This window comes from Acinetobacter variabilis, from assembly GCF_000369625.1.
GTDB classification, from domain to species: Bacteria; Pseudomonadota; Gammaproteobacteria; order Pseudomonadales; family Moraxellaceae; genus Acinetobacter; species Acinetobacter variabilis.
This window is the reverse complement of record NZ_KB850113.1, coordinates 1,354,029-1,411,699: the sequence shown is the minus strand read 5'-3', so window position 1 is coordinate 1,411,699 and position 57,671 is coordinate 1,354,029. Positions and strand designations below refer to the sequence as shown.

Below are 57,671 nucleotides of genomic sequence, written 5' to 3'. Positions count from 1 at the left end.
TGTTGGATAAAGACTTTAAAGATAGAATTTCCTATAGTTACTCAAATTCAAGTGACGACTTGGGTATGGGGCGATCTAATTCTGGCATGGCTTAATCATAATTTAAGTCAATACTTTGAGATATGAAGTATATGATCGAATTTTAGATCAGTTTATTACAAGTTTCGTAAGCGTGCGCTGAACCCCACACCTATTTTTTAATTTTGGTCGGGTTGCCACCGGTGTGGCAGTAATTCTTCTATTTAGGTCACTTTATGTGTCGGTAACCTTTTTAGCACATCACTTAAATAGGCATACGGATCCAAGCCATTCAGCTTTGCTGACTGGATTTAAGTCTTGATATTCGCCGCTCGTTGACCACTGCGCAGCAAGCCAACAAACAGCCAGTTCTTACTTCCCAAGGCCCAGGGGCGCATTTGGTTGTCGGGTAGTCAGACGCAGTTGCCTACGTCAACCCCCTAAGAACCGTGCATGCGAGTTTCCCAGCACACGGCTCAAGCCTCTTCTAAAGCGCCATTCGGCACCCGGTTATACCTCGTTGACATTGGCAAACTGAACACTCCTCGGACAATACAGATAGATGGTAAATCTCAAGATGAGCGACCGCATCCATCCTACCATGACTTAGCTTCACAATATGACGGCTGTGCCATGGTGTATCTTTGGTGACTGGTTTAAGACAGGCGCAGCAGGGATGACCTTGTTTTAGCCACACTCTATATAGCTTGGCTCGCCCCTTTGGGGATCTGGTGATAGAATTTACCAAGGCAGTAAATAGGTTTTTTACACGGCAAAACAAGGGCTGGCAGTGCCACATTAAGAAATATATTTAAGAGCGCAATGCTGAATGGGACAATTTCTGGTGGCATCTCACCTGCTTCAGGTGACGATGTTCAAGGTATTATTGCCAATACAGCATTTGGTGCAGTGGCAGGCAGCATGAGCACATGGAAGAAGGTTTACAAATGATAAAAGGGCAGGCTGCCATACCTGGATGTTAATTGTGGGTGTCCACTTTAGTTGGGGAATACAATATGATGTGGGAAGGAAAAAAATCATTAAAGTGAAGGGTGATTAGATCATTTGGATCAGTAGCAATTTTCGCATGCAATATTGAAGCATCAGAATCGGAAATGTAAATTTCTTTATTTTCAAATTTTTTTGATATAACAGAATTTATGCTCAACTTATATTCGGATACATATGAGTTCATTCGAATATCACTGACCCAATTTTTAGCTCTTAGCAGGCGCCAATTTATATTTGTGACGTCAGCTATAGTCAGGCCTCGATAAGATATTTTTCTAATTTTATCGAAAATTATGTCGAATAAAAATATGTGAGATCTATGCAAATAGCTAATATTTAATAAGAGAGTTTCTAAGTTTTTTTCAAGAGCTATAGCACAATAGTTACATAATTGATAGTTATTAATAATTAATCCCCATTGATATAGAAGATATATAGAATAGATAGCATCAAGATTTTCAAAAGAAATAATTTTTTCAAGTGTTGGATAACATATGGGTTGTGGACTATCTAATCCATCGCATATTACATAGCCGCGAATATCTGAAGATAAGTTATGCATGTCATTTATAATTTTATTTGATGTATATTTTGTGTTTTCAATATCCCAAATAGGGTGTTGAATAATACAGGTTGCACCGGGTATATTTTCCTCAGTGCTTTCTATCCATGATTTTCCAGGTGTAGATAAACCCAGTTTATATTTTTTAAATAATTTATCTTCAGGTGAATGTTTAGAATTTGAATACATGAATTTATAAAACTGGTATTCACTTGTTATGTTTAAGTTCTTTAATTTTTTAGCTTCATTGAATAAATAGTCATACCAAGTAATTGTTTTTGCATATTCCAAAATACCACGAGCTCTGCGTCCCATTTTTTTCACTCCATACTAAAGTTAGGGTAAAGTTATTTTGTAATTATACTTCTTTTCTTTACCCCTTTAAACATGCTTTTATGGGTTTAAAGCATTCTAAAGAGAGAAATATGGTACTAAAGCATAAACAAAAGAAGATCACAAAAGATAGACTTTTGCTAACTACGAAGGAAGCAGCCAGATTACTGGGATATGCAGAACAAACACTGCGTAAATGGGCATTGTACGAAAATGGGCCTATTAATCCTATTAGGCATGGACGTAGTCTTCGTTGGAGTAAGGCGGAAGTCTACAAATTTGCTTGTGTCAAAGAAGAAGCCTAGAAAAATCGAGACAGTTTTTCTTGTTATTAAGGCTTATTGCATTTGATATAAAAAAGACACGCAATAACAAGAAAAGCTAGCTCATCCAGAAAAAATTTATAATTGATTTTTTAAAAATATCATTAGCTTAAATTTGATTGAGATTTAGGTCCTAAGATTTCTCATGCTCAAAAAAAGCCTTTATGAAATTTTTAGAATGATGAATTTGGAGCTAATAATGTCCAAAAAACAAGCTAAACCAAAGAAGAGTTTTAAGCTATCGGACCGGCAACAAGCCAAATTAACTGAAAGTTCGCTAAGAAAATTCTCCGACATAATCGACCAGACAATAAAGCTTACTAATGTTGAGGTAGGTGATCAAAAAAATGCAAAAGATCGACTGAAAAAGTCAATGATTACTCGCGTTAAGAAAGACTATTTGAGTCTTACACAACATACGTATCTTTTATCTATTGAAGCTAAAAGTAATGAAGATTGGTTTAAGAATCAAGCTAACTATATTTTTTGGTTAGAGCTATTTACTTATCTTCAAAGTCACAAAATAAAATGTGAATATAGAATTAACTTCTATAAGGAACTTTTTGATTATTTAACTAAATTAGAAGATGAAAATTTATTTTATTTAATTAATAAGGAAATCTTGAAGAGGAATAAATATCATATTCCTAAAATAATTTATAAAACGGATTTTATAAATTATTTTAAATTACCTAGAAATATTTTTGAAAAGTCGAAAAGTTGATATTATGGAATGCTGAAATGAATAATAAATTAGATTTAGAGGTTTTTGAATCAAGGTGTGCTTGTTTAACTGAAATTTTATTTTCATATAGAGAAGGTTTGCTTCTATTAGAATCATGTGATTTAAAAGATTTTCATAATACTTATATGACTGATGAATTTATGAGGGAATTAAAAGTTTTATGTGAAGATATATATTCATATTTAAACATAAATAAATCTAAAACCCAATATAAAAGTATTTTGGGGTCATCAAGTATCTGCATTTTATATAAAAATGTTGAAGATTCGGATGTTATAAATAAAGAAAAACAACTTTCGATTAACCAAAATATTTTGAAAATTTTTAATGTTGTAAATTTTTTAGTTGGGTTGATGTCCAATATGGAGAACTCTCAAGCTAAAATTGAAAGGCTAAACTATAATTTCTATCTAATTTTAAACATGATGGAAAAAAGTTTTAAAGGTTTTCTTTCTGAAGTTTTACCTATAATTTCTCAATATTTTAATCATCTTATTGAGTTCGATCATACGGCTAAGACTATTAAAGAATTCAATACTTATGCAAAAGCCCAAAATGTACATGTCATAGGAGTCTGTAAGGATCTTGAAGTTAAGGTTTCAAAAAAGATAGTTAAAGCTTTAACAAGGTATTTAGATGAGTACAGGATCGCAGTTGAGGATATCTGTTATCGCCACAACGTAAGAATTAAAAGGACGGATGAGATTGAGAATATAGACGATTTGGACGTTGATCCGCAGGCATATCATAATCCGCCTTTGGTCACCGAGAGCCAGTTTGATTACTCAGATGACAAAGATAACATTGATGATGGAGTCGATGAAGATAAGACTTCTAAGCAGTATGATTATAATCTAAATGAAGATACGCGTAGACTAGCACCATTTGTCTCAAATCAAAGATTGAATCGTCATATAGATAGAACTCAGCAACCAACGGTGAGTAATATTTACTATTTGGACATGCCCTTATTAAAAATTGTAAACCAGATTTTACTTGACCAACTTCATGAAAACAAAGATATCATGGAATCTGCAAAAGCAGCTTGTTGCTTGATGTCAATCTTTACCGGGCAGAGTGCCGTTATATTTCAAGATATCGACCAATTGCTAAAAACTAAGCAATTAAAACGTAGCTCCAATCGTGCCTATTATTTGTGGATCGTTGATGCAAATGTAAATAAAAATTTGAAAGGTCAAATTGCTAAAAAAGACAATAAATATAACGAGCATACAACTTGGGCATTTCAAATTCCTGCTATGTGGATTGATAGAATTAGAGAGGCTAACCTTTCCAATCTAACGAATACAGATTTCGAAAAATCTTTATCAGAATGGTTTTATCATCGTCGTATAGGCCCGATATCAGTTACGTAAGCATCCGGCTAACACAGCCTTACCAAGCGATCCTATAAGCCTTAATTTAGTTCCCACCTAAAAACAAGTGGGGACTTAATCCATGAACATGGATATATATTCAGCAACACCTCCTGTTGCTAAAAAACGCCGAAAATACAGCAAAGAATTCAAACTCAGTATTGTCAATGCCTGCAAAAATCCTAATACCTCGATCGCTTCGGTCACACTGCAACATAGTATTAATGCCAACCTTGTCAGTCGTTGGATCAGGATCTTCAGCCATCATGAGGGTGCCGTGCAGGATCCTACTCATGTGAATCCAGCATTTATTGCTTTGCCTTACACTGCTGCAATCAGCCAACCTATTGATGAGAGGATCACGTTGTGTATCACCGTGCCTCATACGAATAATGATATTCAGCTAAAATGGCAGACATCAGAAATACCTGCCTTGGCAGAATTACTCAAGGCACTTGCAACATGATCCGCATTGATGAAATCTGGTTGTCTACTCAGCCCATGGACATGCGTGCAGGTATGGATACGACCATGGCTCAGGTGGTGAGAGCCTTTGGCTACATCAAACCGCATTGTGCTTACCTGTTCTGTAATAAACGTGGCCATCGCATGAAAGTGCTGGTACATGATGGATTGGGCATCTGGCTGTGTGCCCGGCGGCTGGAACAGGGCAAATTTCACTGGGCTCAAGTTCACCAAGGTGAAACCGTGGCCCTCAGCCCGGAACAGTTACAGGCACTGATCCAAGGTTTGCCCTGGCAGCGCATTGGACGACAGCAGGTGGTGACGATGCTTTAAACCAGGCTCGACCATTCTGCTATTCTCCAAACGTTCTATTTCATTCTTCTCATGACCTCAGGCATACTGCGGTCATGAATACGCTGCCTGACTTAAGCCAACTGACCCATGAACAACTGCTGGAATTCACCAGGCAGTTGGCGCTGCAGCATCAGTCTCTAGCACAATCAAACCAACAATTGGATGCCAAAGTTCAACATCTTTCTATTCTCAATCAAAAATACGAGCATGAACTGGCGCTGTTTAAAAAGCACAAATTCGCCCAAAAGAATGAACACTTAACGGCAAAACAAATCCATCTCTGGGATGAAGCGGTTGAAGAAGATATTGCCGCGGTTGATCTAGAACTGGAACGGCTAAATGCAGATAAAACCAATGCAGCGACACAGAAAGCCAAAACCAATAAACCTAAACGTCGACCACTGCCAGATCATCTACACACCATCCGTATTGAGCATGAACCTGCATCAACCCAATGTGCTTGTGGCTGCCAACTCCGTCGTATCGGCGAAGATGTCAGTGAAAAACTGCATTTCAGACCGGCACAGTTCTATAAGGAACAGCATGTGCGTGGTAAATGGGTCTGTGATCAGTGTGACACTCTAACTCAGCAAGCGATGCCCGCCTATGTGATTGATAAAGGCATTGCTTCACCTGAATTGCTCAGCCATGTGCTGGTATCGAAGTATGCCGATCATTTGCCGCTGTACCGTCAGCGCCTGATCTATCAGCGGGCTGGCATTGATCTGTCCAGATCCACTTTATCTGATTGGATAGGTCGCTGCGGTGTAGAACTGGAACCTCTGGCCAATGCCTTAAAAGAGGTGGTGCTGCAACAGCGGGTGCTGCATGCAGATGAAACACCGGTCACCATCATGCGGATGGGTGAGAATAATAAAAAACCGAAGAAAGGTTATGTCTGGGCCTATGCCACCACACAGTATAATCCAGTTCAGGCGGTGATCTATGACTTTCAGGATAGTCGTTCAGGCCAGCATGCTGAAGAGTTCTTGAAAGGCTGGCAGGGCTATCTAGTCTGTGATGATTACAGTGGTTATAAAGCACGTTTTAAATCAGGCCAGGTGATTGAGGTGGGGTGCATGGCCCATGCACGTCGTAAATTCCATGAACTGCATGTAACTGGGAAAAGTCAGGTTGCTGAACAGGCCTTAGTGCTGATTCAGAAACTGTATGCGATAGAAGCAGAACTCAGGAAAAAGACCGATGGTACAGCGGAAGACCGCCGCGAATACCGACAACAGCATAGTCAACCAGTGATGCAACAACTATATGAATGGCTCAACCAACATCATCTGACAGTGCCATCGAGTTCTCCCACCGCCAAGGCTATCAATTACACTCTGAAGCGTTGGCCAGCCTTAAGCCGCTATCTGGATGATGGCAATCTACCGATATGCAACAATTGGGTAGAGAATCAGATGCGTCCCTGGGCGTTGGGACGCAAGAACTGGCTGTTTGCAGGTTCGCTGCGCAGTGGTCAGCGAGCGGCAAACATCATGACTTTAATCCAGTCAGCAAAGCTGAATGGCTTGGATCCGTATGCCTATTTAAGTGATGTGCTGAAAAGGTTACCGACACACAAAGTGACCCAAATTGAAGAATTGCTGCCGCACTGCTGGAAACCTAAATCGAATTAAAAAATAGGTATGGGATTCAGCGGACGCTTACTCAGTTACTTCAATTGCTTTACAACTTTCCTTTCATTTGAACCGTATATGTAAAGATGATCTTACGAAAAATTTCTTAATCGGTAGACAGGTTTCACATCAACCTGATCTAGCGTATGGGGGATTTTCTTATAAACAGTTAAATGAGGTATATGAGCAGTATATATATCTATGGTTTCAAAATAAAAACGAGGTAAATGTTTTAGATCGTCCGCAATTTATTCAAGTAGAAGAGCAAGCCCGCGTAGGAAGTCAGCGTGTATGGTCATTTGATAAAGCGAAAAAATTCTTAAATACATTAAACTTGAAAGTTGTCCAAGTTTTAAAAGAAGAACAAGACATTGCTGAAAAATTTAATGCTTTCAGTGTTTGGATTTGGTTTTGTTGTCTATTGTCTTCAGGTGCACGTCCTGCTATAGGTGCATCTAGTATCAGAGAAAATTTTGATTTTATTACTAATATTGCATATATCCATGATAAGAGCAGTAGATCTCGTCCACATGGTCGTTATTCACCTCTGATCGAATTCGTTGTTAATGAGTTACAGCATTATGATGAATTTATCAAAAACATTAATGCCTTAGAGCTAGCTAATACAGCAGATCATATCTATTACCTTTCTTATTGGAAGAAAGGTTCAGAATTCATGAGCTTCACATTGGAGCCACTTACACAAAAGCATATAGCATCTTATTTATCAGAAAACTTTCCTGAAATGGATGAGTTATATCCCAATTGGACGCGCCATTTTGTAAGGAATTTTCTGGAATTGCCTGATGCGATTTTTAAGAGTTGGTATGCGCACGATCAACAAAATGAGATCGGATTTTCAAAATATTCATCTTTACAGCCCTACACCTACATGATTGAAATTCAAGATGCAGTAAATCAGCTGTTTAAAAGACTGGGATTAAAATCAGTGGTGAGCCAATCATGAAAGATGAAGAGTTACAAAAAATTCGAACTAAGCTAGAGTCTTCGACGAATCTTTTATTTGAAAAAATCTCAGAATTTCTTATCCATGAGATCACGGAATCTTGTGAAAAAAAGAAACTTGATGATCTTATTCAAAACGAAATGTATTCGAATCGAGCTAAAGTAGAGAAATACTTTCGCAATAGGAAAATCTCAAAAAAAGATTTGGAAGAATTAAGGGGATTTTGGTCTGAATTATGTGTGAAAAAAAAGCAAGAAATAGAGTCACAATTACCGTGGTTAAAGGATCAATATGAAATTAAGCTTATTCAAAGAGCATATTCAGCTCCAAATATTAAAGATATTGAATCAACGCAAATGAAGTTGCTTAGAGGGCAAAGGTTACATGAGTTTAAGCTCAAGTTGCATTTCTTTTGGGAGACTGAATTACCGAAAAGGCTTAAAACTGATGTTTTTAATGCTGATTTTAGGGATGAGCAAAAGGAATTACTTCTTCGACAATTTTTAATGGCACTAATTATTGATTGTGGGTGTAGTCATAAAAAAGACTTAATGGCGATTTTAAGATCACTCAGAGCATATTTTTCAAATGATCAGTTAAAACCATCAGAATTGTCGAGTGGACTTGTATCCCTATATTGTCAAGGTTCATCAAAAACGGGTTATTTATATAATTATCCAGTAGAAAATGAGAAATATGCGAATTTAGTATATCTCGATAATTCATTCCAAATTAAACAAATTTATCTTACATCAATTAGTTTGTTAATGATGGTGAGACTCATCAATATAATTGAGTTTGAAACTCAAAGTGAAAGGCGTCAGGGAGAAAAAAGGCTCGTTCAGCTTATAGAGTCTATCGATGCTCAAAATGATGAAGGCTTTGATCAATATATTGATTTGGCTATATTGGATGTCGATAAAAATAGTGTTTTACGTGATTATTTTGCAAAGGAAAAATATCAATTATTTGAGCATGTCGATTACGTGCAGTATTTTAGTCAAAAGAATACGCTTGATGGTTTCACAACAGCATTATCTAAGGGGGCGTTAGACAGCGCTGCACTATCATTGTCAACCTTAAAAATGCTTGAGACACTTGATGCATTTAAAGACAATAAATCTTTAAAAAAGAAATTGATTACTTCCGAAAATGCATTTGATGATCCGAACGGGAGTTTTCGAAAGCCTAAGTCTGAAAATATACAAAAACTGAGCACAGAATATCATTGTGCCGCAGAAATTAAAAAAGGATTGATAGGGCAATTTCAAGGTAGAAAAAAACCCGAGACCATTAAACAATTGTCAGAAGATATTCAGTCACTTAAAGAAAGTTATAGTAATCAGACATATAAAATAGCTAAAGATATTGCGCTAGTGAGTGTTCAGATTGCGTTGATGACATGGTATCGGGATTACCTCGTGAGCGGTCAATCTTCAAATGTTTCTAGAGCAAAAGACGGAATTGCGCTGAGTTCCTTGGATACTTATAAATCCTCATTCGCTGAAGACCTTTTTATGTATGTTGTTACTCATGACCTTGATCTTCTGAAGATGGATGAAGAACAATTTGAGGGAGCATATGAGTATATTTTAAGTGAAAAATTTATTGTTGATAAGCAACGACAAAATAAAGCATCTAAAAATAATGTTAGGGAGGTGAAATATAATAGCTATGGTAAAGCTGTAAAAAATTTAAAAAAATTTCATAAAAGTTTAATGCATAATTTTGATGCTCCTCGAGTAAATTATTTAGACCAGTTAAAATCTGATGATCTTCAGATGTGTAGATCATCATATATAACCCCAGTGATGTGGGCGCATTTTAATAATTTGATTGGTCGCCAAGTTGAACTGAGTAAAGAACAAAAAAGTATATTCAAAATAATTTGTATGCTCGCTTACCGCACAGGTTTAAGGATTGGTGAGATTCTTGGATTACGGTTAAGAGATTTAGTCATGATTGAGCTAGATCCTAAAACAATTGGCAATGAGGAATATTATTATTTAACAGCAAGCAATCCTCAATTTATCAAAATCTTAATTCATAATAATTATCATCGTCAGGTTAAAACGACGAATGCAAAACGAGGAATTTGTCTTGATGAGTTGCTGACTGAATGTGAATTGAATGAATTTATTGGCCTAATCAAAAAGCATCTTAATGTAAAAGTTGGTCAAAAATGGTTAGGGGGAGAAGACTGTTTTATCTTCCAAGATGAATTTGGTCAAATTTTTTCATCTCGTTTTATTAGTGCTAAGACAAAGGAAATTTTTGATACTTTATTCAATAACGAACCACACGATTATTCCTTTCATAGCTTTAGGCATACTGCGACAAACAATTTAGCTTTAATTTTGAAAGGCAGTGAAACATTAATTAAAAGTTGGATCGGCTATTCACCCGATCATATTGCCAAAATTAAAAATTATTTATTGGGTAATACGGACAGTATTGCTGGACGTCAGGATGTTTGGAAGATTTTGGCACATTTTATTGGCCATTCATCTATTGAGATGACAGCCAACTATTACCTGCATTTTGGTTCAATGTTAGTCGGGGATGCATTATGTCCAGATGAAAGTAAAATATCAGCAAATATTGTAAGAGCTTTACTCTCTTGTAGAGTATTCAAGAAACAATTGAATACGTCTCAAATGAAAGAAAAGCTTGAATTAAAAGAAATCTTAGAGAAGATAGCTCCCAATTCAAAGATTATTCAAGACGCAATATTTCCTGATCGGTGGCATACTCAGATATTAAAATGTGAAGATGTAGAGCAAACTGATAATGTAACCGAAAGGCTCAAACTGAAATCAGAATTGAATGATATTATAGATGTACTTTCAGGAAAAAATGAAAATCTGAAGTTGAAAGAAATTGGGAGAGACTTGGCCTCAAACCTGTATAAAAATAGACACTATCAACAAAAAAACGATATTTCTAAAAGTAATCCTTTAGACATGCTGTTAAAGCATATCAATAGAAATAAGTCTGGAAATGTATTTAGCGAAGCTGATTTTGAAATTTTCACAGCTGTGCTGGATAGTAACTTTACGTTAGATTATTTTGAGCGCCGTATTCGTCTTATAGATGCTCGTATGGAGGTGTATATCCAAAGCGAAGTAGAGTATCAGGAGTTTGATAAATTTTGTCGTGAGTTAAAATTTATATACAAGCAGTTTAAAGAAAAAATTAAAATATCAAAACTGTCATGGAAGGAAATTAAAGCTGAACTTGAAGCGGCTAAAAGTAAGAAAGGGGTAAGCATAGTAATTAGTAATTACAACTATAAATATAATACCTGCCAAAAAATCTTTAGTGATTTATTTTTAGCAGTCATCTATCGCCGTTGGAGTTTAGCCCAGATTAATGATTAATTACTGCGTTAAATAATTTAACAAGTTTAAGAATGTGATTTCAAAAAATGGAGACGGACTACATGAAGGATACCCATATAGATGTAGATCATTGTATTCAAGAAGCTTTACAAGGAAATATCGTTTATTTATACGATAATTTATATTTAGTAAGTGCTGAAACAGCCTTACAGCAAGTCCTTATACCTGAGCATGTTTGCTGTACAGCACCATATTGGGTCATTGGATATAAGTTGCCTAAACCGATTCAAAACCAACAGGAATTAGAGTCATTATTTACATGGCATAACTTTTTTACAGAATTTGCTAGCAATGCTGATGAATTTAAAGAGTTTAACCCTAGGGGCGAGTAATGAAACTTTATAGTGTCAGCCCTTATAGTTTTTAAATTCATCTTCATGAGTACATGATAACTTCAGTATTGACTGAATATTAAAGGATTATTTGTGAGTCGAAGTGTAAAGAGGCAACTCAGTTTCTTTTTAATCGTACTTTGCGGAGTAATTGCCTATAATTATGTGGCTACTCGTCAAATAGAACATACGGTGGTGAATTCTAGCGTTCAAGAGCGAGAGCGAGCATTTATGCAAAAACGAGCTGAATACATAAAAAATCACGGTGAGACCAGTATGGCTGATCAAGAAATTAAGCAAGAACTGGCATTCAGAAGAGCACATTTTTTAATTAATAGTTCGTCTTCGTATCAGAGTGCTAAAGAGCAAGATCTTGAAAAATTTGTAAAGTGAGGTACATATTATGGTAGATCAAATTATTTCTAAAGATAATGCGAAAATATTCGCTGAATCCGCAGCAAAAAATTAGTAAGATGAAATAATAAAGTGTGACGATCTCAGGTCTATACTAAACGCAACTAATCAACCTCCTATGAAAATCGTCAGAACTGGTAAAAATGTCATGGAGTTTTTAGAGGATTGATTTTTAAGACATTGTTTTATTTTTATTTGATCGCTGTGATTTTAATGAAGTATTGCGGGATCATTACTCAATTTTAATTTATGTCATAATTTATTAATCTTAATTTCAGATAAAAATCAAGGAGACAATGAATGTCGAGAAAAGTAATAATGACTACAAATGAAAGACGTCTTCAAGCATTAAATCAAATGCGTGCTAGCTACCGTGGTGTACAGCTTTTAAGGCAAAATAGAACTAGATTTATGCAGCATAGTACTACTGTTCAATCTGGCTTATTTTCCACAAGCGATAGTAGGTATCCTGCATGTGATGAACTATCAATGGAAACGGATGAGAGTGATGTGTTGAAAGAAACTGCTGAAGCTATGTACGCATCTACAGGTGATACAATTTGGTTAAGCTTTTAAATATAAAATTCAAGCGCTTTATATCGTTTCAATGAGCAGAGTTCAAAATTGCTTGAGTACGTCGTCAATTGATATTTCCTCTTCCACATAGAAAATACCATTTTGATCTGCTTTCATTTTTTTAATAGTCATACCTTCAAGCTTGGCAATCTCGATTAAATCGTCAAGTATTTGATCTGCAATTTTATTTTTCCAATCATTTTCTGGGTCTAAAGGATTCGACATGAGTTTCTCCTAGTTCATGGTGTAGAAGCTAAATCAACAGTACTATAGGATGTATGATATTAGAGTTGGTTTAAATTGCTTCAACACGAGTATGACTACTTAAACTTCGATGATCAAATTTTCTCTAAACCCATTTTTACCTTGTTCTGGCGGATAACCCAAAGGATTGATCACTAATCTACATCCATCGACTACAGTATCCACTGATGTATGCGTATGTCCTGCAATCCATAACTTAAAGCCTTTTACATCTAGGTCATTAATAAAATAGGGATTGAGTGCTGATGCAACAGGATGTGTACCCCAATATGGATCAAGACAAGCTAAATGAGGTGGAAAATGCGTAATAACGATCACATGATCTTGCCCTCTAAACTGCAAAATATTTTGATGATATTTTTTAAATAGTTTTATGTAGTCATCGGCGGTTATAGGTCTATTTTCATTGCTAATCATGATTTGATCAAAATCATAAATCGATTGTTCAGCATCCTTTTGGGACTGTAAAAGTACGTTAGGAGATGTAAGTGGGGAATTGGAGCGGAAGTTCGTAAATAACGTGCCGCCAACAAATATTTTATCTTGAATTTTGATATGGTTGTCATCAAGTAGTGCATTTTTTGGGTAGTTTTCTTTCAAGAAATTCACGACTGAACTGTAGTTAGAGTTGTAGTAATCATGATTACCTAAAACAAAGATAAATTTTTTATTGAGAGATTTACATTTTTCGGCAAACTCAATTGCACCACTTAAGCGATTAGAAAAATCTCCAGCGTGAATAATGACATCAGCTTGCTCTGATATTGAATATTTGGAATTGTGAGTATCCGATAAAATTTGCAGTTTCAATCTACTTCCTTTATTAAATCACGCTGCTTAAATATATAGAGTTTCATTGCGATCAGTTTACAGCAACTAAATATTGTAGAAATTATAAGATACTTATCTGTATTCTTAAGCCTCTAAAAATATAGGTAATTATTTTTGAATCAATTGATCAAATATTAATCATAAAATTTGACCAATTGAATTTATGCACATAAGATAAAGATGTTACAGCAAAATCTGTGACCAGGCGTGGAAACCTGAATTTACTACAGAAGCAGTAAACCGCTTTGGCGGTTTTTTGCGTTAACTATGTTTAGTCTATCGTAATGGTAGGCCAAGCAGGGCAGTCTATGACTGGCCGTCTTCTGTAGTACGGTATTTCCACCCCTGTTTGGCTTGCCTCCATCTCGTGGAAAAGTTGGAAGCTTGTTTGTAATTAATTACTACAGGAACTAGACATGAACACTTTCTATAATATCCCTTATTTTCTCAAAGCAATTTCTTCTGTTCTTAAAGAATAAAATTTTCGAAATAAATTTTCGTCATGTTTAATTAATTTTACTTTTATAAATTTCGTAATCTTACGAGATATAGAGAAGTATTGCCTAGAGAAAATAAAATGGCCCGTACTAAGCTTTTAACCAATATTATTCAAAGAAAAATGATGGTGCTTGACGAAATGTCGCACTCAAATCTGCACCATAACTTTGAAATATCACTTTATGACTTCGCCAACCATGAGATTCTAGAAAAACTATATAAAGCAGACAATCAACGCTCCACAGAGTGTTGGAGCCCTGCTGAAATTCAGGAGTTTATTCTAAACTGTTTGAATGATCGTAATGTCAATTTATGCGTTCGCTATTGGAAAGATGCTGCTGGTAATATTTATATCATCGATGGTGGGCACAGGATTTCAATTATCTATGCTTGGATCAAAAGATACTTTATTGATGAGCAAGTAATAGGAGCCCCAAAATTCACGGCACCACAAAAACGAGATATTCGTCAGATTCGTAATCGATTAGGTGGATTAGCTGATTTTCAAGAGTTATGTAGCGATTCTGAGTTTCAGCAAAAATTAAAATCAACCAAAATTAATTTTATTGAAGTCATTGGGACACCTGAGGAAGCTCGAAAAGCCTTTTGTTCAATCAATTCGGATACGAAACGATTAGATCCAGATGAAGAATATCATTTACAGAATAGGGGGAGTGATGCTTTTTATGTGATTTATGCGTGTTGTTATATAAACGATAATAAATCCAACTTGGCTGAACTGAATTACGAGCGGATAAATGAAGTGATCACTTTGGGTGAGCAAATTCATGATCATCTTTTTAAGATAATACTTTTAGAGCCGGATTTAACACACGGTAAAAAAATCGGCTTGGTCAATGAACTCTTGAATATCATGTTTGGTGATACTAGTCAGAATACTGTGAATATAGACCAAGGTCAGCGTGTAGAAAATTTAATGCTAAAACTTAGAGTTGTGCTGTGTCGTATCGCTACACCAGCAATTAGTATTCGGATTCCAAGTTTGGGCTTACACCCAAAACTATATTTTTATAAAGATCATCGTTTTCAAGTGACATCCTTTTTGGCTTGGTTCTCTATCGTCTGCGAAATTGAAGAAGACTGTTTTGAAATACAGAATAAAAAGATAAATTTTATTGGATTTACTCGAGCACGCCGTGGTGTTGAAAGTTTAATTGAAAAAATTCCTGTGGCGATCAAAGAAACTGTAGGTAAGTTTGGTAGCGGGATCAGATCACATGAGCGATTGAAGAACGTGTATCAAGCCTTTATCTGTATTGGATTGAATATGGATTTAGATTTTGAAGATGAAGTTTGTTTGAACACCGTCATTCTTTCGATGAGTCAATCATTTGATTATATTAATTTTAATGATTTTTACCTTGACCGTTTTGGTGGTGATTATGATGAGAGTATTGTTGATGATGTTGTGAGCTTTGTGCAATCAGTAAGACCATCAAAGAAGAAAAAACCTCTAAATTTTTCACTCGCGGCCAAAAGAAACCTGTATCAACGTGAGGAAAGGAAAACTTGGAGCTATTGCGAAGTATGTGATAGCGCTTTATACCTTGAATCGACTGAAGTAGATCATCGTGAATCGAAAGCAGAAGGTGGTTACGGTGTTTTAGAAAATGGAGCAATTATTCATCCTATATGTAATCGTTTTAAGTCAGATCGTGATTTAGATGAAGTAAGAGCAGATTTATTTGACTAAAAAGATAAGGGAGCAAATGCTCCCTTATCTTTTTATTTTTTAGTAGACTGGGGTCAGTGTTTAGCCTAAGCAACCAATATGAAAACAATAGACTATTACAACCAATACGCAGATCAATTTTTACAAGCCACGTTGTATGTGGATATGGAAAGCCTATACCAACCATTTTTAGCTGAGGTGCCAGATTCAGCACGGATCCTGGATTTAGGCTGTGGCTCAGGGCGTGACACTTTGGCTTTTAAAAATAAAGGCTATCAAGTTGATGCTATCGACTATTCTGAAGTATTGGTCGAACGAGCGAGCCAACTGACTGGTATCGCTGTTCAGCAGCAAAGTTTTTATGAGCTTGATATGCACGATGTTTATGATGGGGTATGGGCATGTGCCTCTTTACTACATTGTGCTCGTAACAGTCTCCCTGATGTTTTAAAACGTATTCATGCTGCGTTACGCCGTGGCGGTGTGTGCTATATGTCTTTTAAATATGGAACAGCAGATAGAGTAAAAGGCGGTAGGGCGTTTACTGACTTAAATGAAGAGCAGGCTCATGAATTGTTAGATCAGTTGAATGGAGTTAGGTTGTTAAAACAGTGGATTACAGTAGATCAGCGACATGATCGTGATGAACAGTGGCTGAATGTACTTTGGAAAAAACATGCCTGATTTTATTCTTATAGCTCAAAAAAATTGAAATTCCTAAAAAATATCCAACTGGTTCTATAGTCGGAGAGTTTTAGTAGTGATAAATTTGCACTATTCATTATTCTCAAACGTTTAGCTATTGAAAAATGGCAGGACACAAGGATTACATAACTGATTGGGTGTGGCATTCGAATCATGAAAGACCACACCAAGCTAACAAAGGAAGATCACCTTTAATGGCTGCTTAACCTCTACTTATAACTTCGGTTATTTATAGGCTACCGAGGATTTCATGGTTTTTAATCCGCGTCTGTTTATGAAGTCATTTTACTGTACAAGTTTCCAAGTTATATAGAAAATTATGGTTATCAATATGATTTAATTACCTCCATAATATCAAGATATGTGTGGCGATTTAAGAAATCTCTAAATAACTTATATTTACATTCTTAATTAATAAAAATATGATCAAAGTTCAGACAGAGGATTTTGATATTTAATAAATATAAAAATACCTCTTAGTGCCAACTTTGTCATGGATAAAACTTAATGCAATTAAATAACAATGGTTCTAGTACTGAACTAAGTACACTCGCACCTAAAATAATTCTTTCCCCTTTATTAAAAGCTATGGTGGGGACTCTTAAAAACCATCAACCAGATCATTTCTTCAATTATTATGGGCCTTCTCATAATTTGCATTTTGATGCCACCGCTTTTGTGTCTGCAGTATTTAAGCAGATCGGGACTAAAAACGATTCAAAGCCAATTTATAACATCATCAAAGATATTCAATTATTACCTGAAGATTCAAAACTCCGAATTAGCACCTTATTTGATAAGGAATCTGAAGCTAAAACTGCCCAGACCTATCGTGATTTAGACCAAGTGATGTCTGAGATTGTTCAGCAAGTACTTCAAAATGCTCCGACAGGCATGGCACTGAATTCTCTCAACCAATTCTTAGGTGATCTCAAATATTCTGATCCAGTGATTGCCAAAAATTCTCAGTATCCTATGCAAGTCAAAGGGCAGTCTAAAGTAGCTTCTTTGCAATATACAAACGACTTAAAAGCAAAAGATGGCGAATTGCGACTGTTTACCGTAACGGAAGAACTTAGCAAACCTAAATGGGTGAAAGAAGTTCGTGATGCTATCAAAGCCATTGTGAAGCAGTCCTACTCAGCTGGTGAGAAAATATCAGTAGAAGTTGCTGAACGTATGGAGGAAATTCTTGATGCTGAATGTTCAGTTGAAAATAACGACATCCAAAATCTACTTAATTTCGTAGAAACCAAAGCACTATCACGAGCACGTATCCGAAATTGCTTCAAAATAATGGAGATCATTGCTGATCACATTGAGAAGAATGAACGAAACGATTTTAAACGTGAAGCTGCTGTTTCTTATATCCGTAAAGCAGTCGCTTTTTTTGAGATTTTCGGTGATCGAATTGCACCTTGGAATGATGAAACGACTGAAGCAATTAAAGACTATGGCATTGATTTTGGTGCTATCTACGGCGCTGTAGGTAAAGTTGATTTTAATGCGCTGCTGGCTTATGTAAGCGCAACAGATGCATTACCAATTTGGGTAAAACCAAAAATTGAAATGAATGATATTCGTCATGAGGATAAGGAAGGGCTATCTCTAAAACGTGAAGTCACTTATGCCTTTCGGGTGAATGGGGAGTTTGTTAAAGAGGAAAAAGTAAGTTCATTTAACTCTAAGTTGCAGATCAATTATAAGACAAGCAAAGGCAACCGTTCGGGTACAGATACCATGCTGACTGCTTATGAAGCTCGTCTGCATACTATCAATAAAGCATTGCTGCTGAAGGATATTGTAGATGATAAAGGTCAGCCAATTTCTGAAGAGCGATTAAGCAAAGAGTGCTCAGATCGCGTTGCTCAAGTAGAGATGTTCCAGCTCATTATGATGTACTTCGTCCTATCCGGGGCAGACATGAAGATTTCAGATTTTGAAGGGGCATTCAATAAACTGGTTGATGCATTCAAGAATCCTCAAAAAATCCGACTTAACCTTACTCGTATCTTAGACGAAAAGCTCAATACCGAAAAAATGCATGAGCGAATGGAGGTGATCACGTCTACGATCACTACAGCGCTAAAAGCGAATCTGGATTCCATCATTAGTGAGATGGAAAAGGATAGTAGTCTTAAAACTGTACTCTACATCCTTCCAAGTATTGTGAATCTAGATGTATTCAAGAGTTCAATTGGTGAAGATGCTGAACAGTTCTTTAGTATATTTAAGGGTAAAGAATCGAACTTTTACAGCTACATCTCGATGGTGGATGCTAGCCGTAAAAAGTTGGCGAAAATGAGCCAAGACGAAATCATTCGAAAGAATGATTATGCTCGTAAAGCCCTAAGCGAGATTGAGTTTAATTCCACACTGAAAATTCGAACGTTGGTACCGATTGAGAATCCTAATACCGACCTAGATCAATTTAATGTCGCTCGTAATCTGAATATTCCTTGTTTACCAGTATTGATGGTGCCGACCAACAAGAAGGTCAGCGACAATGGGCTGCCACATTTTTATCATCCTGAGAGCTTAAGTTATGACAACTTGTTATCTAAATACAAGGTCATGATTCATTATTCATCTAAGCTATTTCGATTGAGTGACCTAAAAGGCGGCCACGCTCAATTATGTTTGGATGAAAAAGAAAATGCTTTGATCACCAGTACGTCATGTTTTTCGATTGCGATTCATCTATTCCTTAAACATCTGATTAAAGAAGTAAAAAATCAACTGGGTATTGAAGAGCGCTTATATGTACCTGTAATGCGAATTGACTCAGTTGATGAACATGAGAATGAAGAAAAAGCCCAATTTCAAAGGAAATCAAAAAAGATCCAAAAAGGTGGGTTTAATCCTGAGTGTAAACGAGCGTATGCCACCGCTTATACCCTTGAGAAGTTGCTGAACAATGATGATGCTATTGTGAAGGTACAGGGCCTTAAGTATCAACCAGATCCTATGCCTTATGATAATCAAAATGGTGAGCGAGTTTGTGCCCCGGTGAACCTCGCAATGGATAAAACCGTGACTTACCGTATTCAGGCTGCAATTGAAGCACTGTCAGGATATTCAGAAATCATCATCCCATTTGAGGGCACTAAGGATAAAATTGCCTGTATTAGCTATAACTCTCGACCTGAGAATGATGTGGAATTTAAGTATCAGCATCAGAAGGATTTGCTACTGCTTAAACCAGATTATGGCTACATCTGCTACGTCTATACACTTGAGCGTATCAACGATAAACAGGGTCGCTTATCACTACAGAAGGTCAGTCATGCCCCAGTTGCTGAAGACAATCTGAGAACAAGTAAGGCGATGCACCGTATCATCGAAAAACTGCAGTCAGATGGTTTTGAAGATGTTGTATTGCTTTCACACCATTTTGCACAGCGTAAGATCGGTAAGACTGAAACCAGCAACTTGATTCATGAAAGTGAAAGCGCTTTGGATCAACTTGATCAGTTGTTCCCGGATATGAATTTCTATCCATTCCAGTCTGATACGATCCCAGCACTGAGCTTAAAAACCAGTGATAACAGTCGTGTCTATGAGGTACCGCACCATCAGTACCATACGGCGATCATCAATAAAAAAGAATATAAACAATCCTTGTCCGTATATAGCTTTGCGACTAAACGTACTGTTGGTGTTCGTACTCAGAATGGTATTTGTTCGTATTTCTACATGCTAACCAGTCAGGAGCATTCGATTCATAACGATAAGCGAATCAGATTGCACAGTAAAATTATTGATGTGAATGATTCCAATGAAATGAAATCAATTCGCTCTGTATTGCGTGGTCTGCATTACTTTGAGTCTGAACGTCCTACAGCTGGCAAAAACTTCACTCCGGTACTTGAGCCTTCCCATATTCGTAGCGCCACTGGCATTCAAGAGCTTGGTGAAGTCATCGTGTCGAGTCGTCTAAATAAAGGCGAAGTCGTCATGAGTCTGCCAGCCTTAATCGGCAAGCTCGAAGAATACGTTATTCTGAAGAATGAAGACTTGATTGATCCAATCGAGCCGATTCCAGGGGAAGCTGAAGAATCTTTAGCGACTGATGTGGAGTAAGCGCCGTGGTGAAAAATGAAGCCAAAGTTTGGGGCGAGGTTTATGAGATCGCTGTTAAACGTGGTTCGATTATGGCTTTGCTTGATGCAAAGCTATTATTAGCCAGCAATCCTGTAGTAGCAGAATGGAATAGTAAACAGATTGCTGATGTCTTTCAGGAAATGAAGGAAGCGTTATATAGCGATGTCATTAATGCCGCTATCCATGAAAATATCGAAAGCTATTTTCAGCAACTGATAAAAACTGGATTCGGGCATGGTTATACCAATACTCGTGAGTTTCTAAGAAAGATCAAGCCAAAAGGTATTGCAAGGGCTAAAACGGCGAATGCAAAACCAAATTGGAGCTTATCTGGCATCTGGTGTCCACTGACAATGCCAAATGATATCACCCAGACCATTGTAGATGACTACACAACTGAGGAAGAACATATTGCTATTAAAGCCTTCAAGGAGAAGGCGTTGGAAACATGGAATCAACAATTCAGTCTTACCCACGCTAAAATGTTTGGTAAGGGTATGTTTGGTCGTGCTGATTTCTTGGCGGTAATCAAAGTCAAATCCAACTATCATGTGCTGGTTCAGGAATATTCATTATTTTACGTTTTAGGTGAACCAGAACAATTCAACGCCAAGGATTCTTGTACCTATTTGCAAGAGTACAAGCGTTACATCAAGCATTCTGAATCCCAAAGTGTTTTCGCATATGTGAATGCAGAAGCTCAGGAGATCCCATTTAAGTTCTCAAAAAAACTACGTGAATACTTGCGCGCCTATGTTCGTAAGGAAAAAGTCCTGTTTAAGATGGCTCAAGGCTGTTCGTATGCAACCACTTTTGTTGATTCTTTTAAATGGAAGTTTGAACAGAATGACATGCCGATTATTCGTCTGAATGTGATGGCGATCACTAGCAGGGGAAGTGAATACATCTCTGCTGAATTTTCGGATAAAGATAAATCCCCAGAGCTGGAAATTATGTATCAGCTGGGCAAGGAGTATCAGGATAACGTTCTGAGTCTGGACGATATGGATGAACGTACGAAACTGCAAGTTGAGATTCTGAATTATCTGGTGAATGAACCTGTCAAAAACATCTCGGAAATCGTGTCCAAAAATATTAGCGATATTTCCTATGGTCAGGATCTTACTTTCACTATTACCGAAAGGCTTAAGGATTTTGTGAATCCTAACCAGCCACTGGCTTTAGAGTGGGTTTTTGACTTGATAGATCGGCAAGTCGATGACGAAGACCATAACCAAAAACTTAAAGAGATGGTGCTGGCTGAGTTTAAAACAATTCGTAAGGGAAAAATTGAGAATAAAACTTCATTCACCTTACGTGATTTGCATAAATGCGCCGTAGTACTGGCACTGAAGGAAAGTAAACAAGGTCGGGTGAATTTCATCTGTTTGACTGGTACGCCGGGGATTGGGAAAACATCGAGCGTTAAGACTTTGCTGGCAGATTTGGAAGGCTTTTTTTTCTTTTATACCAGTCCACGAGTGTTGATTAACGATGATGTGGTGGGTGATTTATCTAAAATCTCAGCCACGATTACCAGTAACAGTGATGTGGTGACACAGGCACAGCAAATCTATTCGAAGATTCACAACCAGGATTGTAAGGTGAATGCTCGTGGTGCCGCTATTGTGGGTGGTGTTGAAAATCTGAAGATAGATCATGGCTCAAGTGTTCTATTGTTCAAACAAGATGAATACCGGAAGCTCAAAGACCTGGAACAGAATGCAAATGCCAATAGACGCTATGCCAATACCTCAGAATCTAAAATTACGGCAACCAATAAGAAGTTTGCCAGAGTGTTTGATTCATTAGGGGAAGCGACCCAGCAATTGCTTGGGTTCCATCCAGAGCTTAATAAGCTGACGATGACTGTAGCAAGTCAGGCATTCATGCCATATAACACCACCCCAGCTGGACCACGAAACCCAAGGGAAACCCAAAATAAAACTGTGGCAGCTTCCAGTTTGGATGGGTTGGAAAAAATGTTCCAATACAAAATCGATAAGAAGCCGACAGAGGCCAAAATCGAACGTAGAGAGTTTGCCAAAAAGTTCCCTAACATTGTGGTGATGTTTGATGAAATTACAGGGGATTCAGGCACACGTACTTTTATCAATGAAATGCTGAAATTCCTTTCCAAAAACTTCATTGAACCGTTTCAAGGTAATTCACCATTTACGGTGACTGTGATTCTTGCTGATGCATCCCTCAGTAATGTGAATGCAATCCAGAACTACATGAAGAAACAGGTTCAGTTACCAGCAAAAATGTTCATCTCTCCATCTTTGGGTAATTTCCCATTCAAGATGCAGACTGCAGATCTGGATGATGGTAACTGTGTTCGTTCTAGTATCCATATCATGGCGAACTGTTACCCGGCAAGTGATCTTAAAATCCAATATATGCTCAAGCAATACGCCGTAGTCCCTGAAACAGATGATTTTGGATTGGATAAGAACCTGACTCATCTATTTCGCCAGAAAGCTGGGGAAAGGACTCAACAGACTGCTATCGAGCTTATTCAAAAGAATCTTGAAGATGGTAAAAAGCAAGTTATCTACTTTGCTCAGGATAAAAATGCATTGGCTGCACTCAGAGATGCATTAGTCGATGAAGGTGTGGTTGAACGCTCTAAGATTGGTATTTTTGATAGCCAATTAATGGGATACCACCGTTCAGAATTGCTTGATCGCAAAGAGACATTGCAAGTCGTACTGATTACTTCGACTGCAGCTAGGGGTATTTCGTTCCCGAACTGTGATTCAATCATTGCTGCTATGCCTCGTTTCGCAATTGAAGCCTCTTTGATGGAAATCGCACAGCTTGTTTACCGGGGACGTGGTGGATATTTGGATAAAGAGAAAAATGAGTGGGTCAACGGTGATGAACGTGATCGTCTGCTGACGATTCTAGTAGAAGATTTCTACTTAGTATCTAATGATGAAACTCAGACAGAGCTTGAATATAAAGTTAAGAGCTCATTGGATATGCTCTCAATTTTCATGCTTATTCGTGGGACTTTATATACTCGTATCACTGGGGATGCTGGCTTCAAAAAAACTCAGATCGCCATGATCCCAATTGGTGAGGTGAAGGATAAGGCCAGTGATAAACCGGGGCTGGCTTCTTTGATTAGGGATTTCATGAAGGACGTGAATAGTGTTCTTTATAAGATTGCTGCAACCGAGGGTGAATTGGTTGGAAGGCTTAAGGCTGTAGTAGAGAAGGCTCAAACGGTTTACTCAGCAAATAAGCTCAGTTCTACCTATAGCACTAAGACCAACAAATACCGAAGTTTTTACACACCTGCATTAACGCCTGAGTTAAAAGAACTTCAGTTCTACGAGAAATGGTGCCGGGACCATCATTCGCTTAAGTCCAGATTACTCACTATTAGCGATCAAGAAGATGCTTTGACCATTCCTGAAAATATCTATATCTGTGGGCCTATGATCATGGAAGATCGCTCAAACTTCGGTAACAAGGAGTCGTTTGATATTGCCAATGACAATCTCTCACAAGATTCTTTAAGGAAGTTCCTAAATGAGTTAATCGCCCTTCAGATGGGATTCCGTCAGTTGAATGCCTATAAGAACATTCAAAAGCATATCAGGGAGATCACGAATATGATTTCTTCTGTTCTGGAATCAGAAACAGATAGCTATACGAAGGAAGTTGAGCAACAGGGAATGATGCGTAAGCTTTGGGTGACGTACCCGGTAGCGGCAAACGAGCTGGCTAAACTTCAGGACAAGAGCTTTGATAAAGAGTGGTTTGATGCATTGAGCTTTGAACTGAGAGTGAGAAATGCAGAGTTTCCAGTGATGCCAGAATATCGAGATCATCCATTTCGTGGTACTCAGCAATTATCAGGGCATCCAGTGTTTGAAAGGTTATTCGAGCAGACGAATTTCATGCTTTGTCGTGAATTAAACTTGGTGAATACTTTGACTATGTTTAATGAATGATCCGAATTATATTATCTATTTAGTAGAGGATTAATGTGCATATACCTGCTGCACAAGAACAACTTAAATTCTTAAAAAATATTCAGCTGATTTTACAGTCGGGTAGTTTTAGTAGCACCTATAAATTTGCGTTGCTGATTAGCCTAAGCCGATTAGCTATTGAAAAAGGTAAAGATTCAGGTGAAAGTCTATCACTCGAATATACGGATATTGCTGAAAAATTTATTGAGCTATATTGGAAGCAAGCAGTGCCATATACCTTTAATGATGAAGGCCAACTCATCTTAAATCAGAATAATGGTAGGCAAGCAGCCATTGTGAATAGAATCATTCAGCTTCGAAAGAATTATTCTTCTTTAGGGTTGTTAAGAAGGGACTCATTAGTGTGGTTGAAGCTAGTTAAAGATGTCGCTCGCACTGTAAAAGACATGCCAGTCCGTTATCTGCAAAACATCAATGGTCAAAATTTTGAGTTTTTATATCAGCTTGATCGGTGTGGAAAGCAACTTGTTCTTCTACCGCAAGTCATGTTTGGCTTAAGGCAATTTAGTGAGATCATTGAAGAGCTGTGTCAGAAACGGTGGATCGATTATATCCGCAAGAATAGCAGCAATGCGTCCATCTTGAATCAATTACCTAATCTTGAACAATTTATGTTTGAGCCGAGTAGAAACCAGTTGAATGCGGTAGCAAATGTATTGGTCGACCTACAGGACTGTAAATGCTTCTACTGCAATAAACCGATATGTAATGGCAATTACGCCGTTGATCATTTCATTCCATGGTCTATGTATCCATCAGATACAGGGCATAACTTCGTATTGGCAGATTCAAGCTGTAATTCTAAGAAAAGTAATCTACTCGCATCTGATGAGTTTTTGCATAAGTGGCTAGAGCGTAATGAAGAACAGGATTTGATTATTGTGGATCGGATATCTGTATTGGGATTTCTGACCGATAAAGAACGCTCACGTAAGGTGGCTGAGTGGGCTTATGCACAGGGTAAAGAAAATAATTATTTGATGTGGATGGGTGCAAATAGCAAATAAATTATGGCTCCCCTGAGATTAGATTAAAAATGCAATTGCTTTAAAAATACCGTAAAAAATGTTTACTGTAAATTTGCCATGGGGTAATCTTAGAAATCTTATTTATTGACTGATTGGTATATGACGACAGATAAGCATGAAGTGCTTCTTCGAATGCGAGCCATCGAGCTGCTTGCTTACTGGGAAGGTCGTTTGGTTACCAATCGTTTGATGAGCTGGTTTGGGCTGAGTCGACAGCAGGCTTCTGCGGATATCAAGCGTTACAATACGCTGTATAACCCCGATGCCTTGATTCATGACCCCTCAGTCAAGGGTTATGTGCCTAAGGCCAGCTTCCAGCCTGTACTGACTACAGCGCATATCAATGAATATCTCAATATGCTGTCAGGTTTGGTTAGTGAATCGCATGCGCTGATTGCGATGCCAGAACCGAATCTTGCAGCAGTTCAATTACCTGATCGCAGTGTACGTCCTGAAGTGATTCGGGAAGTTTTGCGTGCCTGCCGCAACCAAAACACTTTAAAAATGATTTATGCCTCGATGCAGAATCCGCAGTGGCATGAACGCCTGATTTCCCCACATACCCTGGTATATACCGGTTTTCGCTGGCATGTCCGTGCCTATTGCCATCAGAGCAAGCAGTTTAAGGACTTTTTACTCTCCAGAATTGATCGCACACCTGTGGTGGTGGCGATTGAGTCAGTAGACCCTACTCAGGATCAGCAATGGCATGAAGAAATTGTACTGACGCTGATCCCTAATCCAAAATTGAATGAAGCTCAAAAAGCGCTGGTCGAAAAAGACTTCGGCATGCCTGATGGCAGATTACAGATTCCGGTGAAAAAAGCTCTGGCTCACTATACCTTGCAGCGCTATCAGGCAGCGATCACGCTGGCTGAGGCGGAAGATGCCTTGAAATATCCCTTGGTGTTACAAGGTTCAGATATCGAAAAGCTATCGTCTTACCTGTTTGATCAGGCCTCATAGGAGATTGGCTATGTTAGAACAATTTCATTATGACAGTGACCTAATTGGTGGCTCACTGATGGTGCGTGAAAGCCGGCTGATCGCGGATCTGTTATTACAAGAAGCGACTCCAGAAATATGGCATCAGGCCATTCAGATTGACAATATTCTGCAAAAAAGAACGCCTGCTTCAGCTCAACGCAATGCCACCGCTATTCGTAAGCGTCTGGAGCGCTTAGAGCCTGATTTCTGGAAAGCTTTGCGTGATGGGGATGATGAGCTGGCGACCCAGGTGGCTTTTTGTGGCGCACTGGAACGCAACCTGTTGCTGCTTGAGTTTATGGAAACGGTGATGAGGGATGCCTATATCTCCCAGGCGCAACACTTGGACAGTTATATCTGGCCAGATTTTTTGGATGAACGCTCACAACGTGATCCGGATATCTGTGATTGGAAAGAGTCCAGCAAGAAAAAAATGGGGCAGGTGGTGTTTCGCATGCTGGCAGAAGCCGGTTACTTAAAAAGTACCCGTAAGCTGGAGTTGCAGCGCGTGATCGTCAGAGCAGAGCTGCGTAGCCTGTTGGAAGAACATTATAAACAACGCATTAAAAGATCTATGGAAGTGTCGCTATGGACGCGGTAGTTGTAGAGGGGCAGCAATGAGTCAAAAAATACATGAGCGTCTGAACCAGATTCCAGAGCGAATTCTTTCCACCGAGTTTCTCACCGGGCAAGGACTGGGCAATGAAATTGGCTTCTGGATTTTTGATTATGCACCTGAAGATGAGTTGAAGGTGCGCGAATATCTGCATTTTCTCGACGGGATGCTGGAGAAAAAACACAGTCAGCTGAAGGTGGTGAATATCAACCTGCTGCAAGCCGTGGTGGATTATCTGGCTGAGCGTAACTTCATCGATAAAGCCATTCAAATGCAAAAAGCCAAAGGCGATGAGGCGCTGCTCAAAGCGCTGAAAGGCCCACTGCATATGGATAAGTTCGCGCCGTATCTGGTGAGTAAATATGCCACCAATGCACAAGATATTGTGTTGATGACTGGGGTAGGGTCGGTTTGGCCACTGTTACGTGCCCATCACTTATTGAACAGTTTGCATTCGTTACTGGGGCATAAGCCAGTGGTGCTGTTTTACCCAGGTTATTACGACGGTCAAGCGATGAGTTTATTTGGAAAAATTCCAAGCAATAATTACTACAGAGCATTCAGATTAGTGCCTTAAACACGGCAAATAGAAATAAGAATTCGGGGGAATTGATTGAGATGAACATTAAAGAACTTTTTTACAAGCCATTAGATCGTGCGATTAACGGGGTCGTAAAAGCAGACCAGAATGACAATACCACGGTTTATCAGGAACTCGATGAATACGTGGTCACCAATGAACTGGAAAAGCATTTTCGGGATTTCTTCCAGTCTTATGGCACAGACCTGAGCGATCCTTCGATTGCCAACCGTGTCGGTGTATGGATTTCAGGCTTCTTTGGTTCAGGTAAATCACATTTCCTGAAAACCTTATCGTATATTCTGGCCAATAAAGTGGCACGTGACGCGGAAGGTAACGAACGCAGTGCTGCAGAATTCTTTGATGAAAGCAAAATCCGTGATGCGTTTATCCGTGCGGATATTGGCAAGGCCGTCAGCCATCATGCCGATGTCATCCTGTTTAACATCGACAGTAAAGCCAGCTCCAATGATGATGGCAATCCGATCCTGAATGTGTTTTTACGTGTGTTTAACGAGTATCAGGGGTTTAGCGCGGATCATCCACATATTGCCCATATGGAACGTCACCTGAGCCAGAAAGGGGTCTACGAACGCTTTAAACAGGCGTTTGAGGAATCCAGTGGCATGTCCTGGCTAGAGGAGCGTGACGGCTATCAGTTCTATCAGGATGATGTCGAAACCGCGATTTCTCAAGCCCTCAACTTATCTGCTGAAGCTGCGCATAAATGGTTTGAAGATTCTGAGCAGACCTTTAGCGTTTCGGTTGAAAACTTCTGTCAGTGGGTGAAAGAATACCTGGACAGTAAAGGACCCCAGCAACGCATGTTGTTCTTGGTCGATGAAGTGGGGCAGTTTATTGGCAGCGATACCCGCTTGATGCTGACATTGCAAACCATTACTGAAAACCTGGGTACGATCTGTAAAGGCCGAGCTTGGATTATCGTCACCTCACAGGCAGACATCGATGCTGTTTTAGGTGAGATGTCTTCTTCCAAAGCCAATGACTTCTCCAAGATTGCTGGACGTTTTAAAACCCGTTTATCACTGTCCAGTTCCAATACCGATGAAGTCATCCAGAAACGTTTATTACGTAAAACCCCAGAAGCAGAAGCATTGCTCAGATCGGTGTTTGAGCAAAAGGGCGATATCTTAAAAAATCAGATTACCTTTGACCGTTCAGGCCCAACCCTCAAGAACTATGAGGGGCCAGACAGCTTTATTCATAACTATCCTTTTGCGCCGTACCATTTCCAGCTGGTGCAGAAAGTTTTTGAAGAAATCCGTAAAGTCGGTGCGACCGGTGCACACTTGGCCTATGGTGAACGGTCCATGCTGGATGCGTTCCAGATGGCCGCGAATGCGATTGCCACAGATGAAGTCGGTGCCCTGGTTCCTTTCCACCGCTTCTATACTTCAGTCGAAGGCTTCCTGGATACAGCGGTTAAACGTACCATCGACCAGGCAGGGCAGAATAAGACCCTGGATGGTTTTGATGTGCAGATGCTGCGTACCCTGTTTATGATCCGCTATGTCGATATCATCAAAGGGACCTTGGATAACCTGGTGACTTTGTCGATTGAGAAAATTGATGAAGATAAGCTGGCATTGCGCAAGCGGATTGAAGAGAGCCTGCAGCGTCTGGAAAAAGAGAGCCTGATTACGAGGAATGGCGATGAGTTCCTGTTCCTGACCAATGAAGAACGCGATATCACCCGTAAAATTAAAGCCACTGACTTAGCAGCTTCAGAAGAAAATAAAGAGTTAGCCAATCTGATCTTTAAAGATTTACTGCGCGATCAGAACAAATACCGCCATCAAGCCAACAAGATGGACTATCAGATTGGTCGTTTCCTAGATAGCCATAGCCTGGATGGCAAGTATGAGAGCGATTTGAAAGTTGAAATCATTTCTCCACTGGATACGGAATACAATCTTTACACTGAAGCTTACTGTATTGGTAAAAGTACTCAGGCCGAAGGACAAGTGCTGTTTAAACTGGCAGACGATAAACAGTTCTTTAATGAACTGCGCACCTGGCTGAAAACCAATAAATTCATCCGCTTAAATGATGATGGCACTCAGTCCGATATCAGCCGTATTCTGGCAGACCGTGGCCGTGAGAACCAGGAACGCAAAAAACGCCTGCGTGTCCGGGTCGAAGAAATGTTGCTGGACGCGGAAAGTTATGCCTTGGGTCAGCATCTACAACTTTCATCTTCAAGTCCAACCACCAAGCTGGATGAGGCTTGTCGTTATTTGCTGGAAAACACCTATACCAAACTGAGCTATTTGCAGGTCTATCAGCAGGATGCCTGGCGTGAACTGAACGCCGTCTTGACTGTGGATGATATGGCGCAGCTCGGATTGTCTCTGGATGGCGGACAGAGCAATCCGAAAGCCCTACAGGAAGTGGAGCAGTACATTGCACTACGGGCCACTGGTACCGAACGTATTCTAGTCTCAGATGTGATAGACCGTTTTGCCAAACGTCCTTATGGCTGGCCAGATGCCGAGATTTTACTGCTGGTAGGTCAGCTGGCGGCAATGGGGCGGATTTCACTGCAGTTAAATGGCGGCAGCTTACAGTTAAAAGATGCCTTTGAGCCTTTACAAAACAGCCGCCGTCGCCGTGATGTGTCGATCATTAAAAAGCGCCAGACCGATGATCAGGTGTTGAAACAGGCACGCCAACTCACCCAAGACCTATTCTCGGCCATGGGACCAGCGACAGAGAAAGAGCTGTTTGAATTCTATACCCAACATTTTAAAAACTGGTTAGCCAACTTTAAGTCCTATAAGAGTAAAACTGATGTTGGGCAGTTCCCGGGCAAGAAAGTGATTGAAAAGTCGATTCTGACTTTGGAACGTCTGCTGGCGAATAGCGACAGCTTCGATTTCTTTAAAGCCGTGGTTGAGAACAAGGACGACTATCTGGATCTGGAAGAAGATTATCGTGACATTCATGAATTCTTTAGTAACCAGATGCCGAGCTGGCAGCAACTGCAACAGGCCTTACGTCATTTTGAGAAGAACAAACAGGCACTGGGTAGTGATGAGGTGGCAAAAAAAGCCCTCTCTGAATTACATCGTATTGCCACCCTTGAATCGCCCTATGGTCTGTTAAATAAAGTGGCTGATTTGGTTCGCACAGTGGAAGGCGTCAATGAGCAATTGCTGACTGAGAAGCGCAATCAGGCGATAGAACACATTGATGACAAGATCAAGCAGTTAGAAGCTGAGATCAAAAACAGTGGCATCGCTAGCGCTGAGCTGAGTAACAAGCTATTACGCCCACTACAACTGCTGAAAATGGATATTGAAGTGGAAACTAGCCTGTCCACTATTTATATGCTGCAAACCCAAACCAGCGTCGAGCGTTTTGACGAAGCCTTGTATGAGCTGGAACGAGAAGTTGAGGCGGAAATCCAGCGTCAGGCCAAAGCGGCACAACTGGCTCAGAGCAAAGCAGAGAGTGTAACCAACACTGCAACCACCTCCAGCCCAGCTACATCAGCACCTGCTGTGAGTTCGGTGCAGCCTGCGACAGCCGTAGTGCCACCGAAACCTGTTGTCGAAGTCGATGTCGCCAGCATTTACAGCAAAAGCTCAAGTAGTGTCTACCTGGAAACAGAAGAATCAGTGGATCAGTTTGTAGACGCACTCAAAGCTGAACTGAAAAAAATTGTGAGTGATAAAAAGCGTGTGCGTATCCGCTAACTCGGGTTAGGGATATCGGCATCAGTCATTAATTAAAGGTTTAAAGATGAATACCAGTAATATTAAAAAATACGCACCGCAAGCACGTAACGATTTTATCGCAGCGATGCGCAAGCAAGCCGCCAAATATGGCATCACGGCAAAGGCTATTCTTCCTGTAGAACAGAAAGGCGACTTGCTGCTGATTGGCGATCAGGTTTTTCCGCTATCCGTCATGAAACCACGTGATAAGCTGATCAAACGCATTCAAACCAGCAGTTTTGAGCAGACGGTTGATTATATCGCTTACAGTTGGTTTAACCGTCTCTGTGCGATTCGTTATATGGAGTGCAAAGGCTTACTCGATCATGGTCGCCGTGTGTTGAGTAGTGCTGATGGCAGTGCAGGCTTGCCACAGATTCTGGAAGAATGCCTGGATATTGACCTACCAGGTTTAGATGCCAGCCGTGTGGCTGAACTCAAACTGGATGGCAATAAAGACGAAGAGCTGTATCGGGAGCTGTTATTGGCGCAGTGTCATGCGTTGAATCAGGTCATGCCACTCTTATTTGAACAGGTTTCTGATGAGTCAGAACTGTTACTTCCTGACAATTTAACCAAAACCGATTCCTTGATCCGTGATTTGGTGAGCAGCATTCCGGAAGAAGACTGGTCGGATGTACAGATTATTGGCTGGCTGTATCAGTTCTATATTTCTGAAAAGAAAGATCAGGTGATTGGTAAAGTCGTCAAGAGTGAAGACATTCCTGCAGCGACACAGTTATTCACCCCAAACTGGATTGTGAAGTATTTGGTGCAGAATAGTGTTGGTCGTCTATGGATGATGGCACAGCCAGAAAGTATGCTTGCCAGTGAGTGGGAATACTATATTCAGCCGGCTGAGCAAAGCGATGAAGTCAATGCACAGCTGAAACAGCTGATTGATGTGCGGATCAGTGAAGATGGCGATACCTTAAACCCTGAAAGCATTACGGTACTCGATCCGGCTTGTGGTTCGGGGCACATTCTGGTGGAAGCCTATGACTGCTTAAAAGCGATTTACTTAGAACGTGGTTACCGCAGCCGTGATATTCCACGTTTGATTCTGGAAAATAACCTTTACGGGATTGATATTGATACCCGTGCTGCACAGTTAGCCAGTTTTGCGCTGCTGATGAAAGCACGTGAGGATGACCGCCGTTTATTTAGCAATCCACCAAAGCTGAATATTATCGCGTTGCAAAATAGTCAGGAGCTAGATGCAGATCAAATTTGGCAAGATCTCAACTTAAATCAAGCATGGCAAAAAGGTAGTCATGTCGATCTATTTGGCAATGACCAAAATAATTTAAACAGTCCTGAGAATGATGCACGTTATGCTTTGATTCAAGAACTTATAGAAAAGTTTAAAGAAGCCAAAACTTTTGGTTCTTTAATCTGTATGGATAGCCAAGAACAAGACTTTGCTGATTTACAGAAAACCTTACAAGATTTGGTTACTGAGGGAGATACCTTACAAAAAGCTGCTGTTAAAAAATTATTTCCTCTCGTTATACAAGCAAAATTCTTAGCAAAACAATATGATGCAGTGATTGCTAACCCGCCATATATGGGTAATAAGTACTTAAATCCAAATCTTAAAACCTATTTAAAAAATAACTACCATGGTTATGAAAAAGATTTATTTTCAGCTTTCATGATGCGGAATCTAGAGTTGACCAAAGAAAGTGGACAGCTTGGTTTTATGTCACCTTTCGTTTGGATGTTTATTTCTTCTTATGAGAACTTGCGTACACATTTTATTGATCATGCAACAATCACAAGTTTGATTCAGTTAGAATATTCTGGTTTTGATGGAGCAACAGTTCCAATTTGTACATTTACACTAGCAAAAGCACATATTACTGGATTTACAGGTTCATATATCCGCTTATCTGATTTCAGGGGTTCTGAAAATCAAGCACCAAAAACATTAGAAGCTATTAATAATCCTTTGTGTGATTGGTTTTTTAAAGCTAAACCAGATGACTTTAAGAAAATTCCAGGAAGTCCAGTTGCATATTGGGTAAGTTTAAATACTATTAAACTCATTACAGATAATAAAACAATGGGAGAAGTTTCTGTCGCTAAACAGGGGTTAGCGACTGCTAACAATGATTTATTCTTGAAATTGTGGCATGAAATTAATTATAAAAGTATAGGATTCTCTATGAAAAATAGGGAGCATGCACAAAAATCTGATAATAAATGGTTTCCATTTAATAAAGCTGGTGAATTCCGTAAATGGTACGGTAATCAAGAATACGTTGTGAATTGGAAAAATGATGGTTCTGAAATTAAAGATTATCGTGATGAGAATGGAAAACAAAGATCACGACCACAAAATATTGAATATTACTTCAAAGAATCAATAAGTTGGTCTGATGTTACTTCTTCTACAAATGCCTTTCGTTTTTACCCTTGTGGTTTTATACATGGGAATGTTGCGCACTCTGTATTTGATTTTAAAAATGATGAAAAAGCAGAATTTTTACTTTTTCTGAATAATAAGTTTTGTTCTGATTTGGTCAAGATACTTAGCCCTACTATGCATTTTGATATCGGTTATTTTAATAAATTACCAATGCCAAATATGCAAGAAATTACGAAAAAAGTTTCTGTAGATAAATTAATTAATCTAGCGAAAAATGATTGGGACTCTTACGAGATCTCATGGAATTTCACTGAAAATCCGATTATTCGTACTCAAAAATCAAATTTAGAACAAGCTTTTAATACATGGCAGCAACAAAATGCTGACGCCGTGGCTGAAATGAAACGTTTGGAAGAAGAAAACAATAAGCTGTTTATTGAGGCTTATGGCTTACAGGATGAACTCACACCAGATGTACCGGACGAGCAAATTACCCTGACCCGTGCCGACCGTGAAAAAGACAGCCAGCGTTTAGTTTCTTATGCTATTGGTTGCATGATGGGTCGCTATAGCTTGGACGAACCAGGTCTGATCTATGCCCATGCAGGCAATCAAGACTTTGATACCAGTCGTTATCAAAAATTCCCAGCCGATGCTGACGGTATTATTCCATTGACCGAAATGCACTGGTTTGAAGACGATGCCACCCATCGTATTCAAGAGTTCTTAACTGCGGTTTGGGGTAAAGACACACTTGATGCCAATATGCTTTGGCTGGCAGAAAGTTTGGACAAAAAAGCCAGTGAAACAGCGGAAGATACCATTCGCCGTTACTTAGCCAGTAAGTTCTATAAAGACCACATGCAGACCTATAAAAAGCGTCCAATCTATTGGTTATTTAGCAGTGGTAAACAGGGGGCTTTCCAAGCATTGGTGTATTTGCATCGTTATAACGAAAGTACCTTGGCGCGTATGCGTACCGAATACGTGATGCCACTGATTTCCAAAATGGCTGCTTATGCTAATTCTCTAGAAACAGCAAAAGAAAATAGCGACTCTGCGGCTGAAATCAAACGTATAGAGAAAAAACTGCAAGACTTGCATAAGCAACAGGCTGAACTCAGTAGTTTTGAAGAAAAATTATGTCACTATGCCGATCAGCGTATTAGCTTAGATCTCGATGATGGGGTGAAAGTGAACTACGGCAAGTTTGGGGACTTGCTGGCTGAAGTGAAAGCCGTGACTGGGGAAAAATAATGCAATTAAGAAGCCTAAATGAAATTTTTGAAAATCGACTGATTCGGATCCCTGACTATCAAAGGGGATATGCCTGGCGTAAACAACAACTTAAAGATTTCTGGGAAGACTTAACCTTACTTGAAGCAGATCGCGTTCATTACACGGGGGTTATTACCTTAGAAGCAGTAGACCGTAAAACTTGGTCGAAGTGGGAAGACGATGAATGGCTGATTGATGATCTTGATTATAAGCCCTACTTTGTCGTAGATGGTCAGCAGCGATTAACGACAGCGATTATTTTAATACAGGCGATTATTGAAACTGTTCCTGAAGGAAAAAGTATCGCAAATCAGTTTGTTTCTGATTTAAAAGCCAAATTTGTTCAAAGAAAGCCAACTGATGGGATTCGTGAAAGCTATATCTTTGGCTATGAAAAAGATAATCCAAGTGATGAGTTTTTAAGAACTAAAATTTTTGGTTTGCAGTCTCATACTAATCAATTGCAGGAAACGCTGTATACACGCAATTTATTCAATGCAAAGAAATTCTTTAAAGAAAAATTAGCGGAACTGAGCTTTGAAGAAATCACGGTTTTATATAAAAAATTGACGCAAAAACTGCGTTTTAACTTGTATGAAATTGATGATGAGATCGATGTATTTGTTACTTTTGAAACCATGAATAATCGTGGCAAATCCTTAACCAATTTGGAATTGCTGAAAAACCGATTGATTTATCTGTCGACATTATATCGTGACAATCAGGGGCGTTCTAAGCTTCGAAAAAATATCAATGATGCATGGAAAACCATTTATGAGTATCTAGGTAAAAATCCTGAAAAACCTTTGCCAGATGATGAGTTCTTAAAAAATCATTGGATTATGTATTTCAAATACAGTCGTGATAAAGGGGATGATTATAAAAAATTCCTGCTGGATGAAAAATTTAATGCCCGTTGTATCACGCATCCAAAAAATGCCCAGGACACCTTGAAAATTGAAGAGATTCAGGATTATGTAGCAAGTCTTCAACAGTCTGTTATGAATTGGTTCTATTTACATAATCCTTATTTCCCAGTAGCAAATAATCTTTCTGATGATGAGCAATTATGGCTAGATCGACTAGGACGTTTGGGTTTTAATGCATTTAGACCTCTAATCTTAGCTGCTTATAATACCAATACTCCTGCAACCAAGATCTCTGAATTGCTGAAAGTTGCAGAGCGGTTTGCTTTTACTTTATTTAGTTTGAGTCAACGACGTGCCAATACAGGAGACTCAGCAATTTATGGTTTAGCACGTGAGCTTTTAACGGGGAGAAACACAATCGATGCAACGATTAATTCAATAGAGGGATTAATCACACGATTCTTTGATCCACATAACTATTTCACTTATATCGAAGACAAATACAAGTTTAGGGATGGATTCTACTCATGGAAGGGTATTCGTTATTTCCTTTATGAATATGAACATTATCTCAAAGAGAAAGGAAAGAATCCTACAACCAAATTAATGTGGAATGAGTTTACTGAAAGCTTGGAGGGTTATGTAACTTTAGAGCATATCTATCCACAAAAAGATACAGATCCATACTGGGTTAGTAAATTTGGCCATCTTGATGGGCAACAACGAAAATGGCTTACACATTCTTTAGGTAACTTATTGCCATTATCTCGTTCAAAAAATTCTTCATTACAAAATGACAGTTTTGATTTAAAGAAAAATAATGACGAAGGTATTGGATATTACAATGGATCTGTTTCGGAAAATGAAGTCAATCTTAAGAATGATTGGACACCACAAGAAATCTTAGAACGAGGTCTAGAGCTACTTCGTTTTATGGAGGAAAGATGGGACGTTCAATTAGGAGATGAAGCATTTAAACGAAAACTACTTCACCTTGATAGTATCCAGATATTTGTTCCTCAAGATCAAAAAGAGGTAGTTGCATGAATCTAGGTCAACTACAACAAGGTCTGGAACAAGCCTTTTATACTGAACAACACCGAATCGTCTTCTGGTACGATGCTGAACAGTCTTTTACTGAAGAAATCAAATCCCTAGAGCTAAATGATGTCCAGATTCTGAATATGGCAGACGAATCCAGCCTTGCGATTAAGCTTAAACTGGAACTTGAAGATCAGCAGGGCAAATACTTGCTGTATTTCCCAAGTGCTGAGCCTGAAATCGAAAAAGACTGGTTACTGGACATCAAGCTGTATTCTCGCAGCTTCTATGCCGATCGTTTCTCGATTATTTTCAATGAGCTGGGTTTACAGCAGCAGAGTCTAAGAGAACATCTGGCCAAACGTGAAGAGTTCCTCAAAGCCAAAGCGCGTCTGAGCACCTTAAAACGCTATATCCAGCCTGATGCAGATGCACAGGATCTGGATATGGCCATGATTGCGGCTGTGGTCAAGGCCGACAGTGCCGAGCTGATGCATATTGTTCTGGCGCTGGCAGATGAAATGGTACAGCAGAACCTAGATCTGGAAGTCAATCCAGAATCCTTTGCTGAACTGGAAAAATTCCAACTGGTGCCAGCTTTAGTCACAGCATTACAGGCGGAAATTGGTTATCCAGCATCGGTTGAAGAATTGAATGGGGAAGCACCATTCAAGCTCGGTACGTTCTTTATCCGTTTGATGACTACAGGTTTCTGTGAAAGCCTGGGCGATATACCTCTATGGGCTCAGGAACTGGTGATGTCATCCGTCAGCTCCCGTGCCACGGCCAGAGCCTTTTTGTCGCGCTGGAGAGACAGCTCCAAATACTACCCAACCTTCGATACACTCTCCCACACCGTGGCCAATGCACTGCGGATCCAAGAAAAGGTCGGGGCTTTTGATCTGGAGCAGCTGCTCGATGTCATGACCTTTGAAGTGATTGAACAAAAGATCATTGTTGATTTGGCCAGTCATATCCCTGCAGCAGCCAAAGCTGAACTGGAACATTTCAGAACGGTTATTTCTACCCGTCTGGATGGCTATTGGGCGTCCAAACATAAGGACGATGCAACCCGCCGTAAATACCGTACCGTCTATACAGCGTTGCAGGCAGCAATTGACCTGTTCAGCCTGCGACAGCAGTTTGATGCCGGTTTCTATTTCGACTCCAGTGAAGCCTTGTATAATGCCTACGAGCATGAGTTGTATCGCTTTGATATGGCCTATCGCCACTACAGTGCTGCTTCTCAACGCGCTCATGTCGATATCCTGAAAAAACTCGATGAAGAAGTCGAAAATTGCTATTCCTACTGGTTTATTGACCACTTGGCACGAAACTGGGGAGAGCGGATTGAAGCTGAGCAACGCTTGAATGTCTGGAAAGTGGCAGATATCCCAAACCAGCAGAACTTCTACGATACCCACGTCAGACCCTTACTCAATTCTGCAACGAAACGCCGTATTGTGGTAATTATCAGTGATGCTTTCCGCTATGAAGCTGCGGTAGAGTTGCGTGATCGTATTAATGAAAAGCGTTATTCCGAAGCGACCTTGTCTTCACAGCTGGGCGTTGTCCCAAGTTACACCACACTGGGCATGGCCTCGTTATTGCCGCATCAGACTTTGGAGTACAAAGAGGCCGCAGGGGATGATGTTTTAGTAGATGGACAGTCCAGCAAAGGGACTGCAGCACGATCCAAAATTCTGGCTGCCTATAATGGATTGGCGGTTACCGCTGAAACGGTAAAAGGTTGGTCGCGTGATGAAGGCCGTGAAGCGCTGAAAGACCATGAGCTGATTTACGTTTATCACAACGTGATTGATGCACGCGGTGACAGCGCCTCGACAGAATCAGAAACCTTTATGGCTGTGGAACATGCTATTGAAGAGCTGACCGAACTTAGCCGCAAAATCTTAATGCACTTCAATATTTCTACCCTGTTGATTACAGCCGACCATGGCTTCTTGTTCCAGCAAAGTAAACTGGAATCTGCGGATCGTTCAAGCTTGACTGAAAAACCTACCAATACATTGAAGAGCAAAAAACGCTATGTGATTGGGCATGGTTTACCAGAGAGCAAGGAAGCCTGGAAAGGCTCAACCCAAGCTACGGCAGGCACATTATCTGCGACTGATTTTTGGATTCCAAAAGGGGCGAACCGTTTCCATTTTGTAGGAGGCTCACGTTTCGTGCATGGCGGCATCATGCCTCAGGAAATCGTAGTGCCTGTACTAACGGTAAAACAGCTACGTGGTGAAAAGGCTGGACAGCGCACCAAGCGTAAAGTTGAGGTCATTTCTACCAAATCCACGCTGAAGATGGTCAATAACATCCAGAAGTTTGATTTGATGCAAACTGAAGCTGTCAGTGAGCTGGTCATGCCAGTGACTTTATCGATTGCCATTTATGATGGGGATCTTAAAGTTTCCAGTGAAGAAACTTTGACTTTTGATAGCAGTACCGACTCTGTTGCCGATCGGGTCAAGCAGGTCAGGCTGTCATTGTCTGGCACTGATTTTGACCGTAAGAAAGATTACTTCCTGGTACTGAAGGACAAAGACCTGAATATCGAGATGCAACGCTATAAGGTCACCATTGATTTGGCATTTACCGATGACTTCTTCTAATAACGAATTAACGATAGAGCGTAGCCTACATGGAATCTGCTAACGATAAAGAACTGGATCAGCTGCTGAATGAACACTTTGCTGGGCGGGTGGTACGTAAGGATCTGACTAAACTGATCAAAGAAGGGGCCAATGTCCCGGTCTATGTACTCGAATACCTGCTGGGAATGTACTGTGCCTCGGATGATCCAGAGATCATTGAGCAGGGACTACGTAACGTAAAGACGGTTCTAGCAGAGAACTATGTACGACCTGATGAAGCTGAGAAGGTGAAATCCCTGGTTCGTGAACGGGGCAGTTATAAGGTCATTGATCGGGTGACCGTAAAGCTGAATGAGCGTAAGGACAAATACGAAGCATCATTTAGTAATCTGGGCATCAAAGATGCCGAAATCTCAGCAGGCATCGTCAAAGAGTATGAAAAATTACTTGTTGGTGGTATCTGGGTCATTGCTACGCTCAGTTATTATTTTGAAGAAGGACAAACCAATTCTCCATTTGGGGTGAGCTTACTCAAGCCTATTCAAATGCCGAATATGAATATGGATGAACTCTTCAGTGGCAGAGCAGCATTAAGCACTGATCAGTGGCGCGAGAGTTTAATTCGTTCGATCGGCATGGAACCGGCTTCGCTAAAAGAGGACGTGCAATGGCACCTATTAGCGCGTATGGTTCCGTTCGTTGAAAATAACTATAACGTCTGTGAACTGGGACCACGCGGTACCGGGAAAAGCCATATTTACAAAGAGTGTTCACCGAATAGTATTTTAGTCTCTGGTGGGCAAACCACCGTGGCCAACCTGTTCTATAACATGAGTAGCCGCCGTATTGGTCTGGTTGGTCTTTGGGATGTGGTGGCCTTTGATGAAGTTGCCGGTATTTCCTTTAAGGACAAAGATGGCGTACAGATCATGAAAGACTACATGGCCTCAGGATCTTTTGCGCGTGGCCGGGAACAGATGGAAGCCTCTGCTTCGATGGTTTTTGTGGGTAACATTAACCAAAGCGTTGAATCTCTGGTTAAAACCAGCCATCTCTTGGCGCCGTTCCCTGAAGCAATGATCGATTCGGCATTCTTCGATCGTTTTCATGCCTATATCCCAGGTTGGGAAATTCCAAAAATGCGTCCGGAGTTCTTCACCAACCGTTATGGTCTAATCGTTGATTATCTAGCTGAATTCTTCAGGGAAATGCGTAAGCGTAGTTTTGCGGATGCCATTGAGAAGTACTTCAAACTCGGAAATAACTTGAATCAGCGTGATGTGATTGCCGTTCGCAAGACGGTTTCTGGATTGATGAAGTTGCTCTACCCACACGGTCAGTTTAATAAAGAAGATGTACGCCAGTGTCTGGAATATGCGCTGCAGGTACGCCGTCGGGTCAAAGAGCAGCTGAAGAAAATTGGTGGCATGGAATTCTATGATGTTCATTTCAGCTACATTGATAATGAGACGCTCGAAGAACATTTTGTCTCAGTCAAAGAGCAGGGTGGTGGCGGACTGATTCCCGAAGGGCCTGCTAAACCAGGCTTCCTGTATACCATTGGCCTCAGTAATAAGGGCATGCCAGGCTTATACCGCTTAGAACTGCAAGTCACTAAAGGTTCAGGAAAATTGGCGACATCTGGCTTATGGAATTCAAGCAGTGCCAAAGAACAGGTCAAGATTGCTTTTGATTACTTCAAGGCCAACTCCTCTCGGATCTCGGGGGGCAGTAAGGTGCTGGAACATGACTTCCACTTACATGTGGTGGAGTTACAGAATACCGGGCCGCTCAGCCATCTTGCCTTGCCAAGTTTAGTGGCTTTTGCTTCTGGCCTCTTAGGACGATCGGTACAAAGTCAGATGGTGGTACTGGGTGATATGAGCTTGGGTGGTTCTGTGACACCGGTGGAGAGTATTGCCGAATGTTTGCAAGTTGCTTTTGATGCGGGTGCCAAGAAGGTTGCTTTGCCAATGAGTAGTGCCGCAGATATCCCAACGATTCCTGTGGAACTGTTTACCAAGTTCCAGACCAGCTTCTATGCAGATCCGGTAGATGCTGTGTTTAAGGGGCTAGGGGTGGATTGAATTGATTCTGTATAAATCAGTTAAAGAGAAAAGCTTTTGAAATGATTAGGAAATATGAATCACATGAAGGATTTAATAACAGCTATTTTGGTTAAACAGCCCAAACTTACTGCTAGAGAAATTGCCAAAACTCTTGGTATTGAAAAGAAAGAAGTGAATGCTTTTTTATATCAAAATCAAGATATATTTTCACAAGATGAAGCCTTTTGCTGGTCTTTAGCTATAATTCCGTCAGTTAAAAAATTAGAAAGACCAATGATGAACTCTGAACTTGAATTAAATGATATTGTTAAAAATAAACTGATTCAATTGTTGGATTATGTATCTCATCAAGCTGAGGATACTCAAAAAATTCAATATGAAATGAGTGGTAATAGATTTTATTCTCATGATCTAGAAAAACTTCGTGGCTTAAAAATTCTGAATGATGACGATTGGTGGTTCCAAATTGAACGATTACAGCTTCAATCGATGCCGAAACCATCTGAAATACTCTCTTCCTACATTCATGTAGATGCCGAAAAAGAACCCACTGTTAATTTTTCTAGTTTAAATAAGATTGTATCTTTCAAAAAAGTTCATCAATTCCGCTTGCCCTACAGTAGCGCGGCATGTGATTTGATTACTAAAATTGACATACTTCAGGAGCTGTTCAAAGAATTCGAAAGCTATCAAAATATTTGGGAAGATTGGAAACAAAATAACGATGAGATTAAAAAATCTATTGTTGTTTACGATAAGTTATTCTCATGGAATACAGCGATTAATTTAGGTGGAACAGGTGATGGTGAAGAAATTGTTGCAGGCTTTGGCTTAGTTGACTGGGTACTTCCAACGACTCAAAAATCTTACTCATATCCTCTTATGACTATCCCATTAGAAATGGAGATAGAAAAAAATGGATTAATACGTGTAGGTGCCAAAGATACACGTGCCAATATAGAAATGGATGCCATCTTATTAGAGGATGATCTACCTACTTCAGGACAAGTAAAATTAGCTTTAAAAGAAAACTTAAATAATGGTCGCTCATTACGCCTATTTGAAGGCGAAACTTACTCTGATCTAGTTGATGCCTTCGTCGCGAATATTTTTTCAAAAGGAGCAATTGTTGAGGCAGAAAATAGGGCTATACCATCTAAAAGTCTAGCGGTGACATTAACATCAGTATTGTTTAGTCGTCCTAAAAGGAATTCTATTTTAAGTGATGACATTGAGTTATTAAAAACTAAACTTAATGACCCTTCAGTGGCTATACCTGAACAACCTTTATCGTTAGTGACAGAATTAAAAAGCGATATTAATCAAAAAGAGACTTATAGTTTTAGGGGGCGTTCTGGTACTGAAGGATTCGGATCAAAAGTTGAAGAGCTTTATTTCCCGCTGCCTTATAACAAAGAACAAATTACTATTGTCCAGAATCTGCTAACCAGCAGTGGTGTAGTGGTGCAGGGTCCACCAGGTACAGGTAAAACACATAGTATTGCCAATATTATCTGCCACTATTTGGCGAATGGTAAAAAAGTACTGGTAACTGCACAGCAGTCACATGTCCTTAAAACAGTACATGAAAAGATTCCTGATGAATTAAAGCCTTTAGTAGTCAGTCGCATTGGTTCAAGCAAAGAAAGTAAAAATCAGCTTGAATCTTCAATCGATTTGATTGTGCAAAAAATTACCCAGATGAATGTTGCAGAAGTTCGAAAAACGATCGAAGTTCTAAAACAACAAATAGATCATAACCATCATGAAATGGCTTTGATTGATCGAGAAATATATAACTTTGCAGAAAAGCATTATCAGAATATTGAGGTAGATGGTAATAAAAAATTACCTATGGATATCGTGAAAACGGTATTAGAAAGTAGGGTATCTTACGAATGGTTTACCGACCAATTAACTTTGGAGGAAAAAGACCAGTTTCCTTTTTCCCAGATTGAGTTGATTCAATTGAGAGACTCAAGAAAGAAAATCGGTACAGATTTACCATACATAAATTATGGTCCTCTGCCAGCTCCTGAAAAGCTGTTAGATTCGGCGAGTCTGAAGAAATTAAGTGAGTTCTTAAAAGAAAAAGATGAGATTGAGGAATTCTTAAAGCAAAATGACCTACATAATTTCAAGGAAACTATTTCTGAATCAGAAATTAATGAGCTAAGAGATTGGTTAAAGATTTATCTAGAAGATCTAAACTTTGTTCTTGATCATGCAGAACCATGGTTATTGAGCTATTTCAAGAAGATAAATGCAGAAGATAAGGCTATGGAACTTGATATCTATAGTAACCTTATTCAAGAAGTTCAGCCTTTATTGGAATACAGGAAAACGCTACTAATTGATCCCATAGAGCTGAATTTTGAGATACAACCAAACTCAAAAGAATATCAAGCTGTTCAACGTGCTGTTGATACAGGTAAGCCATTTAATTGGTATCATTTTGGTACTGCTGAATTACAAGACCTTTTTAAGTCAATTAAAGTTTCTGGAAAATATCCTGATACATCAGATGAATGGAAAAGACTTAAAGAATATCTTGATAGAAAGCAGACTCTTAGCATCTTTATGAGCAAATGGAATAGTATTGCCGCACAATTAGACATTCCTTTAATTGAGTTAAATAATCGTAATATCGATGAAATATTAAAAGAGTTCACGCAGCTCATCAGTAGAACCCAAAAATGCCTAGATTTAAAAAATAAATATTTGGATCTATTTAATGCGAATTATTTAAAAGTTTTTAAGAGAGCTAAATCTTTTGATTTCTATGGATTACCTAAAAATATTGATGACTTGATTCAATTGTTAGGGCAGAAGTTAAAAATATTTAATTTAGAAGTCTATCAACAACAACTGGCTGATCAAATCCTTTATTTATCAGAGTTTGGTAATAAGATATCAAATCAGTTACGAAAAATTGTATCTCAGATTGATTCCAATTCATTACATGAAAGTGAACTTGGAGAGTATGCTGATCTATTAAAAAAATTATCACATTTAAAAGATCTAACTGAAGATTTTGAAAGAGTTAAATCCGCCAGTATTAGATTGAGTAAAACAAATGCTTTGATTGTTAGTAAAGACATTCTTGAAATTCCGTACGCTGAAGAAATTGAGGATCCTGTATTACGTAATACATTGATAGAGGCTTGGGAATGGAAACGTCTTGAGATTTTTGTAATGGCCATTAGTAATACAGGTCAAATTGAAAATTTGTATGAGCGCCGTCGTATTCACGAGAAGAATCTATCACAAAATTATGCTCAATTGGCAGCAAACAAGACATGGCTGGCATTAAAGGAAAATGCCTCAGATAAAATTTTAGTTGCATTACAGCGTTATAAAATTGCTGTACAACACTATGGAAAAGGGACAGGTAAGAATGCTCCACGTTATAGAAAAGATGCTCAAGTAGCCCTTAAAGAGGCAACAGCAGCTATTCCTTGCTGGGTCATGTCACATCTTCAGGTATCTGAATCTATGCCTGCTGAATTAGGCCTCTTTGACTTAGTGATTGTGGATGAGGCATCACAATCATCAATTGACGTATTACCTGTTTTAATGCGTGCTAAAAAATTATTAGTAGTGGGGGATAATAAACAAGTTTCTCCGAGTAATGTCGGTCTAGCAAGTGCTCAAATTGATGTATTAAGAAATCGTTATCTACATGGTCAGCCACATGCTGCATATTTAACACCAGATATGTCTTTATACGACATGGCTTCTTCTATCTATGAGTCAAGTGTGATGCTTCTAGAGCATTTCCGCTGTCATCCTGCGATCATTAGTTACAGCAATAAAAACTTTTATGGTAACCGTATTAAGCCAATGCGATTATCGAAGAAATCTGAGCAGTTAAGTCCAGCTTTAGTCGCAATTTATACACCGCAGGGGTATAGAGAATCTAAAAATAGCAAACATATTAATCGAATAGAAGCGAAAGCAATTATTGAGGAAATGAAACTCCTTCTTAAAGATGAACGATACACGAATAGATCAATCGGTGTGATCTCATTGTTGGGACCGGCGCAGGCTGAGTTCATTCAATCAGAAGCTTTGAATGAATTTGGTGCAGGTACTCTTACCCAAGTTCAATTTGCTTGTGGGGATGCTTCAGCATTTCAGGGTGCAGAAAGAGATATTATTTTCTTATCTATGGTAGCAGATCCTCAGAATTGTCATGCTTTGAGTCGATCCGATCATGAACAGAGATTCAACGTAGCTGCAAGCCGTGCTCGTGAACGGATGTATCTCGTCCATTCCGTGAGTCGTGATCATATATCTCCAAAAGATCTAAGGCTGAATTTACTCAATCATTTTTATGATTTGCAAGAAGATCAAAAAGCATCATTTGAAGCAAAATTAGACTTGTGTGAATCGGAGTTTGAAAAATCTGTATTTACGACACTTCATGAAATGGGTTACACAGTTACTCCACAGATTAAGGTTGGAAGCTATCGAATCGATTTAGTCGTTGAGTCAGATGGTGATCAGCGTTTGGCTGTTGAATGTGATGGTGATAGCTATCATGGGCCAGAACAATGGCATGATGACATGACTCGTCAACGTGCTTTAGAACGCGCAGGATGGACATTCTGGAGATGCTTTGCATCGAGTTGGTCCATTGAACGTGAAAATATGATTATGTCATTAAAGGAAAAACTTGATGCAATGGGTATAAAACCTACACATGGAATGAGTAGCTTAATTCAAGATGTAGAACACAAAGTGTGGGTAGATGACGAATCTGAAATGAGTGCGGAAAGTGACATCGACAAAGATTTGTTAATTGTTTAATTGTACTAGCTTGTATTTAAATGGATTCGCTAGCGGACACTTACCTAACTAAAGATTACAGTAGTAATCTTTAGTCATTAAAAAATATGGGGAAGTAAAAGGTTAGTGTGGAAGAGATTCTAAAGAGTTTATTTGTTTGAGAACTTTCCCACCCAATAATCCTGAGCCTGGGCCAACTATTACTTTATAATCACAATATTGAATAACTTCTTCTTTATGTTCAATGATAATTATAGCTCCAAATTTTGAAGATTTTTCATACAGGAAACTGGCAATACTAGAGGAGGTCTCAGGATCTAATCCAGCAGTAGGTTCATCAATAATTAAAATTTTATCGGTATTTCTTTGTTTGGATAAATATTCACATAGTTTTATACGTCTTAATTCACCACCAGAAAGAGTCTGAGTTTTTCTACTCAAATTCAGATGACCAAGGCATAGGCGGTCCATTACATTGAGGATGTTAGTAATTTTCTTATCATCGAAGTAATTAAGTAACTCTTTAATTTCTGTTTGATATATGTCAATAATATTTTTATCATCAACCATAGTATTCACAATATCTTGATCTGAAATATTAAATAATTTACCGTCGCAAACTGGGCATGTTAAATATATATCTTTTTCAAATCCTCTTTCATATTTGATTGTTCCTGTACCTTGGCAATTAGGGCATCCACCTAGTTTATGAGGCAGAAATTTATCAACAGCTATATTAGACTTGTTAGAAAAATATTCAGCGATAAGAATATTTAATTTTATTGTTGAGCAAAGAATTGATCTTGTTGAGTAATTAGAAACTTTTTGACTAATATAGTAAGAGTTTCCTAAATCATTGATTGCTTTTGCTAAAGAAGACTTCCCTGAACCAGAAACACCTACAAAACAAGTTAGACAATTTTGGGGAATATTAACATTCTGATTTTTTATATTATTTTTATTTAAATTAGTAAAGTGGAAAAAATTCTGAATGGTATTTTTTTCTTTTTTGAAAAGAAATGGTTTAATGATTTCATCATCACATATGTATCCACCATTTTTTCCAGCACTTTTACCAATATGGATTTTGTGATCTGCTGCATCAATAAAATATTGCTCATGTTCAACTAAAACAACAGTATTACTCTTTGATAGTTTTCTGATTTTATCAAGGACTAAAGGAAAATCAGATTTCCCTAATTGGGATGATATTTCATCGATAATAATAAGAATACCTGAAATATCAGAATTAAGGAGTCGGCTAAAATTTATTTTTTGCAGTTCTCCACCTGATAAACTTGGTATAGATCTATTAAGACTTAAATATCCAAGCCCCATATCATTAATGGATTTTATAGTACGTAAAAAATTATCATTAACTTTAATTTGATTGTTTTCAATAAAATTAATTATATCGGAAATTGGAATTGTTAAAAATAATGAAAAATCAAGTCCAAAAACCTTAATGTCCTTGTACAGGTTTAAATCTATTTTTGAACCATTACAGCTATTACACTTTTTATATTTAGTTGGTAGTGAAGAGTTCTTTATTTCATTGATTAAAGAATTAGAGTATTCAAAAGCACCAATATAATAAGCTAATTTCTGTTTTATCTTTCCATTATGTTTAAAACTGAATTTGATTTTATGATCACTTTTTCCATATAGAAGTAAGTTTTTATGATCTTCAGTTAAAAATTTAAATGGTATATCAATAGGGATTTCTTTTTCTTTACAAAATTTTAATAATAAATTGTTATAATAATTTGAAAGAGATCCGTTTTTCCAGCATAAAAATGGTTTTTCAGATAGGGTTAATTCTTCATCTATAAGTTTATTTTGCTCAATTTCTATTTCATAGCCTAGGCCATTACATTGTTTGCATGTATTGTAAGGAGAATTTATTTTTAAATAACGATATTCTGGAATTAAATTTTTATCATTATTGCTTAATAAGTTGGGAAATCTGAGATAACTATAAATTGTTGACTTAGGATTAACATTAAAATTATTTTGATTGATTGATATTGAAGGTATTATTCCAGAATATGATTCTAATATGTAGTCTCCTTGTTCTGGGAACCCATTTTCAAGAGAATCAAATTCATCTTTACACAAATTGTAAAGAGTAGAAAAAGCTAACGAGCTTTTACCAGCACCTGATCTCCCATAAATTGCTGTTATTTTATTTTTTTCAATATGGAGATCAATATTCTTTAAATTATGTGTAGTAATACCATTGATTTCAATAAATTTCATATTAACTTACTCCACACCATTCGCAATTTGGATCTTTTGGTATTTCTCTAATAGTAAAATTATTTTTTTCTATACTAAATTCAATACGTCGGTTTGATTGCTGTAAATACTCATATTTTTTAATTAATACTTTAAACGCATCTAAAGCAGCGAGAGTAGAGGCAAGACCTGAAAGTGGTGGATAGGATCCTAATTTTCTTCCTTCACGATGTAATTTTTTTATACCTTTTAAATCAATAAGATTTTTTTCGTGTAATGCTTTTTCAAAACATTTAAAACATGCAGTTAAATTAGGGATTATTGTCTGTCCTATTAATGTTAGATGAAGATTATAACCACCGCCCACTATATGTGGAATATTATTTTTCATTGCATATTTTGCAACTAATCTGCTTGTATAATCAACACTTGGTTGGTCGGCACAATTAATAATTAAATCTATATCTTCATCTAAACTATTCAGTTTGAAAAAATTATCATCCAATAAGTTATGAATGGTTTTAATTTCAATATTTTTGTCTATTTTTTTGAGATGCTCAGCTAAAACATCAGCTTTTTTTTCACCTATGTCTTTTTCAAAATAATACTGTCTATGTAAATTACTTATATCTACTGTATCGGAATCAACAAAAATAAATTTTCCTACTTTTACCTTTGCTAAATATGTAGCAATATAGCTTCCTACTGCACCTACACCAATTATCATGACTTTGGATTTTTTTAAATTTTCAATAGCATTGATAACTTCGCTAGTTGAGTGAAAGTAATCCTCTAATATATTTATTAATCTATAATTATCTTTTGTTAGGCTAAGAGAATAGGGTAGATCTTGTTCAATCAGAATAAATTCTTCTTTTAGAAAATTACTTAGAGTTTCTAATTGTCCTAGATCTATAAAATTCATTTTATTACAAATATCTTTAAGCGAATTGTTACCATTAAAACTTTGTAATAATTCCAGAATTTTATTACTATCCATCTTTAAAATTAGGCTTTCTCTTATATTAGCTCTAAAGAACTCTACAGAGTTTGCTTTGGAGATTACACCTATACTTTGACGAAATCTAAGATTATTTGTTGCAGACATTACATTCCTCCTGGCGCGTCAATACAAATTCAGTCATAACTCCCTTATTGGGTAAATATTCATATCTAATAGGTTTATGATCGAAAGATGAATCTTCGCATAGGAATTGTAGTATTTTTATACAACTAAGATTTGCTGAAAAACTACTCATCATAATCAGTCCTCCAGCTCCACCTACTGTGTAGTTATTTTCAGAATCAAATTGATTGTTTTCTACAATTACATTGGAAGTATTTATATGACTATAAGTGGGTTTCCAACCTTCTAACGCTTTAGTAAAGGTTTGTTGTGAACAATCAATACATGGGGTAAATGGAGGATTAATTAGCTCTCCTGAACTCATAAGATGAGCATCAAAGCCTCCGGCAACATATAGTGGTATTTTAAAATTCTGTAAATATCTACCAACTTTTAATGAGGTATGCCCAATATAAGGTTCATCACAGCTATTAATAACTAGATCTACTTTATTATCAATCCATCTTGATAAATCTGTATTTGGAAGTAATTTTTCATCAAAAGTTTTGATTCTTATTTTTTGATTAATCTTTGTTAAATATTTTGCTAAGGCTTGAACTTTTGATTCGCTAATATTTTCTTCTGTCGCAAATAGGTGAAGATCTATATTGCTTTTTGTAATTTTTTTAAAATCTACTAATGTTAAGGATTGTACTCCAGCTCTAACTAAAATTTCAGCAATTGTCGATCCTATTGCACCACACCCTAGAAACACAATATGTTTTGACGCTAAAATTTTTTGAGTTTCTGATCCTCGGCGATCAAGAATCATATCATCGAAGTAATTAATTTGACGATCATAGCGATGATCAATATCGATATTTAAAGAAGTATCTGTTAATAAATGTTCATTTGATAAATAAGTTATAAGTTTTTCTGCTTCTTCACTCGAAAACTTGCCAAGTTTATTTAGGATTTCAATTACAGATTTTTTACCATCCAATAATGCTAAGAATTCAGCAACATTTTTTTTGGTAATTATTTCGACTCTTTGTCTAGTTGTCATCTTATGAAAAGTAATTATTACTTTTCCATCTTGTTCTAAATCCTTAATGTAAACATCAACTGTATCTTGAATTTTGAAAAACTTATTTAACATCGAGGGCTACTCTTAAAATAAAAGTAGAACCTAAATATTCCTATTTAGGTTCTACTTTTTAATAACTTAGGATCAGTACTGGAGAATACCTTCGTTAACTTCTAGGTATTGTTCCCAAGCATCTAATGATGAGTTAGAGTCATCAGTAATACGTGTACAAGTACGTGTACAACAATCACTCACCCCTCCAGAACATGTTTTTGTATATTCTCTACTAGCATGAATATCAGGACGAACAACTTCAAAACTTAGATCTAATTTATTGGACATTTTTTTACCTATAAGATAATTTTTAAGCAAAATAAATATATGAAAAATTTCTTAAAATTTCAACAGATATGACCATAATGATGAAAAAATAACCCCCATTAAGATTAAATATTAATCAATCAGAGTTGGGAGCAAGAACTACTTTTATGACTAACGTCTAAAAAGCTTAGGTCGTGTCCTCATTTGAAGAATTGGTTTTAAATTCTTAAAATTTTCTTTGAGTTATTTTTATTTCCATATTTTCAATGGCACGCACTCTTCTTACCGAAAATATTTGGCAGCAAATTCAAAATACTATGCGATTACATGGTTGCTACCGTTCAAAAAACAGTAGAAATATCATGGAAGTGATCTTATGGAAACTGCGTACAGGCAGTCCATGGCGTGATCTACCTCCTCATTTTGGTAAATGGAATACCGTCTTTAAAAGATACCGTGACTGGGTGAAAGCTGGTGTATTTGAAACTATTTTTGCATCTGTAAATGAAGATGTTGATTTGGAATACGCCATGATTGATGGAACGATTGTTAAAGTTCATCGACATGGCCAAGGTGCAAAAGGGGGACTTTCAAACAGTCTATAGGTAAATCTCGAGGTGGAATGACCTGTAAAATTTGAATAGCCACCAAAATTCTAGACACACATAACCATCTTTTGATGGGCCTTTTCATAATCTAATGGAGAACGCTGACCATTGGAACCATGTCTGCGTTTTGAGTTATAGAACATCTCTATATATTCAAAGATATCCGACCTTGCTTCAGTTCTTGTCACATAGATTTTCTTCTTGATCCTCTCTCGCTTTAACAGCTGAAAGAAGCTCTCAGCAACAGCATTATCATGGCAGTTTCCACGCCGGCTTATACTGCTTTCAAGGTTGTGATGCTTGAGAAATGTCTGCCATTCATGACTGGTGTATTGGCTACCTTGATCAGAATGAATCAGGACTTTGTTCTTTGGGCTTCTTCGCCACAAAGCCATCAGTAGAGCATCTAAAACCAGATCTGTTGTGATTCTCGTCTTCATAGACCAGCCAACGACTAGCCGTGAGAATAGGTCGATTACTACTGCAAGATACAGCCATCCTTCATGAGTGCGAATATAAGTGATGTCAGTCACCCACAACTGGTTGGGCTGGGTGGGGTTAAACTGTCTGTCTAAAGTATTTCGAGCCACAATCGATGGAGTACTAACATTAGCTCTAGGTTTGCGATAGCCACGCTGTGACTTGAGACCATTCGCCTTCATGAGTCGATGTACTCGATTGATACCGCAACTTTCGCCAACGTCTTTCAAATCACAATGAATCTTGCGATAACCGTAGACTCCGCCAGATTCCAACCAGAACTGTTTAATTAATCCTGAAAGCTGTTGCCGCTTCCTCGCAGTTATACTGGTAGGTTTCTTTAACCAGGCGTAATAACCACTGTGATGAACATCTAACGTTGAACATAAACGACGAACAGACCATATATGTTGGTTGTCCCGAATAAAGGCGTACCTCATTTGGACTGGCTTGCGAAGCGGCGTGAAAGCAGTGCTTTCACTTTAATATGTCCCTTTCTTCAGTGACCCTTTGCAGCTCTTTTTTTAATTTCGCTAATTCTGTAGTTGGATCACTAGATTCTGTTGTCTTGGGCTGCTGTGGATCATAACGTTTGATCCAAGCATACAGACTATGTGTAGTGGTTCCTAAACGTGTAGCAACTTCAGCCACACTATGACCTTTCTCAGTGACTTGTTCTACTGCTTCAATTTTGAATTCTTCAGGGTATCGTTTACTGCTCATAAGCACCTCGTTAATTAGCCATTTTATCTAACTAAAAGGTGTCTACAAAATCGGTGGCTATTCAATTCTTGCCTTAGTGGATAGTCTAGGCAACCTCATTAAGTTTCGATTAATGCCTGGTCAATATCACGATTTAGTAGAAACTAAACCTTTAATTGAAGATGTTGATTTTCAAGCATAACTGGCTGATAAAGCATTTGATGCAGATTGGCTCATCCAAGAACTCAATGAACGTAAAGTGAAAGTGGTGATCCCACCCAAATCTAATCGAAAAGTAATGAGAGTATTTGATACGACTATGTATAAATGGCGTCATCTCATTGAAAACTATTTCTGTAAGTTAAAAGAATTTAAACGTATAGCGATGCGTAGTTGTAAAACAGATACGAGTTTTGAAGCCATGATTCAATTGTGCGCGAGTTTAATTAACTCTCGGTAATTCTCAACAGACCCTAGTATCCCAGACAAATTTCATATCCACAATTTAGGTTATTTATTGTTTTAATTTTCAAACATATATATTTATAATAATGGTCACTTGAAAAATTATTTTTATGATTTTAAAGATTTTTTAATGATAATTTCGTTATGAGAAAAAAATATGGCTGCACTTTTTTGGAAACTTTCAGATCGTGAAACTAGACTTGAACAAAATATTACACATATTTTAAAAGCTAAACCAAGCCTCGAACCTTTATTTGAAAATGTAGCTTCAGACATAAGCACACATTTTTTGAATATTTTTTTCCCATCTATGCCAACAGTGTGTTATGTCGCAAATTTGTCTTTACAGGATAAATCTGCACAACGCATTAATTTAGCTATTCGTATCCCTCAACATCCTGCTTTTAGTGCGTATTTAGATGAACACAGTTCATTAGTTGTGATTGGTTACTGGGGGACTCGTTCTTCCACACCTTATTTAATCCCAGAAAGCGTAATAATTAGCCATAATAGTGAACACCCTACTAACTATGAACATGAATTAGAGTGTGAATATCAGTTTTTGGGGGAAGGGGAATATCCCTCTCGTGGTATCCAAAATGTATTAACACCACAACTTGTAGAAGAATTACCTAAAATTTCTGTTTTAGCTAATGAGCGTTTAGAAGAGTGGCGTAAATTTTTGGGCTTTAAAAAAGAACTGATTCGGCAAAAATCAGTAGGTTTGCGCTATTTAACAATTAATTATGATGAACAAAAACATATTTTTAAATTGCTTGCGATTGCTAACAGTCAACAAGATTTTGAGCTTGTACGTAGAGCCTTAGCACGAAAAGACCTACAATTATTTGATCTAAATACCTCAACTGATCCATGGAAATTTGAATTACCGAGCTTAGAAGATAAACGTCAAAATAAGCAAAAGGTAAAATTTGAACTCGGACAATTTAAACGTGGTAAAAATGCTTTCAGTTTACTGAATCCAGATGAAGTAAAGAATGTTTTTCAACATATAGATTTAAAAGATATACCTTTTTCAGCACCTGTATTTGCATGGCTGAATATTGAGCCCACAGAAGATTGGAAAAATAAAGTCACCAATTTGGTACCTGATCAATCTGATGAAGAAGCCATTCTACAATATAGAGAAGATATTAAAGAAATGCTTGAAACAGTACCAAGCACAGGTTTTGTATCTTTTGCTTTAATTGGTGATTGGTCATTGGTAGATCGTCAGGATAGGATCCTGCGTAATTTAAAGCAAAATGAAAATTGCTATGCACCATATCTCTCAAGTTATTTATTTGATATTACGCAAGCACAATTACCTAACTTACTTCCTGAAATTAAAGAATGGTTTAATTCTAACTTAAATGATGCACAAAAGCGTGCAGTGCAAAAAATGCTTGCTGCACCAGACTTATGTTTAATTCAAGGCCCTCCAGGTACAGGTAAAACCACAGTTATTGCTGAAGCTATTTTACAGCTAGTAAAACAGGGTAAAACTATTTTGCTGAGTAGCCAATCACATGATGCTATTGATAATGCGCTATCACGTATCACCAATCACCCTTCATTACGTGCGGTTCGTTTAGCAAAACAAGGACGTGGGCGAGATAAAATTACCGAAGAAGGTAAACTATTTTCAGGTGAGCAAGCTTTAGCACGTCATTATGAAGCATTGAGCCATGATATTCAGGCTCGTTTTTTAACGCCATTGCAACAGCAGGAAGCACAAATTGATGCGTTAAAAACATGGTTAAATCAAGCTGAGTTTTTACAACTTGATGCACAAAAGCTTGAACAACAACGTCAAAGTATCAAGCAACAAGGTATTGAAAAGCGTCAACAACAACAACAGGCGCAAAATGCCTTTGAACAGCAACAACTCGAGTATCGGGCACATCAACAACAACTAGTAGAATTACAACAGTTGCAAGATTTGTTAGCAGGGCAAAGTATTGCACCTCAAGGTCTTGTTTTACCCGATATGATTAAAAATATTGCAGATCGCTTATTTGAATTAGACAGCTATCAGGTTCAATTGCCATTTCAGATTACAGATTTTCGCTTTTATCCAGAATCACAAGCTCAAATTTTGATGGCATTATTAGATGTTTGGCAAAATATTCATAGTAGCCTTGAGGTTATGGAGCAGGATATTACTCGCTTGCAACAAGCAGGTCAGGGTAGTCTAACAAGTATCGAGACACAGCTAAAAGTTCAACAATTACAACAAGAAATTGAACAGCTTGCCAATCAAATGGATCTAGATGATAGTGAAGAAATTTCTAATTTATGGCGTCTAAAACGTCGTGAAGTAAATCAATTAAAGCAACAAAGTGGTGGTTTAACCCACGAATGTTACCAATTGTTTAAGGATAGAAATCAATTCCTCAATATTACAAATGCACAATCTACTGCAATGTTATTAGCGGAGCGTTTAGAGAAATTTAAACAATTTGAGCAATGTCTTAATGGTCAGATTACAGAAGCAAGCCAAAGCTTAACTGCACAAATGCATGCATTTGAGATAAACATACCCAATGATGCACCGATCAAACAAATCGAACGTGAAATCACAAACCTACTTGATCAATACAAAATGATCGAAATTCAATTGCAAAAACAGCAACATGCTGAACAACAACATTTACAGCAACAAAATTTTCAAAATAGCAACTTGAGTGAATCAATTAAATCTACTCAAAATCATATTTCGTATTTACAGCAACAATATCAGGAGAGCAAAGCACAAAACCAAAATTGGCATGGTTTATTTGAAGACTGGGTACAGTCTCTTAACAATCCACAACAATCAAAATTGGATTGGGAATTAATGAGCCAAGAATATACCCAAAACTGTAATTTAGTGGCGATTTCTTGTAATGAAAATTCACGTACCTTACAGGATGCAGGTATTGATGGCTTTGATGTGGTGATTATTGATGAAGTATCTAAAGCTACCCCAATTGAGCTGTTAATGCCACTTATGCGTGCGCGTAAAGCTATTTTAGTGGGTGATCATCGTCAATTACCTCCAATGTTTCAAGAAGGCCAAGATGCTACTGAAACATTTGAAGATTTAGTAGAAGTAGAAGATGAAAATCAAGATCGTTCCAATTTACTCACAAAAGACAATTTCAAACGCTATGAAAAATTAGTTACTGCATCATTATTTAAAGAGTTATTTGAAAAAGCACCTGATGTGTTACGTGAACGTCTCACCACACAATTTCGTATGCATCCTAGCATTATGAAAATGATTAACTATTTTTATGATGGGCAACTCACTTGTGGTAATCCTGATGAACCACGTGAGCATCAAGTCGTTTTAAAATCAAAGCTTAATACTTTGGTGGATGCTAATAAGCATTTGCTTTGGGTGGACACTTCAAATGATGAAAAAGGTGTGTCTTACAGAGACGATGAAAGTAGCAATGTAACTGAAGCTAAATTGATTGCTAAAACTCTAATCAACATCAATCTACAAATGAAACAACAAGGTTATCACAGTAAGAATAAGCAAAAAGTTGGTGTGGTGTCTTTTTACCAATCGCAGTGCCGAACTATTCGAGATGAAATTCGTAAAGCCAATGGTGGCAAATTAGATTTTGATGCCATTCATGTCGAAATTAACACGGTCATCCGTTACCAAGGTAAAGAAAAACCTATCATTTTAATAAGCCTAGTGCGTAATGATGGTAAGCCAAAAGAATATAGACGCTCATCTCGTGCCAATATCGCCCGTTTTGAATTTATTAATGTCGCAATGTCACGTGCACAAAACTTATTAATCGTATTTGGTGCACGTAATATGTTGGAGTTACGTGATGTGAATTTACCGAATATGGATAAACCTGGCACGAGCAAACGTAAAATTTATCAGGACATCTTTAATCGGTTGGATCGTGAAGGGCAGGTCTGTACAGCAAGGGAATTTATACAGGCTTGTGAAATTTCAAAATCACAGGTGGCTAAGTCATAACTTTATTTAGATGTTATGACTATTTGAACTAAATTTTATAGAGAATAATTATGTTGAAATTGCTTAAAAATTTTGAAGTGAGCCTACCTGTGTATCAGATGGAATCTCAGGTAAGTTA

At 38.1% G+C, this 57,671-nt stretch carries 36 protein-coding genes and 3 pseudogenes (1 of these 39 only partly in view); 31 read left to right on the top strand and 8 right to left on the bottom strand.

All coding sequences use genetic code 11. The features are described 5' to 3' along the window. Positions 1 to 242: 242 nt before the first annotated feature. Positions 243 to 425: pseudogene (locus F897_RS17155) on the bottom strand (transposase domain-containing protein); the annotation flags it as partial. 46 nt (positions 426 to 471) lie between these two features. Between F897_RS17155 and F897_RS17830 the strand changes: the two are divergent. Continuing rightward, positions 472 to 669, top strand: coding sequence for a hypothetical protein (locus F897_RS17830; protein WP_171065452.1), 198 nt, complete (start codon positions 472 to 474; stop codon positions 667 to 669). Positions 670 to 840: 171 nt separating this feature from the next. Next, positions 841 to 969: a hypothetical protein gene (locus tag F897_RS18060; RefSeq protein ID WP_265596766.1), complete on the top strand. Its 129-nt coding sequence runs from the start codon at positions 841 to 843 to the stop codon at positions 967 to 969. Positions 970 to 997: 28 nt separating this feature from the next. Here the strand turns inward: F897_RS18060 and F897_RS12355 are convergent, their stop codons facing one another. After that, complete coding sequence (locus F897_RS12355) at positions 998 to 1,906, bottom strand: hypothetical protein (protein ID WP_005236330.1); 909 nt, start codon at positions 1,904 to 1,906, stop codon at positions 998 to 1,000. A 110-nt stretch (positions 1,907 to 2,016) separates the two neighbouring features. Here F897_RS12355 and F897_RS12350 point away from each other — a divergent pair, with 110 nt between their 5' ends. The 11 genes from F897_RS12350 to F897_RS12300 all read left to right on the top strand — a co-directional run bounded on the left by F897_RS12350 (position 2,017) and on the right by F897_RS12300 (position 12,514). Then, positions 2,017 to 2,229 (top strand): helix-turn-helix domain-containing protein, encoded by a 213-nt coding sequence (locus F897_RS12350; RefSeq protein ID WP_005236328.1) that lies wholly within the window; start codon positions 2,017 to 2,019, stop codon positions 2,227 to 2,229. Positions 2,230 to 2,446: 217 nt separating this feature from the next. Continuing rightward, positions 2,447 to 2,971, top strand: a complete 525-nt coding sequence (locus tag F897_RS12345) for a hypothetical protein (protein ID WP_005236326.1) — start codon at positions 2,447 to 2,449, stop codon at positions 2,969 to 2,971. A 17-nt stretch (positions 2,972 to 2,988) separates the two neighbouring features. Next, positions 2,989 to 4,368, top strand: a complete 1,380-nt coding sequence (locus F897_RS12340; protein ID WP_005236323.1) for a hypothetical protein — start codon at positions 2,989 to 2,991, stop codon at positions 4,366 to 4,368. A gap of 82 nt (positions 4,369 to 4,450) precedes the next feature. Then, positions 4,451 to 4,834, top strand: coding sequence for a transposase (locus tag F897_RS12335; RefSeq protein WP_005233700.1), 384 nt, complete (start codon positions 4,451 to 4,453; stop codon positions 4,832 to 4,834). Beyond that, a complete protein-coding gene (gene tnpB, locus F897_RS12330) occupies positions 4,831 to 5,166 on the top strand; it encodes an IS66 family insertion sequence element accessory protein TnpB (protein WP_000618091.1) in 336 nt (111 codons plus the stop codon). The genes F897_RS12335 and tnpB overlap by 4 nt, the downstream gene beginning before the upstream one ends. A gap of 74 nt (positions 5,167 to 5,240) precedes the next feature. Then, on the top strand, positions 5,241 to 6,824 hold the full coding sequence (locus tag F897_RS12325) for an IS66-like element ISAba25 family transposase (RefSeq protein WP_005080957.1): 1,584 nt from the start codon (positions 5,241 to 5,243) through the stop codon (positions 6,822 to 6,824). A gap of 67 nt (positions 6,825 to 6,891) precedes the next feature. Further along, the gene (locus F897_RS12320) at positions 6,892 to 7,791 is read left to right on the top strand and encodes a hypothetical protein (protein ID WP_005236320.1); all 900 of its coding nucleotides are present in this window, start codon (positions 6,892 to 6,894) and stop codon (positions 7,789 to 7,791) included. Further along, positions 7,788 to 11,171, top strand: coding sequence for a site-specific integrase (locus tag F897_RS12315; protein ID WP_005236318.1), 3,384 nt, complete (start codon positions 7,788 to 7,790; stop codon positions 11,169 to 11,171). The genes F897_RS12320 and F897_RS12315 overlap by 4 nt, the downstream gene beginning before the upstream one ends. A 62-nt stretch (positions 11,172 to 11,233) precedes the next feature. Further along, the gene (locus F897_RS12310) at positions 11,234 to 11,524 is read left to right on the top strand and encodes a hypothetical protein (RefSeq protein WP_005236317.1); all 291 of its coding nucleotides are present in this window, start codon (positions 11,234 to 11,236) and stop codon (positions 11,522 to 11,524) included. A gap of 93 nt (positions 11,525 to 11,617) precedes the next feature. Beyond that, positions 11,618 to 11,917: a hypothetical protein gene (locus tag F897_RS12305; RefSeq protein WP_005236314.1), complete on the top strand. Its 300-nt coding sequence runs from the start codon at positions 11,618 to 11,620 to the stop codon at positions 11,915 to 11,917. A 321-nt stretch (positions 11,918 to 12,238) separates the two neighbouring features. After that, complete coding sequence (locus tag F897_RS12300) at positions 12,239 to 12,514, top strand: hypothetical protein (RefSeq protein ID WP_005236302.1); 276 nt, start codon at positions 12,239 to 12,241, stop codon at positions 12,512 to 12,514. Between the two features lie 42 nt (positions 12,515 to 12,556). Here F897_RS12300 and F897_RS12295 read toward each other — a convergent pair whose 3' ends face one another. Both F897_RS12295 and F897_RS12290 read right to left on the bottom strand, forming a co-directional pair. Further along, on the bottom strand, positions 12,557 to 12,739 hold the full coding sequence (locus F897_RS12295; protein ID WP_005236300.1) for a hypothetical protein: 183 nt from the start codon (positions 12,737 to 12,739) through the stop codon (positions 12,557 to 12,559). Between the two features lie 99 nt (positions 12,740 to 12,838). Beyond that, the gene (locus F897_RS12290) at positions 12,839 to 13,588 is read right to left on the bottom strand and encodes a metallophosphoesterase family protein (RefSeq protein ID WP_005236298.1); all 750 of its coding nucleotides are present in this window, start codon (positions 13,586 to 13,588) and stop codon (positions 12,839 to 12,841) included. A 598-nt stretch (positions 13,589 to 14,186) separates the two neighbouring features. Here F897_RS12290 and F897_RS12285 point away from each other — a divergent pair. The 14 genes from F897_RS12285 to F897_RS12220 all read left to right on the top strand — a co-directional run bounded on the left by F897_RS12285 (position 14,187) and on the right by F897_RS12220 (position 46,619). After that, complete coding sequence (locus F897_RS12285; RefSeq protein ID WP_005236296.1) at positions 14,187 to 15,821, top strand: HNH endonuclease; 1,635 nt, start codon at positions 14,187 to 14,189, stop codon at positions 15,819 to 15,821. A gap of 78 nt (positions 15,822 to 15,899) precedes the next feature. Next, a complete protein-coding gene (locus F897_RS12280; protein ID WP_005236292.1) occupies positions 15,900 to 16,484 on the top strand; it encodes a class I SAM-dependent DNA methyltransferase in 585 nt (194 codons plus the stop codon). Between the two features lie 528 nt (positions 16,485 to 17,012). Continuing rightward, positions 17,013 to 20,588, top strand: a complete 3,576-nt coding sequence (locus F897_RS12275; RefSeq protein WP_005236290.1) for a hypothetical protein — start codon at positions 17,013 to 17,015, stop codon at positions 20,586 to 20,588. Positions 20,589 to 20,593: 5 nt separating this feature from the next. Continuing rightward, a complete protein-coding gene (locus F897_RS12270; RefSeq protein WP_005236288.1) occupies positions 20,594 to 24,577 on the top strand; it encodes a P-loop NTPase family protein in 3,984 nt (1,327 codons plus the stop codon). A 35-nt stretch (positions 24,578 to 24,612) separates the two neighbouring features. Continuing rightward, positions 24,613 to 25,626 (top strand): HNH endonuclease domain-containing protein, encoded by a 1,014-nt coding sequence (locus F897_RS12265; protein WP_005236286.1) that lies wholly within the window; start codon positions 24,613 to 24,615, stop codon positions 25,624 to 25,626. 120 nt (positions 25,627 to 25,746) lie between these two features. Then, positions 25,747 to 26,613, top strand: a complete 867-nt coding sequence (locus F897_RS12260) for a BrxR family helix-turn-helix transcriptional regulator (RefSeq protein WP_005236284.1) — start codon at positions 25,747 to 25,749, stop codon at positions 26,611 to 26,613. Between the two features lie 10 nt (positions 26,614 to 26,623). Then, entirely contained in the window at positions 26,624 to 27,235 is a 612-nt protein-coding gene (locus tag F897_RS12255; RefSeq protein WP_005236283.1) for a DUF1819 family protein, read from the top strand. A 16-nt stretch (positions 27,236 to 27,251) separates the two neighbouring features. Continuing rightward, complete coding sequence (locus tag F897_RS12250; RefSeq protein ID WP_004281985.1) at positions 27,252 to 27,827, top strand: DUF1788 domain-containing protein; 576 nt, start codon at positions 27,252 to 27,254, stop codon at positions 27,825 to 27,827. A gap of 41 nt (positions 27,828 to 27,868) precedes the next feature. Further along, complete coding sequence (brxC, locus tag F897_RS12245; protein ID WP_005236280.1) at positions 27,869 to 31,549, top strand: BREX system P-loop protein BrxC; 3,681 nt, start codon at positions 27,869 to 27,871, stop codon at positions 31,547 to 31,549. Positions 31,550 to 31,595: 46 nt separating this feature from the next. Then, positions 31,596 to 35,198, top strand: a complete 3,603-nt coding sequence (pglX, locus tag F897_RS12240) for a BREX-1 system adenine-specific DNA-methyltransferase PglX (RefSeq protein ID WP_005236278.1) — start codon at positions 31,596 to 31,598, stop codon at positions 35,196 to 35,198. Beyond that, positions 35,198 to 37,135: a DUF262 domain-containing protein gene (locus tag F897_RS12235; RefSeq protein ID WP_005236277.1), complete on the top strand. Its 1,938-nt coding sequence runs from the start codon at positions 35,198 to 35,200 to the stop codon at positions 37,133 to 37,135. Before pglX ends, F897_RS12235 begins: the two co-directional genes overlap by 1 nt. Continuing rightward, positions 37,132 to 39,756 (top strand): BREX-1 system phosphatase PglZ type A, encoded by a 2,625-nt coding sequence (gene pglZ / locus F897_RS12230; RefSeq protein ID WP_005236274.1) that lies wholly within the window; start codon positions 37,132 to 37,134, stop codon positions 39,754 to 39,756. The genes F897_RS12235 and pglZ overlap by 4 nt, the downstream gene beginning before the upstream one ends. 29 nt (positions 39,757 to 39,785) lie before the next feature. Continuing rightward, positions 39,786 to 41,825 (top strand): protease Lon-related BREX system protein BrxL, encoded by a 2,040-nt coding sequence (gene brxL / locus F897_RS12225; RefSeq protein ID WP_005236271.1) that lies wholly within the window; start codon positions 39,786 to 39,788, stop codon positions 41,823 to 41,825. A gap of 63 nt (positions 41,826 to 41,888) precedes the next feature. Continuing rightward, positions 41,889 to 46,619 carry an AAA domain-containing protein gene (locus tag F897_RS12220; protein ID WP_005236269.1) on the top strand — a complete coding sequence of 1,577 codons (4,731 nt, stop codon included), beginning with the start codon at positions 41,889 to 41,891 and terminating at the stop codon, positions 46,617 to 46,619. Positions 46,620 to 46,721: 102 nt separating this feature from the next. Here the strand turns inward: F897_RS12220 and F897_RS12215 are convergent, their stop codons facing one another. The 3 genes from F897_RS12215 to F897_RS12205 are packed head-to-tail and all read right to left on the bottom strand — an operon-like array spanning position 46,722 to position 51,061. Then, complete coding sequence (locus F897_RS12215) at positions 46,722 to 48,857, bottom strand: excinuclease ABC subunit UvrA (protein ID WP_005236267.1); 2,136 nt, start codon at positions 48,855 to 48,857, stop codon at positions 46,722 to 46,724. A gap of 1 nt (position 48,858) precedes the next feature. Next, positions 48,859 to 49,944, bottom strand: coding sequence for a HesA/MoeB/ThiF family protein (locus F897_RS12210; RefSeq protein WP_005236265.1), 1,086 nt, complete (start codon positions 49,942 to 49,944; stop codon positions 48,859 to 48,861). After that, positions 49,928 to 51,061 (bottom strand): ThiF family adenylyltransferase, encoded by a 1,134-nt coding sequence (locus F897_RS12205; protein ID WP_005236262.1) that lies wholly within the window; start codon positions 51,059 to 51,061, stop codon positions 49,928 to 49,930. Before F897_RS12205 ends, F897_RS12210 begins: the two co-directional genes overlap by 17 nt. A 566-nt stretch (positions 51,062 to 51,627) precedes the next feature. Here F897_RS12205 and F897_RS17530 point away from each other — a divergent pair. Further along, positions 51,628 to 51,947: pseudogene (locus F897_RS17530) on the top strand (IS5 family transposase); the annotation flags it as partial. Between the two features lie 18 nt (positions 51,948 to 51,965). Here the strand turns inward: F897_RS17530 and F897_RS12195 are convergent. Then, positions 51,966 to 53,121, bottom strand: a protein-coding gene (locus tag F897_RS12195; protein WP_420864480.1) for an IS3 family transposase whose coding sequence is annotated in 2 segments (ribosomal slippage) — positions 51,966 to 52,877 and positions 52,879 to 53,121 — 1,155 coding nt in all. Because the reading frame shifts where the segments join, the coding sequence is not laid out codon by codon here. Positions 53,122 to 53,185: 64 nt separating this feature from the next. Between F897_RS12195 and F897_RS18190 the strand changes: the two are divergent. The 3 genes and pseudogenes from F897_RS18190 to F897_RS12180 all read left to right on the top strand — a co-directional run. Then, positions 53,186 to 53,560, top strand: a pseudogene (locus F897_RS18190) (transposase); the annotation flags it as partial. Between the two features lie 162 nt (positions 53,561 to 53,722). Continuing rightward, positions 53,723 to 57,553, top strand: coding sequence for an AAA domain-containing protein (locus tag F897_RS12185; RefSeq protein ID WP_005236253.1), 3,831 nt, complete (start codon positions 53,723 to 53,725; stop codon positions 57,551 to 57,553). Positions 57,554 to 57,603: 50 nt separating this feature from the next. Then, positions 57,604 to 57,671, top strand: the beginning of a protein-coding gene (locus tag F897_RS12180) for a PIN domain-containing protein (protein ID WP_005236252.1). Its footprint extends 2,089 nt past the window's final position; 68 of the gene's 2,157 nt are visible here — the first part of the coding sequence; it begins with the start codon at positions 57,604 to 57,606; its stop codon lies beyond the right edge, outside the window.

Bases quoted from the DNA above. Each gene is read 5' to 3' on its own strand.
- F897_RS17830 (WP_171065452.1), top strand. From the start codon at position 472: ATGCGAGTTTCCCAGCACACGGCTCAAGCCTCTTCTAAAGCGCCATTC.
- F897_RS18060 (WP_265596766.1), top strand. From the start codon at position 841: ATGCTGAATGGGACAATTTCTGGTGGCATCTCACCTGCTTCAGGTGAC.
- F897_RS12355 (WP_005236330.1), bottom strand. From the start codon at position 1,906: ATGGGACGCAGAGCTCGTGGTATTTTGGAATATGCAAAAACAATTACT.
- F897_RS12350 (WP_005236328.1), top strand. From the start codon at position 2,017: ATGGTACTAAAGCATAAACAAAAGAAGATCACAAAAGATAGACTTTTG.
- F897_RS12345 (WP_005236326.1), top strand. From the start codon at position 2,447: ATGTCCAAAAAACAAGCTAAACCAAAGAAGAGTTTTAAGCTATCGGAC.
- F897_RS12340 (WP_005236323.1), top strand. From the start codon at position 2,989: ATGAATAATAAATTAGATTTAGAGGTTTTTGAATCAAGGTGTGCTTGT.
- F897_RS12335 (WP_005233700.1), top strand. From the start codon at position 4,451: ATGAACATGGATATATATTCAGCAACACCTCCTGTTGCTAAAAAACGC.
- tnpB (WP_000618091.1), top strand. From the start codon at position 4,831: ATGATCCGCATTGATGAAATCTGGTTGTCTACTCAGCCCATGGACATG.
- F897_RS12325 (WP_005080957.1), top strand. From the start codon at position 5,241: ATGAATACGCTGCCTGACTTAAGCCAACTGACCCATGAACAACTGCTG.
- F897_RS12315 (WP_005236318.1), top strand. From the start codon at position 7,788: ATGAAAGATGAAGAGTTACAAAAAATTCGAACTAAGCTAGAGTCTTCG.
- F897_RS12310 (WP_005236317.1), top strand. From the start codon at position 11,234: ATGAAGGATACCCATATAGATGTAGATCATTGTATTCAAGAAGCTTTA.
- F897_RS12300 (WP_005236302.1), top strand. From the start codon at position 12,239: ATGTCGAGAAAAGTAATAATGACTACAAATGAAAGACGTCTTCAAGCA.
- F897_RS12295 (WP_005236300.1), bottom strand. From the start codon at position 12,739: ATGTCGAATCCTTTAGACCCAGAAAATGATTGGAAAAATAAAATTGCA.
- F897_RS12285 (WP_005236296.1), top strand. From the start codon at position 14,187: ATGGCCCGTACTAAGCTTTTAACCAATATTATTCAAAGAAAAATGATG.
- F897_RS12280 (WP_005236292.1), top strand. From the start codon at position 15,900: ATGAAAACAATAGACTATTACAACCAATACGCAGATCAATTTTTACAA.
- F897_RS12275 (WP_005236290.1), top strand. From the start codon at position 17,013: ATGCAATTAAATAACAATGGTTCTAGTACTGAACTAAGTACACTCGCA.
- F897_RS12260 (WP_005236284.1), top strand. From the start codon at position 25,747: ATGACGACAGATAAGCATGAAGTGCTTCTTCGAATGCGAGCCATCGAG.
- F897_RS12255 (WP_005236283.1), top strand. From the start codon at position 26,624: ATGTTAGAACAATTTCATTATGACAGTGACCTAATTGGTGGCTCACTG.
- F897_RS12250 (WP_004281985.1), top strand. From the start codon at position 27,252: ATGAGTCAAAAAATACATGAGCGTCTGAACCAGATTCCAGAGCGAATT.
- brxC (WP_005236280.1), top strand. From the start codon at position 27,869: ATGAACATTAAAGAACTTTTTTACAAGCCATTAGATCGTGCGATTAAC.
- pglX (WP_005236278.1), top strand. From the start codon at position 31,596: ATGAATACCAGTAATATTAAAAAATACGCACCGCAAGCACGTAACGAT.
- F897_RS12235 (WP_005236277.1), top strand. From the start codon at position 35,198: ATGCAATTAAGAAGCCTAAATGAAATTTTTGAAAATCGACTGATTCGG.
- pglZ (WP_005236274.1), top strand. From the start codon at position 37,132: ATGAATCTAGGTCAACTACAACAAGGTCTGGAACAAGCCTTTTATACT.
- brxL (WP_005236271.1), top strand. From the start codon at position 39,786: ATGGAATCTGCTAACGATAAAGAACTGGATCAGCTGCTGAATGAACAC.
- F897_RS12220 (WP_005236269.1), top strand. From the start codon at position 41,889: ATGAAGGATTTAATAACAGCTATTTTGGTTAAACAGCCCAAACTTACT.
- F897_RS12215 (WP_005236267.1), bottom strand. From the start codon at position 48,857: ATGAAATTTATTGAAATCAATGGTATTACTACACATAATTTAAAGAAT.
- F897_RS12210 (WP_005236265.1), bottom strand. From the start codon at position 49,944: ATGTCTGCAACAAATAATCTTAGATTTCGTCAAAGTATAGGTGTAATC.
- F897_RS12205 (WP_005236262.1), bottom strand. From the start codon at position 51,061: ATGTTAAATAAGTTTTTCAAAATTCAAGATACAGTTGATGTTTACATT.
- F897_RS12185 (WP_005236253.1), top strand. From the start codon at position 53,723: ATGGCTGCACTTTTTTGGAAACTTTCAGATCGTGAAACTAGACTTGAA.